The sequence below is a fragment of the Ponticoccus sp. (in: a-proteobacteria) genome (assembly GCF_048381735.1).
The window spans coordinates 542,949-597,208 of sequence record NZ_JBLXGL010000001.1; the positions used below are offsets into that span (position 1 = coordinate 542,949).

The 54,260-nt window shown below is 67.3% G+C and carries 59 protein-coding genes (1 of these 59 only partly in view); 45 read left to right on the forward strand and 14 right to left on the reverse strand.

Annotation, left to right across the window (positions count from 1 at the left end; all coding sequences use genetic code 11):
- Positions 1–451, reverse strand: the 5' end (the start) of a protein-coding gene (locus ACN5KJ_RS02540) for a TonB-dependent hemoglobin/transferrin/lactoferrin family receptor (RefSeq protein WP_418591932.1). The gene continues 1,595 nt to the left of window position 1, outside the view; 451 of the gene's 2,046 nt are visible here — the first part of the coding sequence; the start codon lies at positions 449–451; the stop codon falls past the left edge of the window.
- 245 nt (positions 452–696) lie between these two features.
- On the opposite strand from ACN5KJ_RS02540, the gene ACN5KJ_RS02545 reads away from it, so the two are divergent.
- The 13 genes from ACN5KJ_RS02545 to ACN5KJ_RS02605 all read left to right on the forward strand — a co-directional run bounded on the left by ACN5KJ_RS02545 (position 697) and on the right by ACN5KJ_RS02605 (position 13,129).
- Positions 697–1,860, forward strand: a complete 1,164-nt coding sequence (locus ACN5KJ_RS02545) for an isovaleryl-CoA dehydrogenase (protein ID WP_347167424.1) — start codon at positions 697–699, stop codon at positions 1,858–1,860.
- Positions 1,861–1,998: 138 nt separating this feature from the next.
- Complete coding sequence (locus ACN5KJ_RS02550; RefSeq protein WP_347167425.1) at positions 1,999–2,313, forward strand: hypothetical protein; 315 nt, start codon at positions 1,999–2,001, stop codon at positions 2,311–2,313.
- Positions 2,310–2,786: a lysozyme inhibitor LprI family protein gene (locus tag ACN5KJ_RS02555; protein WP_347167426.1), complete on the forward strand. Its 477-nt coding sequence runs from the start codon at positions 2,310–2,312 to the stop codon at positions 2,784–2,786. Before ACN5KJ_RS02550 ends, ACN5KJ_RS02555 begins: the two co-directional genes overlap by 4 nt.
- A complete protein-coding gene (locus ACN5KJ_RS02560) occupies positions 2,786–4,336 on the forward strand; it encodes an AMP-binding protein (protein WP_418591933.1) in 1,551 nt (516 codons plus the stop codon). The genes ACN5KJ_RS02555 and ACN5KJ_RS02560 overlap by 1 nt, the downstream gene beginning before the upstream one ends.
- Complete coding sequence (locus ACN5KJ_RS02565) at positions 4,333–4,932, forward strand: hypothetical protein (RefSeq protein WP_418591934.1); 600 nt, start codon at positions 4,333–4,335, stop codon at positions 4,930–4,932. Before ACN5KJ_RS02560 ends, ACN5KJ_RS02565 begins: the two co-directional genes overlap by 4 nt.
- 213 nt (positions 4,933–5,145) lie before the next feature.
- A complete protein-coding gene (locus ACN5KJ_RS02570; protein WP_418591935.1) occupies positions 5,146–5,601 on the forward strand; it encodes a hypothetical protein in 456 nt (151 codons plus the stop codon).
- Positions 5,598–7,223, forward strand: a complete 1,626-nt coding sequence (locus ACN5KJ_RS02575) for a carboxyl transferase domain-containing protein (RefSeq protein WP_418591936.1) — start codon at positions 5,598–5,600, stop codon at positions 7,221–7,223. The genes ACN5KJ_RS02570 and ACN5KJ_RS02575 overlap by 4 nt, the downstream gene beginning before the upstream one ends.
- Positions 7,224–7,397: 174 nt before the next feature.
- Entirely contained in the window at positions 7,398–9,347 is a 1,950-nt protein-coding gene (locus ACN5KJ_RS02580) for an acetyl/propionyl/methylcrotonyl-CoA carboxylase subunit alpha (RefSeq protein WP_418591937.1), read from the forward strand.
- A 67-nt stretch (positions 9,348–9,414) separates the two neighbouring features.
- Positions 9,415–10,080 carry a glutathione S-transferase family protein gene (locus tag ACN5KJ_RS02585; RefSeq protein ID WP_418591938.1) on the forward strand — a complete coding sequence of 222 codons (666 nt, stop codon included), beginning with the start codon at positions 9,415–9,417 and terminating at the stop codon, positions 10,078–10,080.
- Positions 10,081–10,222: 142 nt separating this feature from the next.
- Entirely contained in the window at positions 10,223–11,077 is an 855-nt protein-coding gene (locus ACN5KJ_RS02590) for a hydroxymethylglutaryl-CoA lyase (protein ID WP_418591939.1), read from the forward strand.
- A gap of 252 nt (positions 11,078–11,329) precedes the next feature.
- The gene (locus ACN5KJ_RS02595; protein ID WP_418591940.1) at positions 11,330–11,830 is read left to right on the forward strand and encodes a DUF6653 family protein; all 501 of its coding nucleotides are present in this window, start codon (positions 11,330–11,332) and stop codon (positions 11,828–11,830) included.
- Positions 11,827–12,342: an AAA family ATPase gene (locus tag ACN5KJ_RS02600; RefSeq protein ID WP_418591941.1), complete on the forward strand. Its 516-nt coding sequence runs from the start codon at positions 11,827–11,829 to the stop codon at positions 12,340–12,342. Before ACN5KJ_RS02595 ends, ACN5KJ_RS02600 begins: the two co-directional genes overlap by 4 nt.
- A 1-nt stretch (position 12,343) precedes the next feature.
- Positions 12,344–13,129 carry a crotonase/enoyl-CoA hydratase family protein gene (locus tag ACN5KJ_RS02605; RefSeq protein WP_418591942.1) on the forward strand — a complete coding sequence of 262 codons (786 nt, stop codon included), beginning with the start codon at positions 12,344–12,346 and terminating at the stop codon, positions 13,127–13,129.
- A gap of 5 nt (positions 13,130–13,134) precedes the next feature.
- Here the strand turns inward: ACN5KJ_RS02605 and ACN5KJ_RS02610 are convergent, their stop codons facing one another.
- The gene (locus tag ACN5KJ_RS02610) at positions 13,135–13,881 is read right to left on the reverse strand and encodes a MauE/DoxX family redox-associated membrane protein (protein WP_418591943.1); all 747 of its coding nucleotides are present in this window, start codon (positions 13,879–13,881) and stop codon (positions 13,135–13,137) included.
- Positions 13,882–14,096: 215 nt separating this feature from the next.
- Between ACN5KJ_RS02610 and ACN5KJ_RS02615 the strand changes: the two genes are divergently transcribed.
- From ACN5KJ_RS02615 to ACN5KJ_RS02760, 30 genes are all read left to right on the forward strand, one after another.
- On the forward strand, positions 14,097–14,462 hold the full coding sequence (locus ACN5KJ_RS02615) for an NADH-quinone oxidoreductase subunit A (RefSeq protein WP_206564858.1): 366 nt from the start codon (positions 14,097–14,099) through the stop codon (positions 14,460–14,462).
- Entirely contained in the window at positions 14,453–15,070 is a 618-nt protein-coding gene (locus tag ACN5KJ_RS02620; RefSeq protein WP_418591944.1) for a NuoB/complex I 20 kDa subunit family protein, read from the forward strand. The genes ACN5KJ_RS02615 and ACN5KJ_RS02620 overlap by 10 nt, the downstream gene beginning before the upstream one ends.
- Before the next feature lie 21 nt (positions 15,071–15,091).
- The gene (locus tag ACN5KJ_RS02625; protein WP_206564859.1) at positions 15,092–15,700 is read left to right on the forward strand and encodes an NADH-quinone oxidoreductase subunit C; all 609 of its coding nucleotides are present in this window, start codon (positions 15,092–15,094) and stop codon (positions 15,698–15,700) included.
- 117 nt (positions 15,701–15,817) lie between these two features.
- Positions 15,818–17,038, forward strand: coding sequence for an NADH-quinone oxidoreductase subunit D (locus tag ACN5KJ_RS02630; protein ID WP_418591945.1), 1,221 nt, complete (start codon positions 15,818–15,820; stop codon positions 17,036–17,038).
- A complete protein-coding gene (locus ACN5KJ_RS02635; RefSeq protein ID WP_418591946.1) occupies positions 17,035–17,601 on the forward strand; it encodes a hypothetical protein in 567 nt (188 codons plus the stop codon). Before ACN5KJ_RS02630 ends, ACN5KJ_RS02635 begins: the two co-directional genes overlap by 4 nt.
- 41 nt (positions 17,602–17,642) lie before the next feature.
- Positions 17,643–17,978, forward strand: a complete 336-nt coding sequence (locus ACN5KJ_RS02640; protein ID WP_418591947.1) for a hypothetical protein — start codon at positions 17,643–17,645, stop codon at positions 17,976–17,978.
- A 306-nt stretch (positions 17,979–18,284) separates the two neighbouring features.
- Positions 18,285–19,418 carry an NADH-quinone oxidoreductase subunit E gene (locus ACN5KJ_RS02645; protein WP_418591948.1) on the forward strand — a complete coding sequence of 378 codons (1,134 nt, stop codon included), beginning with the start codon at positions 18,285–18,287 and terminating at the stop codon, positions 19,416–19,418.
- A 73-nt stretch (positions 19,419–19,491) separates the two neighbouring features.
- Positions 19,492–20,571: an endonuclease gene (locus tag ACN5KJ_RS02650; RefSeq protein WP_418591949.1), complete on the forward strand. Its 1,080-nt coding sequence runs from the start codon at positions 19,492–19,494 to the stop codon at positions 20,569–20,571.
- A 134-nt stretch (positions 20,572–20,705) separates the two neighbouring features.
- Positions 20,706–21,539: a hypothetical protein gene (locus ACN5KJ_RS02655; RefSeq protein WP_418591950.1), complete on the forward strand. Its 834-nt coding sequence runs from the start codon at positions 20,706–20,708 to the stop codon at positions 21,537–21,539.
- Between the two features lie 14 nt (positions 21,540–21,553).
- Complete coding sequence (locus ACN5KJ_RS02660; protein ID WP_347167443.1) at positions 21,554–21,772, forward strand: DUF5337 domain-containing protein; 219 nt, start codon at positions 21,554–21,556, stop codon at positions 21,770–21,772.
- A 3-nt stretch (positions 21,773–21,775) separates the two neighbouring features.
- Complete coding sequence (gene nuoF, locus ACN5KJ_RS02665) at positions 21,776–23,074, forward strand: NADH-quinone oxidoreductase subunit NuoF (protein ID WP_347167444.1); 1,299 nt, start codon at positions 21,776–21,778, stop codon at positions 23,072–23,074.
- Positions 23,075–23,451: 377 nt separating this feature from the next.
- Positions 23,452–23,877, forward strand: a complete 426-nt coding sequence (locus ACN5KJ_RS02670) for a hypothetical protein (protein WP_347167445.1) — start codon at positions 23,452–23,454, stop codon at positions 23,875–23,877.
- Between the two features lie 342 nt (positions 23,878–24,219).
- Positions 24,220–24,567 carry a hypothetical protein gene (locus ACN5KJ_RS02675; RefSeq protein ID WP_347167446.1) on the forward strand — a complete coding sequence of 116 codons (348 nt, stop codon included), beginning with the start codon at positions 24,220–24,222 and terminating at the stop codon, positions 24,565–24,567.
- Positions 24,568–24,671: 104 nt separating this feature from the next.
- Positions 24,672–25,064, forward strand: coding sequence for a DUF5333 domain-containing protein (locus ACN5KJ_RS02680; RefSeq protein ID WP_418591951.1), 393 nt, complete (start codon positions 24,672–24,674; stop codon positions 25,062–25,064).
- A gap of 220 nt (positions 25,065–25,284) precedes the next feature.
- A complete protein-coding gene (gene nuoG, locus ACN5KJ_RS02685; RefSeq protein ID WP_418591952.1) occupies positions 25,285–27,309 on the forward strand; it encodes an NADH-quinone oxidoreductase subunit NuoG in 2,025 nt (674 codons plus the stop codon).
- A 48-nt stretch (positions 27,310–27,357) separates the two neighbouring features.
- Entirely contained in the window at positions 27,358–27,711 is a 354-nt protein-coding gene (locus ACN5KJ_RS02690; RefSeq protein WP_347168051.1) for a hypothetical protein, read from the forward strand.
- Between the two features lie 7 nt (positions 27,712–27,718).
- Positions 27,719–28,756: an NADH-quinone oxidoreductase subunit NuoH gene (gene nuoH, locus ACN5KJ_RS02695; RefSeq protein ID WP_418591953.1), complete on the forward strand. Its 1,038-nt coding sequence runs from the start codon at positions 27,719–27,721 to the stop codon at positions 28,754–28,756.
- Positions 28,757–28,893: 137 nt separating this feature from the next.
- Positions 28,894–29,259: a hypothetical protein gene (locus ACN5KJ_RS02700; protein WP_418591954.1), complete on the forward strand. Its 366-nt coding sequence runs from the start codon at positions 28,894–28,896 to the stop codon at positions 29,257–29,259.
- Positions 29,259–29,753, forward strand: coding sequence for an NADH-quinone oxidoreductase subunit NuoI (gene nuoI / locus ACN5KJ_RS02705; protein ID WP_418591955.1), 495 nt, complete (start codon positions 29,259–29,261; stop codon positions 29,751–29,753). The genes ACN5KJ_RS02700 and nuoI overlap by 1 nt, the downstream gene beginning before the upstream one ends.
- A 69-nt stretch (positions 29,754–29,822) precedes the next feature.
- On the forward strand, positions 29,823–30,230 hold the full coding sequence (locus ACN5KJ_RS02710; protein WP_206564876.1) for a carboxymuconolactone decarboxylase family protein: 408 nt from the start codon (positions 29,823–29,825) through the stop codon (positions 30,228–30,230).
- Entirely contained in the window at positions 30,227–30,829 is a 603-nt protein-coding gene (locus ACN5KJ_RS02715; RefSeq protein WP_023849385.1) for an NADH-quinone oxidoreductase subunit J, read from the forward strand. Before ACN5KJ_RS02710 ends, ACN5KJ_RS02715 begins: the two co-directional genes overlap by 4 nt.
- Complete coding sequence (locus tag ACN5KJ_RS02720; RefSeq protein WP_347167451.1) at positions 30,826–31,017, forward strand: hypothetical protein; 192 nt, start codon at positions 30,826–30,828, stop codon at positions 31,015–31,017. The genes ACN5KJ_RS02715 and ACN5KJ_RS02720 overlap by 4 nt, the downstream gene beginning before the upstream one ends.
- A gap of 182 nt (positions 31,018–31,199) precedes the next feature.
- Positions 31,200–31,505, forward strand: coding sequence for an NADH-quinone oxidoreductase subunit NuoK (gene nuoK, locus ACN5KJ_RS02725; protein ID WP_023849383.1), 306 nt, complete (start codon positions 31,200–31,202; stop codon positions 31,503–31,505).
- A 4-nt stretch (positions 31,506–31,509) separates the two neighbouring features.
- Positions 31,510–31,656: a hypothetical protein gene (locus ACN5KJ_RS02730; RefSeq protein ID WP_347167452.1), complete on the forward strand. Its 147-nt coding sequence runs from the start codon at positions 31,510–31,512 to the stop codon at positions 31,654–31,656.
- Between the two features lie 12 nt (positions 31,657–31,668).
- On the forward strand, positions 31,669–33,828 hold the full coding sequence (gene nuoL, locus ACN5KJ_RS02735; RefSeq protein ID WP_418591956.1) for an NADH-quinone oxidoreductase subunit L: 2,160 nt from the start codon (positions 31,669–31,671) through the stop codon (positions 33,826–33,828).
- Positions 33,828–35,405 carry an NADH-quinone oxidoreductase subunit M gene (locus ACN5KJ_RS02740; RefSeq protein ID WP_418591957.1) on the forward strand — a complete coding sequence of 526 codons (1,578 nt, stop codon included), beginning with the start codon at positions 33,828–33,830 and terminating at the stop codon, positions 35,403–35,405. Before nuoL ends, ACN5KJ_RS02740 begins: the two co-directional genes overlap by 1 nt.
- 12 nt (positions 35,406–35,417) lie before the next feature.
- Positions 35,418–36,860, forward strand: coding sequence for an NADH-quinone oxidoreductase subunit NuoN (gene nuoN, locus ACN5KJ_RS02745; protein WP_418591958.1), 1,443 nt, complete (start codon positions 35,418–35,420; stop codon positions 36,858–36,860).
- Positions 36,861–36,935: 75 nt separating this feature from the next.
- A complete protein-coding gene (locus tag ACN5KJ_RS02750) occupies positions 36,936–37,670 on the forward strand; it encodes a biotin--[acetyl-CoA-carboxylase] ligase (protein WP_418591959.1) in 735 nt (244 codons plus the stop codon).
- Between the two features lie 26 nt (positions 37,671–37,696).
- Positions 37,697–38,470, forward strand: coding sequence for a type III pantothenate kinase (locus tag ACN5KJ_RS02755; protein ID WP_418591960.1), 774 nt, complete (start codon positions 37,697–37,699; stop codon positions 38,468–38,470).
- 5 nt (positions 38,471–38,475) lie between these two features.
- A complete protein-coding gene (locus ACN5KJ_RS02760) occupies positions 38,476–40,143 on the forward strand; it encodes a ribonuclease J (RefSeq protein ID WP_418591961.1) in 1,668 nt (555 codons plus the stop codon).
- A 72-nt stretch (positions 40,144–40,215) separates the two neighbouring features.
- Here ACN5KJ_RS02760 and ACN5KJ_RS02765 read toward each other — a convergent pair whose 3' ends face one another.
- On the reverse strand, positions 40,216–40,455 hold the full coding sequence (locus ACN5KJ_RS02765) for a PilZ domain-containing protein (protein ID WP_418591962.1): 240 nt from the start codon (positions 40,453–40,455) through the stop codon (positions 40,216–40,218).
- A gap of 163 nt (positions 40,456–40,618) precedes the next feature.
- Here ACN5KJ_RS02765 and ACN5KJ_RS02770 point away from each other — a divergent pair, with 163 nt between their 5' ends.
- A complete protein-coding gene (locus ACN5KJ_RS02770; RefSeq protein WP_418591963.1) occupies positions 40,619–41,044 on the forward strand; it encodes an OsmC family protein in 426 nt (141 codons plus the stop codon).
- Between the two features lie 104 nt (positions 41,045–41,148).
- Here ACN5KJ_RS02770 and ACN5KJ_RS02775 read toward each other — a convergent pair whose 3' ends face one another.
- The 3 genes from ACN5KJ_RS02775 to ACN5KJ_RS02785 form a co-directional block, all read right to left on the reverse strand.
- Positions 41,149–42,579 carry a DEAD/DEAH box helicase gene (locus ACN5KJ_RS02775; RefSeq protein WP_347167456.1) on the reverse strand — a complete coding sequence of 477 codons (1,431 nt, stop codon included), beginning with the start codon at positions 42,577–42,579 and terminating at the stop codon, positions 41,149–41,151.
- Positions 42,580–42,740: 161 nt separating this feature from the next.
- Entirely contained in the window at positions 42,741–43,715 is a 975-nt protein-coding gene (locus tag ACN5KJ_RS02780) for a glycosyltransferase family 2 protein (protein WP_418591964.1), read from the reverse strand.
- Positions 43,712–45,454 carry a glycosyltransferase family 2 protein gene (locus ACN5KJ_RS02785; RefSeq protein WP_418591965.1) on the reverse strand — a complete coding sequence of 581 codons (1,743 nt, stop codon included), beginning with the start codon at positions 45,452–45,454 and terminating at the stop codon, positions 43,712–43,714. Before ACN5KJ_RS02785 ends, ACN5KJ_RS02780 begins: the two co-directional genes overlap by 4 nt.
- Positions 45,455–45,624: 170 nt before the next feature.
- On the opposite strand from ACN5KJ_RS02785, the gene tgt reads away from it, so the two are divergent.
- The gene (gene tgt, locus ACN5KJ_RS02790) at positions 45,625–46,752 is read left to right on the forward strand and encodes a tRNA guanosine(34) transglycosylase Tgt (protein WP_418591966.1); all 1,128 of its coding nucleotides are present in this window, start codon (positions 45,625–45,627) and stop codon (positions 46,750–46,752) included.
- Positions 46,753–47,104: 352 nt separating this feature from the next.
- Here tgt and ACN5KJ_RS02795 read toward each other — a convergent pair whose 3' ends face one another.
- From ACN5KJ_RS02795 to guaA, 8 genes are all read right to left on the reverse strand, one after another.
- Complete coding sequence (locus tag ACN5KJ_RS02795) at positions 47,105–47,920, reverse strand: NAD-dependent epimerase/dehydratase family protein (protein WP_418591967.1); 816 nt, start codon at positions 47,918–47,920, stop codon at positions 47,105–47,107.
- Positions 47,917–48,711, reverse strand: a complete 795-nt coding sequence (locus ACN5KJ_RS02800; protein ID WP_418591968.1) for a glycosyltransferase — start codon at positions 48,709–48,711, stop codon at positions 47,917–47,919. The genes ACN5KJ_RS02795 and ACN5KJ_RS02800 overlap by 4 nt, the downstream gene beginning before the upstream one ends.
- On the reverse strand, positions 48,708–49,925 hold the full coding sequence (locus tag ACN5KJ_RS02805; protein ID WP_418591969.1) for an NAD-dependent epimerase/dehydratase family protein: 1,218 nt from the start codon (positions 49,923–49,925) through the stop codon (positions 48,708–48,710). Before ACN5KJ_RS02805 ends, ACN5KJ_RS02800 begins: the two co-directional genes overlap by 4 nt.
- 411 nt (positions 49,926–50,336) lie before the next feature.
- Positions 50,337–50,567 carry a hypothetical protein gene (locus tag ACN5KJ_RS02810; protein WP_206564894.1) on the reverse strand — a complete coding sequence of 77 codons (231 nt, stop codon included), beginning with the start codon at positions 50,565–50,567 and terminating at the stop codon, positions 50,337–50,339.
- Between the two features lie 46 nt (positions 50,568–50,613).
- The gene (bmt, locus tag ACN5KJ_RS02815; protein WP_418591970.1) at positions 50,614–51,630 is read right to left on the reverse strand and encodes a betaine--homocysteine S-methyltransferase; all 1,017 of its coding nucleotides are present in this window, start codon (positions 51,628–51,630) and stop codon (positions 50,614–50,616) included.
- A gap of 72 nt (positions 51,631–51,702) precedes the next feature.
- The gene (locus tag ACN5KJ_RS02820; RefSeq protein WP_418591971.1) at positions 51,703–52,014 is read right to left on the reverse strand and encodes a putative quinol monooxygenase; all 312 of its coding nucleotides are present in this window, start codon (positions 52,012–52,014) and stop codon (positions 51,703–51,705) included.
- A gap of 5 nt (positions 52,015–52,019) precedes the next feature.
- Positions 52,020–52,652 (reverse strand): YdcF family protein, encoded by a 633-nt coding sequence (locus ACN5KJ_RS02825; protein ID WP_418591972.1) that lies wholly within the window; start codon positions 52,650–52,652, stop codon positions 52,020–52,022.
- Complete coding sequence (guaA, locus tag ACN5KJ_RS02830) at positions 52,649–54,211, reverse strand: glutamine-hydrolyzing GMP synthase (protein ID WP_418591973.1); 1,563 nt, start codon at positions 54,209–54,211, stop codon at positions 52,649–52,651. The genes ACN5KJ_RS02825 and guaA overlap by 4 nt, the downstream gene beginning before the upstream one ends.
- Positions 54,212–54,260 lie beyond the last annotated feature (49 nt).

Genomic DNA, 54,260 nt, shown 5'->3' on the forward strand with positions numbered 1-54,260 from the left:
CGCGGGTTTCGATCGAGATGACACCGCCAAGGGCGCCCGAGCCGTAAAGGGTAGAGCCGCCGCCGCGGATCACCTCGACCCGCTGCACCAGCTCGGGGTCGATGAAGAAGCGCCCGCGGTGCGCCTGTCCGAAGTTCAGCCGCCCGCCGTCCAGCCGCAGCACGATCTGGTCGTCGTCGAAGCCCCGGATCGAGGGCGTCTGCGACATGCCGCGCGGGCCGCCGAAGATGTTCACGCCGGGAATGTCGCCGATCAGCGATTCGAAATCGGTGGCCTGCACGCGGGCGAGGTCTTTGGCATCCAGCGCGGTCGCGGCCACCGGGGCCTCTGTCATCGGGCGGGAATCGCGGAAGACGGTTTCAAGCAAGAGCGTGCCGAGGCTCATTCCATCCTGTGCGGCGGCGCTTCCGGCGATCATGGTCGAGCCCAGCAGAAGGGCGAGTTTGCGCATGTCGGTTGGTCCTGTCTGGCATGAGGGATGCCTGCGGGGCCTGCCGTATGGGTGGGGCGCAGTCGTCGAGGGATGCGGCAGTGTCGCCAAATCCGACAGGAAAAGTAAGGTTTTCCGCCGGGCGTACTGCGGGCTTGCGCCGACCTGTTGCGCGGATGCACCATCGCCCCACGCTTGCGGCGATTGACGAAAGCCGCGCGGCGTGCATAAATGAACAAGTGTTCAATAAGCGCGGGGAGGGCGCGATGTTTCTGGCCAGCATGGAGTTCGACCTTGGCGAAGACGTGAACGCGCTTCGCGAGATGGTACACAAATGGGCGCAGGAGCGGGTGAAGCCGATGGCCGCCGACATCGACCGCGACAACGTCTTTCCGCCCGAGCTGTGGCAGGAGATGGGGGCGCTGGGCCTGCTGGGCGTCACGGTCCCCGAGGAATACGGCGGCGCGGGGCTTGGCTATCTCGCCCATACGGTCGCGGTGGAAGAGGTGGCGCGGGCCTCGGCCTCTGTCTCGCTGTCCTACGGCGCGCATTCCAACCTCTGCGTCAACCAGATCCGCCTGAACGGCAACGACGCACAGCGCGCGAAATACCTGCCGCGTCTGATCTCGGGCGCGCATGTGGGCGCGCTAGCCATGTCCGAACCGGGGGCGGGCTCGGACGTCGTCTCGATGAAGCTGCGGGCCGAGAAGCGCAACGACCGCTACGTGCTGAACGGCAACAAGTACTGGATCACCAACGGCCCCGACGCCGATACGCTGGTGGTCTATGCCAAGACCGACCCGGAGGCCGGGGCCAAGGGCATCACCGCCTTCCTGATCGAGAAGGAGATGGCGGGTTTCTCGACCTCGCCGCACTTCGACAAGCTGGGGATGCGCGGGTCCAACACCGCCGAACTGATCTTCGAGAATGTCGAGGTGCCCTTCGAGAACATCCTCGGCGAAGAGGGCAAGGGCGTGCGCGTCCTGATGTCGGGGCTGGATTACGAGCGGGTGGTGCTGGCGGGAATCGGCCTTGGCATCATGGCGGCCTGTCTCGACGAGATCATGCCCTATATGGTCGAGAGAAAGCAGTTCGGTCAGAGCATCGGGAACTTCCAGCTCATGCAGGGAAAGATCGCCGACATGTACACCGCGATGAACTCGGCCCGCGCCTATGTCTACGAGGTGGCGCGCGCCTGCGACCGGGGCACCGTGACCCGGCAGGATGCGGCGGCCTGCTGTCTTTATGCCTCGGAAGAGGCGATGAAACAGGCGCATCAGGCGGTGCAGGCCATGGGCGGCGCGGGCTTCCTGAACGACGCGCCGGTGGCGCGCCTCTTTCGCGACGCCAAGCTGATGGAGATCGGCGCCGGAACTTCGGAAATCCGCCGGATGCTGGTGGGTCGCGAGCTGATGGGGGCCATGGGATGAGGCCACCGCTGCCTCCTGCGCGTGCGGGTGGACCCGCCGTTGCCGGGGTCACGTGCCTTTGCCCGGATCGCGCTTTGACGGCGAAGCGCCGGCAGCGGCATCGGGCGTTGCCTCAGGGCAGCGGGGCCTGGCCCTGAGATGCCGCGCTGGCTGGTCTGGTCGCCCGTCTGGGGGCTTCTGGGGCTGACAGCCGTGCTGGGCTGGCGCGAGGGGCGCGCCTTCGTGACGATGACCGAGGGCGACGTGATCGCCGCCTATGCGCAGCGCTACGTGGCGCAGGCGGGGCCGGGGGCGCGGCCATCGGACTGCACGGCGGAACCGGGCGGCGCCGCGTGGCTGGTGATCCGCTGCGGGCGTGGGCCGGTGATGGAATATCACGTCAGCCGCTTCGGCTGGCTGAAGCGCATCACAGGCCCCGCGGGGCGCGATATCTTGGAAGGACCGAAAACATGAAATGGATGGCTCTGATGCTTCTGCCCGGCGCGGCCTTCGCGCAGGACGGGATGGTGTTCTCGCCGCAGGCGACCGAGGCCTGTTTCGCAGAGGAAGGCTATGCCGAGGATTGCATCGGCCTCTCGGCCAACCAGTGCATGACCGACACGTTCGGCGGCGAGTCCACCGCCGGCATGGGCGGCTGTCTGGATGCGGAATGGCAGTATTGGGACAACCGCCTGAATGCCGCCTACGGCGAGGCGATGGCGCAGGCGAAGTCCATGGACGCGGACAAGATGGAGTTCGCCCCCTCGCAGACCGAGGCCCTTCAGGCGATGCAGCGGCTGTGGATTCCCTACCGCGACGGGCAGTGCGACTATGTCCGCAGCCAGTGGGGCGGCGGCACCGGCGGCGGGCCCGCCTCGCTGGAATGCCTGATGACCCTGACCGCGCGGCAGGCGCTGTTCCTCGAAAGCGCAACGCAAGAGTACTGATGCTGCAAAACCCCGGATCATATCAGGCGCTGCGCGACGGCTTCCGGTGGGAGATCCTCGCCCGGCTGAACCTTGCCGCGCAGGCCTGCGATGACTGGGTGGCACGGGCGCCGGACCGGCTGGCGCTTATCGACCTCAGCGGGGGCGCGCGCCGCGACTGGAGTTACGGCGCGCTTTACGACCTGTCCCGGCGGGTACAGGCAGCGCTGTGCGCGCGGGATGTGTCGCGCGGCGACCGGGTGGGTGTCCTGCTGTCGCAATCGCCGCTCTGTGCCGCCGCGCATCTGGCAATCTGGCGCATGGGGGCGGTTTCGGTGCCGCTGTTCAAGCTGTTCCGCCGGGACGCGCTGGCCAGCCGGGTGGGCGACAGCGGCGCGGCGGTGGTGGTGACAGACGACGAAGGCGCCGCGATGTTGGACGGGCTGGGCGTCTCGGCGCTGACCGGCGCGGCGCTTTCGACCGACGCCGCGCCCGCCACGCCGGAACCGACCGGCCCCGAGGACCCTGCCGTGCTGATCTACACCAGCGGCACCACGGGCACACCCAAGGGCGCGCTGCACGGCCACCGGGTGTTGACCGGCCACCTGCCGGGGGTCGCGGTCAGCCACGATTTCCTCGGCCAGCCCGGCGACGTGCTGTGGACGCCCGCCGACTGGGCCTGGATCGGTGGGCTTTTCGACGTGTTGATGCCGGGGCTGGCGCTGGGTGTGCCGGTGGTCGCCGCACGGATGCCGCGTTTCGACGTGGACGCGTGCCTGCGCATCGTGACCGAGGCGGGGGTGCGCAACGTCTTTTTCCCGCCCACCGCGCTGCGGATGCTGAAGGCGGCGGGCGCCGCGCTGCCGGGCCTGCGCTCCGTCGCCTCGGGCGGCGAGCCGCTGGGGGCCGAGATGCTGGCCTGGGGACGGCAGGCCTTTGGCGTCGGGATCAACGAATTCTACGGCCAGACCGAGTGCAATATGGTCGCCTCGTCCTGCGGCGCGCTGTTCCCTTCGCGGCCCGGCGCGATCGGGCGCGCCGTGCCGGGCTTTGATGTGGCGGCGATCGATGCGCAGGGGCAGCCGACCGCCGCAGAGGGCGACATCGCCGTGCGGCGCGGGGCGGCCTCGATGTTCCTCGGTTACTGGAACCGTCCCGAGGCCACGGCAGAGAAGTTCCGCGGCGACTGGATGCTGATGGGCGACCGGGGCGTCGCAGAGGGCGGCTTTCTGCGCTTCCTGGGCCGCGAGGACGACGTGATCACCAGCGCCGGTTACCGCATCGGTCCCGCCGAGATCGAGGATTGCCTGATGACCCATCCGGCGGTCGCCACCGTGGGGGTCGTCGGCAAGCCCTGCGCCCTGCGCACCGAGATCGTCAAGGCCTATGTGGTGCTGAAACCGGGCGCCGCACCGGGTGAGGCAGAGTTGATGCACTGGGTGAAAGAACGCCTTGCAAGCTACTCATACCCAAGGGAAATCGCCTTCGTCGAGGCGCTGCCCATGACCGTCACCGGCAAGGTGATCCGCAAGGACCTGAAGGCCCGCGCCGCGGCGGAGGTGTCGGCATGATCCGCGCGCTTGCCCTGACCGCCAGCCTTGGCATTTGCCCTTGCCACGCTCAGGAGGAAGCGCGCGAACCGCTGCCGGATTTCGCCATCTGCATGGATATGGAGGCGGCGCGCTACGAGCGTGCGTTGAAGCGGCTGCGCGAGATGCCCGACGCGCCGGAGTTCGAGATCGGCGACGAACGCGGCACCGGCTATTGCGGGTCGGTGGGCATCGTCCTCTGCGACCGGCTGGAGGTGCCGGAGCAGGTCCAGGACTGCCAGCTGGCCCTCGCCGCAGAGCAGCTGGCGCTGGCCGCAAAGGTCCGCGACACGCTGCCCGATCCCGAGGCGGTCCAGACCGGCGGCGCCTTCGAGCAGGCCCTCTATCCGCAGGTCTACGCGCTGGCCGAGGGCATCTCGGCAGGCCCCGACTGCGATGGGGCCGAAGCCGCCTTTCAGGCCTGGTGCACCGCATGGGAGGCCAACAACCGCCTCTCGACCGCCGTTCTGGCCTGGCAACTGGCGCGCTTCATGGGCCTGGCCGAACCGGCGACAGAGGCGGGCTGGGCCGACAGCCCGCCTCCCGTCCGGCCCCGCGCGCGTGCGGACGAAAGCTGACCCCATGCCGTTATCCACAGGAAATCTCTGGAAATCGCGAAAATCCCGCACAAAGGCGCCGGACCGGCCGGGCACCCGTATTGCGTGGCTTTCCGACAGGTTGCAGGCTTTGGCCGCCGATCACGGTGCCCTCTGCCGGGCGCCGGTCGCGTTGCTGCCAACCTGTGCGAGGGAAAGATGAAAGCGATCTGTGTGTGTGTTCTGGGGCTGTCCATGGGCTTGACGGGAAAGGCGGCGCTGGCCGCCTCGGACGATCCGGCCCTGACGCCGGGCCTTCTGGCGGTGCAGGCCTGCGTCGCAGAGGTGGGCAAGGCCGCCCGCGTGACCACCGACTATGGCTGCGCCGAGGAAGCCTATGTCGCCTGCGCCATCGGCGGGCGGCTGGAACGGCCGCTGACGCTGTGCCTTGACGGCACGCGGGCGGCGCTGGCGCGTGACGTGGCGGGGCTGCTGGACGGTCTGCCGCGCCGGGTGCCCGCGGAACTGGGGATGCCCCAGGACGAATACCGCCAGATGCGGCGGACGCTTGTGGCGGCACCGGACTGGCCGGGCTGCCCCAAGGGCGACGCGGGGGCGGAATGCCTGTACCGCCACGTCGCGGAACAATGGGTCGAGGCGCGCGAGCTGATCCGCGCCTTCGACGCGGTGACAGGCAGGGAGGCCGAATGAAACTGACATCCCAAGCGATTGCCGGGTCCGAGGGGTTTCGCGCCAACGAGGCGGCCCATCTCGAGGCGCTGCGCGTGGTGCGCGAGGCCGCCGAGGCGGCGGCGGAAGGCGGCGGGGCGCGGGCCCGGGAGCGGCACCTGTCGCGCGGCAAGATGCTGCCGCGAGAGCGCGTCGCGGCGCTGCTCGATCCCGGCTCTGCCTTTCTCGAGATCGGCGCCACGGCGGCGCATGGGATGTACGAGGGCGCGGCGCCCGCGGCGGGGATGATCGCCGGGGTGGGCCTTGTCGCGGGGCGGCAGGTCATGGTGGTCTGCAACGACGCCACGGTGAAGGGCGGCACCTACTACCCGATGTCGGTGAAGAAGCACCTGCGCGCGCAGGAGATCGCCGCCGAATGCCGGCTGCCCTGCGTTTACCTGGTGGATTCGGGCGGTGCGAACCTGCCGAACCAGGACGAGGTCTTTCCCGACCGCGACCACTTTGGCCGGATCTTCTACAACCAGGCGCAGATGTCGGCCCGGGGCATCGCGCAGATCGCCGTGGTCATGGGCTCCTGCACGGCGGGCGGCGCCTATGTGCCCGCCATGTCCGACGTCTCGATCATCGTGAAAGAGCAGGGGACCATCTTCCTTGCCGGGCCGCCGCTGGTGAAGGCCGCGACAGGCGAGGTCGTCAGCGCCGAGGATCTCGGCGGCGGCGACGTGCACACGCGGCTGTCGGGCGTGGCGGATTACCTTGCCGAGGACGACGCCCATGCGCTGGAACTGGCGCGGCGGGCGGTGCGCTCGCTGGGGCAGGGCGGCGCGGGAGGGCCGCTTGCGGGCGGTGGCGGGAACGCCGCCCCGACGGGCGAAGCGCCCGCCTATGACCCCGCCGAGATGCTGGGCGTGGTGCCTGCCGACCTGCGCACCCCCTACGACATCCGCGAGGTGATCGCGCGGGTGGTCGACGGCTCCTACTTCGACGAGTTCAAGGCCCGCTTCGGCGAGACGCTGGTCTGCGGCTTCGCCCGCGTCTGCGGCATGGACGTCGGGATTGTCGCCAACAACGGCGTGCTCTTCTCCGAGGCCGCCGCCAAGGGCGCGCATTTCGTGGAACTCTGCTCGCAGCGCCGCATCCCGCTGGTCTTCCTGCAGAATATCACCGGCTTCATGGTGGGCCGCAAATACGAGAACGAGGGCATCGCCCGCCATGGCGCCAAGATGGTGACGGCGGTGGCCACGACCTCGGTGCCCAAGGTGACGCTGCTGGTCGGCGGCTCTTTCGGCGCGGGCAACTACGGCATGGCGGGCCGCGCCTACCAGCCGCGCTTTCTCTGGACATGGCCCAACAGCCGCATCTCGGTCATGGGCGGCGCCCAGGCGGCGGGGGTGCTGGCCACGGTGAAACGCGACGCGATGGAGCGCGCGGGGCAGGACTGGTCCGCCGAGGAAGAGGCCGAATTCAAGCGCCCCACGATCGAGATGTTCGAGCGCCAGTCGCATCCGCTCTACGCTTCGGCACGGCTCTGGGACGATGGCATCGTCGACCCGCGCAAGACCCGCGAGGTGCTGGCGCTGTCGCTGCGGGCCGCCCTGAACGCGCCCATCGAGGAGACGCGCTTTGGCGTATTCCGGATGTAGCGAAGGAGGGGCGCTGCCCCTCTGCTCCTGCGGAGCATTCACCCCGGGATATTTCGGGACAGAAGAAACGAGTGTCCGGTTTTCTTCTGTCCGCAAATATCCCGGGGAGCGCGAGGGGTTGGCCCCTCGCATCCGACGCAAGACAAACGCGGGACGGCCCGGAAGGAGAAGCCCATGTTCGACACAATCCTGATCGCCAACCGGGGCGAGATCGCGGCCCGGGTGATCCGCACCGCGCGCGCCATGGGGCTGCGCACGGTGGCGGTGCATTCCGACGTGGACGCGGGCGCGCTGCATGTGGCCCTGGCGGATGTGGCGGTGCATATCGGCGGGGCCGCACCGGCGCAGAGTTATCTGCGGGGCGAGGCGATCATCCAGGCGGCGCGGGACTCCGGCGCGCAGGCGATCCATCCGGGCTATGGGTTCCTGTCCGAGAACCCGGATTTCGTCGAGATGGTGGAGGCCGCCGGGCTGACCTTCATCGGGCCATCGGCAGCGGCCATCCGCAAGATGGGTCTGAAGGATGCCGCCAAGCGGCTGATGGCCGAGGCCGGGGTGCCGGTGGTGCCCGGCTACATGGGCGAGGATCAGGACCCGGGCCATCTGGAGGTCGAGGCCGCGCAGATCGGCTATCCGGTGCTGATCAAGGCCGTCGCGGGGGGCGGTGGCAAGGGCATGCGGCTGGTCTCGCGGGCCGAGGATTTCGTCGACGCGCTGGAACGGGCCAAGGCCGAGGCCCTGGGCGCCTTCGGCAACGACCATGTGCTGATCGAGAAATACATCCAGCAACCGCGCCACATCGAGGTGCAGGTCTTTGGCGACGGCACCCGCGCGGTGCATCTGTTCGAGCGGGATTGTTCCCTGCAGCGCCGTCATCAGAAGGTCATCGAGGAGGCGCCCGCGCCCGGCATGACCGAAGAGATGCGCGCCGCTATGGGCTCGGCCGCCGTGCGTGCCGCCGAGGCGATCGGCTACAGCGGCGCGGGCACGGTGGAGTTCATCGTCGACGGGGCGGAGGGACTGCGCCCGGACGGGTTCTGGTTCATGGAGATGAACACCCGGCTTCAGGTCGAACATCCCGTCACCGAGGAAATCACCGGCGTCGACCTGGTGGAATGGCAGATCCGCGTCGCCTCGGGCGAGCCCTTGCCCGCCCGGCAGGAGGATCTGTCGATTCGCGGCCATGCCTTCGAGGCACGGCTTTATGCCGAGGACGTGCCCGCCGGGTTCCTGCCGGCGACGGGGCGGCTGTCGCATCTGTCCTTTCCCGCCGGTGTCCGGGCCGAAAGCGGCGTGCGTGCGGGCGATGTCATCAGCCCGCATTACGACCCGATGATCGCGAAGATCGTGGTGCACGGGCCGACCCGCGCGGTGGCCCTGCGGCAGCTGGCGCGCGGGCTGGCGGGCACGCAGGTGGCGGGCACCGTGACCAACCTTGGTTTCCTGGGGGCGCTGGCGAACCACGCAGGCTTTGCGCGCGGCGATGTGGATACCGGGCTGATCGCGCGGGACCTCGAGGCCCTGACCGCCCCGGACCTGTCCGACGACAGCAGGGCGCGGGCCACCGCGCAGGCGGCCCTTGTGGCGGCGGAGCTGTGGGAGGCCAGCGATGCCTTCACCGGCTTCACTCTGTGGGGGCCGCTTTCCCGGCTGGTGCCGCTGCTGCATGACGGTGATGACGTCGAGGTCGCGCTGGCGGTGCTTGGTCCCGATGCGGTCACGGTGTCCTGCAACGGCACGGTTGTCGAGGCGCGGCGCGGGGCGGGTGGCTGGCGCCTGAACGGCGCGCTGCCGGCGGATCATGCCGACGACGGCCAGAGGATCACCGTCTTTGCCGGGCCGGGGCTGGTCTTCGACCGGGTCGATCCGCTGTCGCGCGGCGGGGCCGAGGCCGCCGGCTCCGACGTCACCCTGGCGCCGATGCCGGGGCGCGTGGTGTCGGTGCATGTCCGGGGCGGACAGGCGGTCGAGGCCGGTGACAGGCTGGCGGTGCTGGAGGCGATGAAGATGGAACACACGCTGACCGCCGCCCGCGACGGCACCATCGCCGAGGTGCTGGTGCGCGAGGGCGATCAGGTCGAGGCCGGGGCGCCTCTGGTCAGGCTGGAGGAGGTGGAGGCATGAGGACTTGTGGAGCGGGATGTCGGGCGCGGCCGGGCCCGCGCGCCTGCGCGGCGCGGAGGGCGGGGCGATGATGCGGCTGCACCACGTGCAATATGGGCGGTCATTCCGCGTGCTCTGGCTCTATGAGGAGATCGGCGAGGCGGTGCTGGGGCCGCTGGAGATCGTCGAGCACCGGATCGGCTCGAAGGAAATGCGGGAAAGCGACCTGCCGCGGCTGTCGCCCGCGGTGCGCATTCCGGCGATCGAGCTGGACGGGCTGGAGATGTCCGAATCCGGCGCCATCGTGCAGCATCTCTGCGAGACCTGCGCGCCCGCGCTCGACCGGCCGGTTGGAGATGCGGAGCGGCCCGCCTTCCTGCAGTGGATTCATTTCGCCGAGACGCAGGCCAGTCTTGTCGAGAACCTCAACCTGCAGATGGTCTTCCTGCGCCCCCCGGCGAAGCCGTCGCCGGTGGTGGTTAAGCTGACCGTGGCGCGGCTGAGGCAGACGGTTGCGGGGATGGAGGCCCGGCTGGGCGCGGGCTACCTTCTGCCCTCGGGCTTCTCGGGGGCGGATGTGATGATGGGCTTCAACCTGTTCGCGATCCCCTACTTCGTGGACCTCGCGCCCTTTCCGAAGGTGCGGGCCTACAAGGCGCTGCTGGAGACGCGCGCGGCGCATCGGCGCGCCTGTGCCCGCGAGGGCGCGCAGCGGTTCTATACGCAGGATTTCTACCCGGTGCCCGAGGCGTGATGCGGCGGGCCGGGTCGCGTGGGGTGCGGTCGGATGCCTCCGGCGGAAGGTATTTGGACCAAGAAGAAGCCCGGTCCCTGCGAGAGGGCGCGGGCGTCGCGGTGACGAAAGGGGGCGGCATGGGCATGGCGCGGGCAGGGCAATGAGCCGGGCGGTCGAGATCTTCGAGGTCGGACCCCGGGACGGTTTGCAGAACGAGGCGCGGATGATCCCGGCGTCGGAAAAGGTTGCGCTGGTGGATTGCCTGTCGCTGGCGGGGTTCCGGCGGATCGAATGCGCGTCCTTCGTCAGCCCGAAATGGGTGCCGCAGATGGCCGATTCCGACGCGGTTCTGGCGGCAATCGCCCGTGCGCCGGGCGTGTCCTACGCGGCCCTGACGCCGAACCTGAAGGGGCTGGAGCGGGCAATCGCGGCGCGGGCGGACGAGGTGGCGATTTTCGGCTCCGCCTCGGAGGGGTTCAGCCGCGCCAACATCAACGCCTCTGTCGCCGAGTCGCTGGAGCGCTTCGGGCCGGTGGTCGAGGCGGCGCGCGCGGCCGGGCTGCCGGTGCGGGGCTACGTGTCCTGCGTGGTCGAATGCCCCTACGATGGCGCGGTGGCGCCCGGCGCCGTGGCCCGGGTGGTGGCGGCCCTGCGCGACCTGGGCTGCTACGAGGTTTCGCTGGGCGATACCATCGGTCGCGGCACGCCCGAGGCCGTCGATGCCATGCTGGCGACGGTGCTGGGAGAGATCGGGGCGGATCGCCTTGCCGGGCATTTTCACGATACCGCCGGGCGGGCGCTGGACAATGTCGAGGTCTCGCTTGCCCGGGGGCTGCGGGTCTTCGATGCCGCCGTGGGCGGGCTGGGCGGTTGCCCCTATGCGCCGGGCGCGGCGGGCAATGTGGCGACCGAGGCGGTGGCCGAGCGCCTGGCGGCGCTTGGCTACCAGACCGGGCTGGACGGCGCGGTGCTGGCCGAGGCGGCGCGCATGGCGGTGCGGATGCGGACCGGCTGACGTGGCCTTGCGGGGCGGCTGGCGGCTGAGAGGCATGGGCCGGGTGCGGGCATGCCATGGCGAGGCGGCGCAGGGCAAAGCGCTGCATGGTCGGGCCACGCGTTTGGCCAGGCGGGGTGGACACCGGGGGCTGAGGTGGGGCCGGGTGACGGGGCGCGGGGTCTGTGTGTCGGGCCGGTCGTCCCTGCGATTGGAAGCGGCTTCGCTTCGCATCGGGATGCCGGTGGATCGGACGGGGGACGGGAGGAGAGCATGATACTACGCGGCGTGGCGCAGGCCTTCGCGATGGACGATGCCACCTGGCGCCGCCATGCCAACCCCTGGTCGGGCTGGAGCCGCGCGGCGACGGGGCTGCCGCTGATCGCGCTGGCCGTCTGGAGCCGGGTCTGGCTGGGCTGGGCGGCGCTGATCCCCTGCGTGCTGGTGGCGCTCTGGCTCTGGCTGAACCCGCGCCTGTTCCCCGCGCCGCGCCGTTTCGACGGATGGATGGCGCGCGGCGTTCTCGGCGAGCGCATCCTTGTCAGTTTCCCCGACGCCATTCCCAAGGCCCATCGCCGGATGGCCCGGCTTCTGGCACTGGCCGGCCTGCCGGGGGCGCTTGTCTTTGCAGCCGGACTTTGGACCCTGCGGCTGGATTGGGTGGTGCTGGGCGGCGCGCTGGCGGCGCTTCCCAAGTTCTGGTTCATCGACCGCATGGGCTGGCTGCTGGCGGACTGGCGCGCGGCGGGCCGGTCCGAGTGGGAGGCACCATGACCGTGACGCTGGTCTGTCTCTCGGGTCTGCCGGGCACGGGAAAGAGCACCATTGCGCGGCATCTGGCGGCGCGGGTCGGGGCGCTTTGGCTGCGGGTCGACGCCGTCGAACAAGCGATGCGCGACAGCCACATGACCGTCGTGGGCGACCTGGCCGACGGGGGCTATGCGGCCCTGCAGGCGGTGGCCGCCGCGGCGCTGGAGCAGGGCTTCGACGTGGTGGCCGACTGCGTGAACCCCCTGGCCGAAACCCGGGCGGGCTGGCAGGCGGTCTCGGCCCGGACCGGGGCGCGGCATCTGGACGTGGCCCTGACCTGTGCCGACCGGGACAAGCACAGGGCGCGGGTCGAGGGGCGGGCGCCCGGGGTGCCGGGGCTGGGGCTGCCGGACTGGGCGGCGGTCATGGCCCGCGACTGGAGCCCCTTCGACGGGGCCGATCTGCATATCGATACGGGTGCGGTGGCACTGGAAGAGGCCGTCGCGCGCATTGCCGAGAGGATGAGGGAGAACTGACATGGATCTGATCCGGGTGGATCGCGACGGGCGCGGGGTGGCGACGCTCTGGCTGGCACGGGCCGAGAAGCACAATGCGCTGTCGGCGCAGATGATGACCGAACTGCAGGATGCGGCCCAGGCGCTGGCCCGCGACGACGGCGTCCGCGTGGTGGTCCTTGCGGCGGAGGGGCGCAGCTTCTGTGCCGGGGGCGATCTTGGCTGGATGCAGGCGCAATTCGCCATGGACCGCGCCACGCGGCGGGCGGAATCGGCGCGCATCGCCCATGCGCTGGGGGCGCTTTACGCGCTGCCGCAGCCGCTGATCGCGCGGGTGCAGGGCAATGCCTTCGGCGGCGGGGTCGGGCTGGTCTCGGTCTGTGACGTGGCGGTGGGCGCCGACAGCCTGAAGATGGGGCTGACCGAGGTGAAGCTGGGCCTGATCCCCGCCAATATCGGGCCCTACGTGGTGGCCCGCATGGGCGCGGTCAACGCCGCAGAGGTCTTCATGAACGCCCGCCTGTTCGGGGCAGGGGATGCGCGGCGGCTGGGGTTGCTGAACCGGGTGGTGGCGGCGGATGCGCTGGACGCGGCGGTCGAGGACGAGGTCGCGCCCTACCTGAGCTGCGCGCCGGGGGCGGTGCGCGACGGCAAGGCCTTGCTGCGGCGGCTGTCGGGCGGGATCGATGCGGGCGCCGTGGAGGCGGCCATCGACGCGCTTGCCGACCGCTGGGAGACCGACGAGGCGCGCGCGGGCATCGCGGCCTTCTTCGACAAGCGGCCCGCGCCCTGGGCTGGCGGGGACTGACCGGCTCAGGCCAGCGTCGCCAGAATCCACAGGCCCATCGCCACCATCACCAGGTTTTCGGTCAGCGAGACAAAGCCCAGCGGCACGTTGGAGTTGCCGCCCATGCAGGCGCATTTCAGTGCGCGCCTGTCGATGTAGACCGCCTTGAAGACGCTGACCGCGCCCACTGTGCCGATGAACAGGGCCACAGGCCCCGACAGCCAGGGCAGCACGCCCGCCAGCATCAGGACCGCCGCGCCGCCCTCGGCGAAGGGGTAGAGGTAGCCATAGGGCACCCAGCGCCGCGCCAGCAGGTCGTAGTTCAGGAACATGATCGAGAAACTTTCGACGTCGCGCAGTTTCTGCACCGCCAGCAGCGCCATGGCCATCGCAAGCACGGCGCGCAGCGTGCCCGCCCATCCCAGCGCCCCGGCCCAGCCCGCCGCAAGGCCCATCAGCGCCGCCATGGCGAAGACGGCGATCACGGGGGTGTAGCTGGTGTCCTTGTCCGCCTGAGGTGTTTGCCCGAAGAAGCGCCGGACATCTTCATAGCCGCCGACCCTCTTGTCGCCGATGAAGGTCTGAGGCGTGGTTTCCACCCCGTGTTGCGCCATGAAGCGGTCCGTCTCTGCCCGGGTGGTCAGGCGATGGTCTTCGACGTCATAGCCATTGCGCTCCAGCAGCCATTTCGATTTCAGGCCGAAGGGGCAGAGGTGGTCGGGCATGACCATCCGGTACAGGCGGGCGGTCCTGGCGGGGCCGTCGCGGGGCATGGTAAACTCCCTTTCGGGGTGTCGGTTGCCATGCGTTAACGTCTTGGTGGAAAACAGGGTTCCATCGCGGGCGGCAAGACCACGTGGGGCGATGTTTCGCAGGGGCGAATATTGACCGCACCGGGACACGGGTTTACACCGCAAGACGAGCCACCGATGCAACCAGTCCGGGCGCGTGACTCCATGGCCCCCGGATGATGAATGGGAGCCACCTCTTGGAAGAGATGCTTCGGGAATATCTTCCCATCCTCGTGTTCCTTGCCGTGGCCGTGGGCCTTGGGGTCGTCCTGATCCTCGCCGCCGTGGTCCTGGCGGTGCGCCGCCCCGACCCCGAGAAGGTGTCGGCCTACGAATGCGGCTTCAACGCCTTCGACGACGCGCGGATGAAATTCGACGTGCGCTTCTACCTCGTGGCGATCCTCTTCATCATCTTCGATCTGGAAATCGCCTTCCTCTTCCCCTGGGCGGTGGCCTTCGGCGAGATCTCGATGGCGGCCTTCTGGTCGATGATGATCTTCCTGGGCGTGCTGACGGCGGGCTTTGCCTACGAATGGAAGAAGGGGGCGCTGGAATGGGAGTGAGGGACAACGAGCCGATGGTCACGCAGGTGCAGGGCACAGGCCCGCAAACCGACCGTGTGAAGGCCGGCCCCTCGGCGCTGGCGCCTTACGGCACCAATACGGCGGGCCCCGACCGCGAGGTGGCGACCCAGACCCTGAACCGCGAGTTGCAGGACAAGGGTTTCCTTGTGACCTCGACCGAGGACATCATCAACTGGGCGCGCACCGGGTCTTTGCACTGGATGACCTTCGGGTTGGCCTGCTGCGCGGTCGAGATGATGCATTCGTCCATGCCGCGCTACGATCTGGAACGCTTCGGCGTGGCACCGCGCGCCTCTCCGCGCCAGTCGGACCTGATGATCGTGGCCGGCACGCTGACCAACAAGATGGCCCCGGCCCTGCGCAAGGTCTACGACCAGATGCCGGAACCGCGCTACGTGATCTCCATGGGGTCCTGCGCGAATGGCGGGGGCTACTACCATTACAGCTACAGCGTGGTGCGCGGCTGCGACCGCATCGTGCCGGTGGACATCTACGTGCCCGGCTGCCCCCCGACGGCAGAGGCGCTGGTCTACGGCATCATGGCGCTGCAAAAGAAGATCCGCCGCACCGGGACAATCGTGCGCTGAAGGGCGCCGGAAGGACGTGACATGACCCAAGCCCTTTTGGAACTCGGCGGCCATATCGAGGTCAAGCGCCCGGACTGCGTGATCGGCCACGACGTGACCCATGGCGAGCTGAACGTCGATGTGGCGCCCGCGAATATTCGCGGGCTGGTGGAATTCCTGCGCAACGACCCGACCTGCCGCTTCTCGACGCTGGTGGATATCACCGCCGTCGACTACCCGGCGCGGCCGAAACGCTTCGACGTGGTGTATCACTTCCTGTCGATGTACCAGAACCACCGCATCCGCCTGCGGGTCTCGGTGCGCGAAGAGGAAATGGTGCCCTCCATCGTCTCGGTCCACCCCTCGGCCAACTGGTTCGAGCGCGAGGTCTACGACATGTTCGGCATCCTGTTCTCGGGGCACCCGGACCTGCGCCGCATCCTGACCGACTACGGGTTCCGCGGCCACCCGCTGCGCAAGGACTTCCCGACCACGGGCTACACCGAGGTGCGCTACGACGAAGAGCAGAAGCGCGTGGTCTACGAGCCGGTGTCGCTGGTGCAGGAATACCGGCAGTTCGATTTCATGTCCCCCTGGGAAGGCGCGCAATACGTGCTGCCCGGCGACGAGAAGGGGGAGGTGCAAAAATGATCGGCGGCAGGGAAGCGAAGATCTCTCGTCCGAGAGATCTTCCGGAGGCAGGATCTTCGGTCGAAGATCCTGCAGTTGCGCGTGAACGGCGCGGTTCAGACAGCGAGGCCAGGTAAGATGGACGGCTCCAAAGGCTTCGATGACGCCCTGACGGGCGAGCAGAAGATCCGCAACTTCAACATCAACTTCGGCCCGCAACACCCTGCGGCGCACGGGGTTCTGCGGCTGGTGCTGGAGCTGGACGGCGAGATCGTCGAGCGCTGCGACCCGCATATCGGCCTGCTGCATCGGGGCACGGAAAAGCTCATGGAGAGCCGGACCTACCTGCAGAACCTGCCCTATTTCGACCGGCTCGATTACGTCGCGCCGATGAACCAGGAACACGCCTGGTGCCTTGCCATCGAGAAGCTCACCGGCACGCCGGTGCCGCGCCGCGCCAGCCTGATCCGGGTGCTTTACAGCGAGATCGGGCGCATCCTGAACCACCTGCTGAATGTGACCACGCAGGCCATGGACGTGGGCGCGCTGACGCCGCCGCTCTGGGGTTTCGAGGAACGCGAGAAGCTGATGATCTTCTACGAGCGGGCCTGCGGCGCGCGGTTGCACTCGGCTTATTTCCGCCCCGGCGGCGTGCATCAGGATCTGCCGCCCAAGCTGATCGACGACATCGAGGACTGGGCCCGGGACTTCCCGGCCAAGCTGGATGACATCGACGGCCTGCTGACCGAGAACCGCATCTTCAAGCAGCGCAACGCCGATATCGGCGTGGTGACAGAGGCCGAGATCAACGAGTGGGGCTTTTCCGGCGTCATGGTGCGTGGCTCGGGCCTGGCCTGGGATCTGCGGCGTGCCCAGCCCTACGAATGCTACGACGAGTTCGACTTCAAGATCCCGGTCGGCAAGAACGGCGACTGTTACGACCGCTACCTCTGCCGCATGGCCGAGATGCGCGAAAGCGTGAAGATCATCCATCAGGCCATCGAGAAGCTGCGCGCGCCGGAGGGGCAGGGCGATATCCTGTCGCGGGGCAAGATCACCCCGCCGAAACGGGCCGAGATGAAGACCTCGATGGAGGCGCTCATCCACCACTTCAAGCTTTACACCGAAGGCTTCCACGTCCCCGAGGGAGAGGTCTATTGCGCCGTCGAGGCGCCCAAGGGCGAATTCGGCGTCTACCTCGTGGCGGATGGCACCAACAAGCCCTATCGCGCCAAGCTGCGCGCGCCCGGGTTCCTGCACTTGCAGGCGATGGATCACGTGGCCTCTGGCCACCAACTGGCGGATGTGGCGGCGATCATCGGCACCATGGACGTCGTCTTCGGGGAGATCGACAGATGATCCGCGCGACCCTTGCCCTTGCCCTTCTGGCGGGAGCCGCCACGGCGCAAGGCCTGCCGCAGTTCGACGACAGGCTCGGCTTCGAGGTGATCGGCACCGCCGACGACGGGCTGATCCTGAAGAACGACGGCAACACCTTCTACTGCGAGGTCGATGACGCAGAGGGCGAAACCTACCTGTATTTCCAGGTCTGCCTGCCGATCCTCGGACCCTCGGCGGTCGAGGCCTACCAGGCCTCGCGGATGGCCACGGCCAGCACCGAAGAGGATTTCCTTGCGGCGCTCGACGCCATGCCCGAGGTGGCCTTCATGCCCGCGATCGAGGCGACCATGCGCGAGGATTACGCCTGCGCCGTGCCGATGGGCGGCGATGCCGAAGACGCCTTCCTGAGATCGCTGGCAGAGCGGGTGGCGGATCAGGCGGGCTTTGGCGGGCTTCTGTCTGCCGAGGCCGTGGACGAGATCGGCGAGATCACCGAGGACGCCGCGGAACGGATGATCGATCAGGGCCGGATCACGTTGGATCGCGAGGCACGGGTGGCGCGGCTGGCCGATTGCCCGTAAGGACAAGGGACGGAGCCGTGCGGCAAAAGACGCGGCGGGACATGAGGGACAAGACCAAGATGAAGACTCGATTCCTTGCGCTGGCGCTTGCCGGGGCTCTTGCTGGATGCATCGCGCCCGAAGGCGTGACCGATCAGGACCTTGCCACGTTCGACGCCGCCGTGGCCTCGATCGGCTGCGATCTGGTGGACAGCAGCGACTATCTGCCCGTGGAGCTTCAGACCGGCCTGCCGCGCGAAAAGGTGATCGAGGTCGCCCAGTACCGCGTTACGCAGAAGAACGCGGTGAACCTGTCGAACGGCGGCATCCGGCTTGTGTCGGGGGCCTGCACGCCGGAGGCTGCCCCGGCGGTTGAACAGGTGGCGCAGGCGGGCTGACCGCCCGGGAAGGGAAGGGACCATGACGCTTCGCTTTGCCTCTGGTCTGGCCGGGCCGGCCTTCGCCGCGCGGCCCGTGGCGGCGCAACGGCGCTCTGCCCGTCTGGCCGGGGGGGCACTGCGCCATGCTTTGCGCGCCGTCGAAAGCTCTTTCCCTTTCCTCCCCCGGTGGGGGCGCGCGGGCGGGCCAGCCCGGGGCCTTGCGCCGCGGCCCGGGTCGGCCTTCCTGACCGACATGATGTGTGAACTGGCGGCGGTGCCGAGCGCCAGGTTCGATCCCGAAGCAACCTGCATGAGTTTCCGCCGATGCTAAGACGCCTGCACCCCGAACAACCCGCCTCTTTCGCCTTCACCGATGCCAACATGGCTTGGGCGCAGGAGCAGATCACCAAGTATCCCGCCGGGCGGCAGGCTAGCGCGATCATCCCGCTGCTGTGGCGCGCGCAGGAACAGGAGGGCTGGCTGACCCGGCCCGCCATCGAGACCATCGCGGACATGCTCGACATGGCCTATATTCGCGCGCTCGAGGTGGCCTCCTTCTATTTCATGTTCCAGCTTCAGCCGGTCGGCGCGCTGGCACATATCCAGATCTGCGGCACCACCTCCTGCATGATCTGCGGGGCAGAGGATCTGGTCGCGGTCTGCCGCGAGAAGATTGCCGAGCGTCCGCACGAATTGTCCGCCGATGGCCGCTTCTCGTGGGAAGAGGTGGAATGCCTCGGGGCCTGCGCCAATGCGCCGATGGCGCAGATCGGCAAGGATTACTACGAGGACCTGACCGCCGAGAAGCTGGGCGCGCTGCTGGACGATCTCGCCGCCGGGAAAGTGCCGCAGGTGGGTCCGCAGAACGGGCGCTTCGCCTCCGAGCCCGAGGGCGGGATCACCACGCTGACCGAGTTCGTGAACGGCTCGATCACACTGAACGCCAGCGCCCAGCTGGCGCATGACATCGGCGACACGATCAAGCGCATCGACGGCACCGAGGTGCCGCTGGACGCGCCCTGGACCGACCAGTCGGGCCGCCGTGGCGATGCGGAACCCCAGGGCGGGCCGGATCTGTCGCAGGGACGCCCGGCGGATGCCACCGGCATCGACAAGCGCGAGCATCCGGCGGATCGCCCCGGTCGCCCCGAAGGCAAGTCGGAACCGGCAGAGGCCAGCGAAGGCGCGGCGGAAGAGGCTTCGTCCGGGACGAAACCGCAGGGCATCGACGGCCCTCGCGGCGGCAAACCCGACGACCTCAAGCGCATCAAGGGTGTCGGGCCGAAGCTGGAAAAGCTTTTGCACTCTATGGGGTTCTATCACTTCGACCAGATCGCGGCCTGGACCGGCGAAGAAGTCGCTTGGGTCGATGACAACCTCGAAGGCTTCAAGGGCCGCGTGACCCGGGACGAGTGGATCGCCCAGGCCCGCGACCTGTCGAACGAGACCAAAGCCTGATTTCTTTCCCTTTCCCAACCTGTCTAGGTTTGTGCAAACTTTAGCCAAACCGACAGAACAGGGAGAGAGTGGAATGGCACATTCAGGAGAAGGCTGCACCACGCGGTGCTGGGGGCTTGCGGCAATCATCGGCGCGTTGACCTTCCTCATGCTGCTGACGGCGGGCGACAAGTCTTTCGCGGCGGCGGCGGTGCTTGGCATTCTGGCGGCGGTCCTGCTGGGCTTCCTCTTCACGTGGCTTTTCTGTGCCGACAGCAAGGCGGCCCCGGCACCGCGTGAGGCCGCGCCCGCGGCCCCGGTCACCGCCCCGACCTCGGCGGCGGCCTCTTCCGGTTCGGCCACCGCGGCGGGGGCGGCGGGCGCCGCGTCGGCGGTGGGCGCGGCCGCAGCGGGAACCGCGCTTGCGGGTGACGGCGCCGCGCAGGATGCGCCGCGGGCGGACCCTGACCCGGCCCCGGAACCGGTGGCGGCGGCAGGGGCCGCTGAAAGCGCCGGCCAGACCGGATCGCGGGTGAAACCCAGCGCCGCGCTGGCGGGCGAGGCCGATCTCGACAGCCGCAAGGGCACATGGACATACGAACGCGGCTCCGAACCCGCCGCCGAAACGGTCCCGGCTGCGGATCCCGTACCAGAGCAGGCCGCGACGGCTGCCGAAGAGCCCGCTTCCGCACTGGCTTCGGCCTCTGCCGCCGATCCGCAGGATGCCCGCATTCTGGTCAAACCGAGTAAAGCGCTGGCAGGTCAGCAGGAGCTTGCCAGCCGCAAGGGGGCGTGGCGATACGAAGGCCCCTCTGACCGCACGGCCCTGGACGGCGCCGGGACCCCCGGCGACGACAGGGATGGTGTGCAGGACGGGACGGACGAGGGCAGCAAACCCGCCATGCTGGAGGGCGCGCGCGCGGGCGGGCCGGATAACCTGAAGGAAATCAAGGGGATCGGGCCAAAGCTCGAAGCCCTGTGCCACAGTCTGGGCATCTATCACTTCGACCAGATCGCCAATTGGACCGCCGAAGAGGTGGCGTGGATGGACGCCAACCTTGAAGGCTTCCGGGGGCGCGTGTCGCGCGACCGATGGGTCGATCAGGCCAGGATCCTCGCCGCCGGGGGCGATACCGAATTTTCAAGGCGTGTCGACGACGGGGACGTCTACTGACCCTGCGACAACGCCATGCCTTGCACGGGAACCGATCCTGTGCGAGGCCTCCCATACGGGCACTGTTGGGGAGGAACGGCGCTTGAACCGGCGCGCGCCTTCGCGCGTGTCGATCCCGCATGTGGAGCGATGGAGTGACCATGAAGACCCCGTATTTCACCATGACCCCCGACTATTCCCCGGTGGTCAGGATGATGGCGATGCAGACCGTTTTCGCCGTCGAGACGACCCAGAAAATGCTGGAACTGGCGATGCTGCCCTGGAAGGGCATGCCGACGCCCTACGGCCTGATGCGCGCCGGGCTGTGCGTGTCGAACCCGACCGCCGTCAAGGCCATGCCCGAGGCACCCTCGACCGTCGATGAGGTGGTCAAGGAAGCGCGCCGGGTTGCCGAGAGGGCCGAGGCGGTGATCGAGGCCGCTGCCGAGAAGACCGAGGCCGATGCCGAAATGGCCGAGGCTGTGACGAAGCTGGCCGCGCCCGCGCCAGAACCGCAGGCAAAGGCGGCCGTCACGGCGCCCGCCGCCGAGGCGAAGCCCGTCGAAACCAAACCTGCCACCTCCGTGAAACCGGCCGCCGCGCCGGTCAAGCCCGCCGCGACACCGGCGGCGCCAGCCGCCAAACCCGCCGCCGCCAAGGCAGAACCCGCCGCCCCGGCGCAGGCCCAGGCGGCCAAGGCTCCGGCAACTCCGGTCGCCGCCGCCAAGGCGACCGAGACCGCGGTCGCGGCCTTCGTCGAGCCGGTGAAGCTGGCCGCGCCCAAGGGCGAGGCGGACGATCTGACCGCGCTCAACGGTGTTGGCCCGAAGCTGGCCGAGGCGCTGAACGCGCAGGGCATCTGGCACTACAGCCAGATCGCCGCCTGGACAGAGGCCAATGTGGCCTGGGTCGACGAGAACCTGCCGGGCGTGCGGGGCCGGGCCTCGCGCAACGGCTGGGTGGCTCAGGCCGCCGCGCTGGCCAAGTGACCTGACGCGCGGCAATGGCGGATAACAAGGACTTCAACCGGCGCGGACGCATGATCGCGCTGGTCATTGCGGGGACCGGCCTGTTCTGGATCGCTGCGACGATCATCGGGCAGATGCTGGAACTCAGCCAGCGTCTGCGCGCTTTTATGGATCTTGCCGCCGGGGCGGGCTTCATCTGGGCGATTTGGATGATATACGGTTTGTGGCGGGATCGCCGGGAACATGAGGATTAACAGATGCTTCAGGACCAGGACCGGATCTTTACCAACCTCTACGGGATGCACGACCGAACGCTGGCAGGCGCCAAGAAGCGCGGCCATTGGGACGGCACTGCGGGCATCCTCGACAAGGGGCGGGACTGGATCGTCGACCAGATGAAGGCCTCTGGCCTGCGCGGTCGCGGCGGGGCGGGTTTCCCGACCGGGTTGAAATGGTCCTTCATGCCCAAGGAATCGGACGGTCGCCCGGCCTATCTGGTGGTGAACGCGGACGAATCCGAGCCCGGCACCTGCAAGGACCGCGAGATCATGCGCCACGATCCGCATACGCTGATCGAAGGCTGCCTGATCGCCAGCTTCGCGATGCAGGCCCATGCCTGCTACATCTACATCCGTGGCGAATACATCCGCGAGCGCGAGGCGCTGCAACGCGCCATCGATGAGGCCTATGAGGACGGTCTGATCGGCCCGAATGCCTGCGGCTCGGGCTACGACTTCGAACTCTTCCTGCATCACGGTGCGGGCGCCTATATCTGCGGCGAGGAAACCGCGCTGCTGGAAAGCCTTGAGGGCAGGAAGGGCATGCCCCGGATGAAACCGCCGTTCCCGGCGGGGGCGGGGCTGTACGGCTGCCCGACCACGGTGAACAACGTCGAATCGATTGCCGTGGTGCCGACGATCCTGCGGCGCGGGCCGGAGTGGTTCGCCAGCTTCGGGCGCCAGAACAACGCGGGCACCAAGCTCTTTGCCATCTCGGGCCACGTGAACCGGCCCTGCGTCGTCGAAGAGGCCATGTCGATTTCCTTCGAGGAACTGATCGAGAAGCATTGCGGCGGCATTCGCGGCGGCTGGGACAACCTCAAGGCGGTGATCCCCGGCGGCTCTTCGGTGCCCTGCGTGCGCGGCGAGAAGATGCGCGATGCGGTGATGGATTTCGACTACCTGCGCGGCGAGCTGGGGTCGGGCCTTGGCACGGCGGCGGTGATCGTGATGGATCAGTCCACCGACATCATCAAGGCGATCTGGCGGCTGGCGAAATTCTACAAGCACGAAAGCTGCGGCCAGTGCACGCCCTGCCGCGAGGGCACGGGCTGGATGATGCGCGTGATGGACCGGCTGGTGCGCGGCGAGGCCGAGGTCGAGGAAATCGACATGCTCTTCGACGTGACCAAGCAGGTCGAGGGCCATACCATCTGCGCGCTCGGCGACGCGGCGGCCTGGCCGATCCAGGGTCTGATCCGCAACTTCCGGGACGAGATCGAGGACCGCATCAAGGCGCAGAAGGCCGGTCGCGTCAGCGCGGTTGCTGCGGAATAACCGCGCTTTCCCGGGATAGACCGCGCCTTATTCAATGACTGTTACAACCCTGCCGTGCGCGGCGGGGTTTTCGCTTCTATTGGGGCGTGTGGCGGGATGTGATCAAGATGTGGGCAGACGGCAACGCCGGGCCCGCGTTCACGTCATGGTAACTTTACAAAGCCACATTGCCCGGAAATCCTGACAGGACAGATCCGGGCGGGGCTTACAACTTCTGAAGAAGCGATTTGGCGCGCAGGGGATGTCAGTCAAGGGCAGCGGGCGAAATTAACCGGCCCTTGTCCTTCCAGGGGGCGGACAGGCCGGCCTCGACAGGTCCCGCAGGCCGGTCCATGCGGGGCGTCCGGTAGACGAGCAGCGCAAGGGAAGATGGCAAGATGATCCAGACGACCAAGGCCCTTTTGATCGGCGCATGCCTTTGCGGCGCCACTCTCGCCGGCACGGCACAGGCGGACAAGGCCGCCGCCCGGCTGATGGATATGATGCTTTACGAAGATCAGGCCTATGGCGTGACTTTCGCGCAATACGAGGGCAGGACCGGCGCCACCGACGGCGTGATCGGTCTTGCCGGGAAGGCCCTCACCCGTCCGGCGCCAGAGCCGGAAAGCACCGTGCATGTCCGCAGCGAAGGGGCGCCCGGCCTTGGTCCGCGGGACCGGACGCTGGCGCGCGACCTGGCCAAGGCCTTCTGCGCGCACCATGGCCTGACCGTCGCGGTCGACGCCGAATCGCGGTTTCAGGCCAACGGGGTCTGGACTTTCCGGAACCTCTGCCTGGATACGCCGGGCGTGCAGGGCTCCTGACCGGGGCGGGGCCGAATGGCCTACGGGCTGCCGGTCTCTGCTTGCAGGTCCTCGCGGTCCGTTCCGGGCCTGCCTCCGGCAATGTCGTCCGGGGTCTCGGGGGTCCGCCTGTCGGTGACGCGGTCGCACTGGGCTTCGGCGATCCCCGGACAGGGCGGGGCGGTGACGGCCTCTGGTCGCGTTGGCTCTGTCACGGCGCCGGAAAATCCCCGGCGCCGCGCGGCGGGTCCGGGGATTTCCCCCTGTGCGGCTTGACCTTGGGCCGCGCAGGGGAGAGAGTGCGCCGGCGCAGCACCGGGCTGCCGCAATCGAAGCGTTGAGCGCGAAGGGAACGAACAAGCCATGGTGCGCGTGATCTGTCTTTTGCTGATGGTGGTCTCTGTGGCGGGCTGCGGGCGTCTTGGTTTCGGCCAGGGCTCGAAGCCGCTGTTCGACGGTCAGCGCTACAACAGCACCGCGCGGGCGGTTGCCCGGTCGGACCGGCAGAACTTCGTCGCCACCGCGCGCCCCGTTGCGAAATCGCTGGAAGGCGCCATCGCCGCCGCCGAATACGAAGGCATCCGCCACTGCATCACCTTCTACGGCACCTCGGACATCGATTGGCGGGTGGGGCCGGACACGCCGCGCTCTTCGCTGCCGATCACGAAGAACACGGTGACGCTGCGCGGGTCCTGCCGCGATGCCGGCTGATCGGGGAATTTCCGCCGAAAAGCACAAGTCGGGGGTCCGGTTATTGAATAGCCGGCGCGTGTGACCTTCATTCAGGGGGACGTCCAATCCAAAGGAGCACCCCAATGCGCCTGATTCCCGCCGCCCTGATCCTTGCCATGACGGCTGTCCAAGCGCAGGCCAAGCCGCCACTGCGCGATGTGCCCGAGATCGACAACGGCCTCATGGCCATCGCGATCGCTGACGAGATCCGCAAGAAATGCGACGGCATCGAGCCGCGCCTTGTCCGGGCCATGTCACAGCTCAACACCCTGAAGGGGATGGCCAGGGACATGGGGTACTCCAACGACGAGATCGACGACTACGTAACATCGAAGGCGGAGAAGGAGCGTATGCGCAAGAAGGCCGAGGCCTATCTGTCCAGTCAGGGCGTCAATGCCAAGGATCGCGCGGCGCTGTGTGCCTATGGCAAGGCCGATATCGCGCGCGGCGGGCCGGTGGGCAGCTTCCTGCGGTGAGGCCCTGTATTTCCGACTGATTTAATCGGGAATTACCGCATTCTTTTCAAATCGTTAAATTGCGCGGGTGCGGGTCGTCCGCACCCGCGCCCGCGTCGATTTTTCCCGCTTTTGGGCGGTCGCGCATCTGGTATCGGACAGGGATGCGCGGTAGAACGCCCTCGACCGCGGCTCATCTGCGGATGAGCGCTGCCAGCCATGGAACTGGAAAGGCGCCAGCATGTCCGATTTGCGCAAGATCAACATCGACGGAATCGAGTTGGAAGTGGATGGCGCCATGACCCTGATTCAGGCCTGCGAGCAGGCCGGGATCGAGGTGCCGCGTTTCTGCTACCACGAGCGTCTGTCGATTGCGGGCAACTGCCGCATGTGCCTTGTCGAGGTCGTGGGCGGCCCGCCGAAGCCCGCCGCCTCTTGTGCGATGCAGGTCCGCGACCTGCGTCCCGGCAAGGACGGCGAGCCGCCGCAGGTCAAGACGAACTCTCCGATGGTCAAGAAGGCCCGCGAAGGGGTGATGGAGTTCCTGCTCATCAACCACCCGCTGGATTGCCCGATCTGCGATCAGGGCGGCGAATGCGACCTTCAGGATCAGGCCATGGCCTATGGCGTCGACTTCTCGCGCTACCGCGAGGCCAAGCGCGCCGTCGACGATCTGGATCTCGGCCCGCTGGTCGAAACGCATATGACGCGCTGCATTTCCTGCACCCGCTGCGTGCGCTTCACGACAGAGGTCGCGGGCATCACCCAGATGGGTCAGACCGGGCGCGGCGAGGATGCCGAGATCACCTCTTACCTGAACCAGACGCTCGATTCCGAACTGCAGGGCAATATCATCGACCTCTGCCCGGTGGGGGCGCTGGTGTCCAAGCCCTATGCCTTCACCGCCCGCCCGTGGGAACTGACCAAGACAGAGACCGTCGACGTGATGGATGCGCTAGGCTCTTCGATCCGCGTGGACACCAAGGGGCGCGAAGTGATGCGGATCCTGCCGCGCAACCATGACGGCGTGAACGAGGAATGGATTTCCGACAAGACGCGCTTTGTCTGGGACGGGCTGCGCCGCCAGCGACTGGACCGGCCCTATGTGCGCGAGAATGGCAAGCTGCGCCCCGCCACATGGCCCGAGGCGCTGGAAAAGGCCGCCGGGGCGATCAAGGGCGCCAAGAGCCTTGCCGGGATCGTCGGCGATCTGGCCCCGGTCGAGGCGGCCTACAGCCTCAAGCAGATGGTCGAGGGGCAGGGCGGCGTGGTCGAGTGCCGCACCGATGGCGCCAAGCTGCCCGCGGGCAACCGCTCGGCCTATGTCGGGACGGCCCGCATCGAGGATATCGACGAGGCGACTGGCATCCTGCTGATCGGCTGCAACCCGCGTGTCGAGGCGCCGGTGCTGAACGCCCGCATCCGCAAGGCTTGGGCGCGCGGCGCGCAGGTCGGCGTGATCGGGCCGGTCGCGGATCTGACCTATGACGTCCAGGGCTTCGGCACGGACCGCAAGGCCTTGGCCGACCATCTGGAGCTCGCGCGCAGCGAGCCTGTGGGCGAGGGAGAGCGCGGCATCGTCATCGTCGGGCAGGGCGCCCTTGGCGAGGCGGACGGCGCGGCGGTGCTGGCCATGGCGATGCAGATCGCCGAGGCCCGTCAGGCCAGGCTGCTGATCCTGCACACCGCCGCCGCCCGGGTTGGCGCCTTGGATGTGGGCGCGGCGACAGAGCGTGGCATGGAAGCCGTCGCCGAGGCGGATGTAATCTACAACCTCGGCGCCGACGAGGTCGAGATAGCCCCGGGTGCCTTCGTCATCTACCAGGGCTCGCATGGCGACCGGGGCGCGCATCGCGCCGACGTGATCCTGCCCGCCGCCGCATGGACCGAAGAGCACGGGCTTTTCGTGAACACCGAAGGCCGCCCGCAACTGGCGCTGCGCGCCGGGTTCGCGCCGGGTGAGGCCAAGGAGAACTGGGCCATCCTGCGCGCGCTCTCTGCCGAACTGGGCGCGGCGCTGCCTTGGGACAGCCTTGCGCAGCTGCGGCAGGCGCTGGTGAAGGACGTGCCGCATCTGAAGAAGATCGACGCGGTGCCGGAAAACGCCTGGCAGCCGCTCGACGCGGGTACGCTGGGCGATGCCAGTTTCCGCACCGCCATCGCGGATTTCTACCTGACCAACCCCATCGCCCGGTCGTCCGAGGTCATGGCTGACCTCAGCCGCCGGGCCAAGGCGCGCGCGGAAGCCCCGCTTGCGGCGGAATGAGTGAGCGTTTCCAGATCCATAGCGGCGCTGGTATCGGCCTGCGCGCTTCTGGCCTGCGAGGCAGAGCCGGTGCCGCGGGACAGCCTGCCCTTCACCCCGGTCTACGAGGGCGTGGAAACGCGACTGCTGGACGGGGATCTCGTCAGCTTCCTTGTGTCGATGCGCGGCGCGCGCGACCCGGAGGACGTCGAACGCTACGCGGAATGCGCGGCGGCGCAATATGCGATCATTCGCGGCTACGGTTTTGCGCGGCATCTGCGCACGACGGTCGCGGAAGAGGCTGGCCTCTGGCGCGGCGATGCGGTCTACACGATCTCGGCCGCGCTGCCCGCGGGGCTGAAGACAATCGACGCGGAGGTCACCGCCTTGGCCTGCGCGGAAAGCGGAATACCGATGGTGTGAGGACCTGATGGACACATTTTTCTCCACGCCCCTGGGCACCTTCGTGATCATCCTTGCGCAATGCCTTGCGGTGCTGGGCTTCGTCATGATCTCGCTGCTGTTCCTCGTCTACGGCGACCGCAAGATCTGGGCGGCGGTGCAGATGCGGCGCGGCCCGAACGTGGTGGGCACATGGGGCCTGCTGCAATCGGTGGCCGATGCGCTGAAATACGTGGTCAAGGAAGTGGTGATCCCGGCGGGCGCCGACCGCACCGTCTTCATCCTCGCGCCGCTGACCAGCTTCGTGCTGGCGGTGATCGCCTGGGCGGTGATCCCCTTTGCCGACGGCTGGGTGATCTCGGACCTCAACGTCGCCATCCTCTATGTCTTCGCCGTCTCCTCGCTGGAGGTCTACGGCGTGATCATGGGCGGCTGGGCCTCGAACTCGAAATACCCCTTCCTCGGCTCGCTGCGCTCTGCCGCGCAGATGATTTCCTACGAGGTTTCCATCGGGCTGATCATCATCGGCGTGATCCTCTCGACCGGCTCGATGAACTTCGGTGACATCGTCAAGGCGCAGGACACAGGATGGGGCTTCTTCGGCTGGTACTGGCTGCCGCATTTCCCGATGGTTTTCCTGTTCTTCATCAGCGCGCTGGCGGAAACCAACCGCCCGCCCTTCGACCTGCCAGAAGCGGAATCGGAACTGGTGGCGGGTTACCAGGTCGAATACTCGGCGACACCCTTCCTGCTGTTCATGGCGGGCGAATACATCGCGATCTTCCTGATGTGCGCGCTGACCACGCTGCTGTTCTTCGGTGGCTGGTTGTCGCCCATCCCGGGCCTGCCGGACGGTGCGCTGTGGATGGTCGCGAAGATGGCCTTCTTCTTCTTCCTCTTCGCCATGGTGAAGGCGATCACCCCGCGCTACCGCTATGACCAGCTGATGCGCATCGGCTGGAAGGTCTTCCTGCCGCTCTCGCTGGCCTGGGTCGTCGTGGTGGCCTTCCTGGCGAAATTCGAGGTGCTCGGCGGCTTCTGGGCCCGCTGGGTGGTGGGAGGCTAGGCCTTGGGTCCGACAGCGACACGCATGGTCTGCCGCACTGGCGCCCCGGCCTTTCCCGAGAAGGGGCGGGCGTTCGGTGCTATGCTGTGCAGAGGGGCGGGCCTGACGTCCGTCGCCTCTGACATGGGAGAACCCCGATGAGCGACCTCAAGAATGCGATCCTCGACGCGAAATACATCGACATGATCGAATTGGGCGATTTCGTCGTCCGCGACACCGGCCTGCCGGATGTGGACAGCGACGGCAACCTGATGCCGCAGGCGACAGAGATCGCCGCCGCCCTGTTCCGCTGGGCCGCCGACGTTCAGGCCACCGAGGCGAAGAAAGCCGCCGGGGCCCCGGCGCGGCCGGAGCAGGACGCAGAGCAGCCGATGCAGGCGCCCGGCGCCGGCACCGGGTTTCAGGAATACGACGCCAACGGCGATCCGCTGATGGACGCCTCCGAGGCCGAGCGCCTCGAGGCCCGGACGCAGGGCGCGGCGCAGACACAGGGGAGTTCTTGATGGCTACCATGGATTACGGCCGTGCCGCGAAATACTTCCTGCTCGCGGACTTCGTGAAGGGGTTCCAGCTGGGCCTGAAATACTTTTTCTCGCCCAAGGCCACGGTCAACTACCCGCATGAAAAGGGCCCGCTGAGTCCGCGTTTCCGCGGCGAGCATGCCCTGCGGCGCTACCCCAACGGCGAGGAACGTTGCATCGCCTGCAAGCTTTGCGAGGCGATCTGCCCGGCGCAGGCGATCACCATTGACGCCGAACCGCGCGACGACGGCTCGCGCCGCACGACGCGCTACGACATCGACATGACCAAATGCATCTACTGCGGCTTCTGCCAGGAGGCCTGCCCGGTCGATGCCATTGTCGAGGGTCCGAACTTCGAGTTCTCGACCGAGACCCGCGAGGAACTGTTCTACGACAAGCAGAAACTGCTTGAGAACGGCGACCGCTGGGAGGCCGAGATTGCCCGCAACCTCGAACTGGACGCCCCCTACCGATGACCCACGACGCAAAAATCTTCGAAGATTTTTGCCATGGATTTTCCAAAATCCATGGTCGGGAGAGCCGCGATGTCTGACGCCAAGACCCCCTTCGAGCTGATGATGCAGCAGGCGCAGGAGATGGCCAAGGCCTTCAACCCGGCGCTCTCCTCCTTCGATCCCAAGGGCTTTGAAAAGCTCTGGCCGACCATGTCCAAGGACGCGATGGAGATGTGGTTCGGCAAGGGCATGTCGCAATCCGGGCTGGACGCCAAGACGCGGCTGCTTCTGACCATCGCGGGCATGACCATGCAGGGCGCGCAGGCCGAAACGCCCTTCCGCATGGCGGTGCGCCACGCGCTCGAGGCGGGCGCCACCGACGAGGAAGTGGCCGAGACCATCGCGCAGATGTCGATGTTCGCGGGCATTCCCGCCATGACCCGGGCCATGGACCTTGCGCGCGAGGTCATGACAGACCGAAAGGACGACGAAACATGACCGTCTTTGCCTTCTATCTCTTTGCGATCGGTGCCATCGCGGGCGGGCTGTTCACCGTCGTCAGCCGCAACCCGGTGCATTCGGTGCTCTGGCTGATCCTCGCCTTCCTGTCGTCTGCGGGGCTCTTTGTCCTGATGGGCGCCGAGTTCGTGGCCATGCTGTTGGTCATCGTCTACGTCGGCGCGGTCGCGGTGCTGTTCCTCTTCGTGGTGATGATGCTGGACGTGGATTTTGCCGAGCTGAAGGCCGAGATGGCGAAATACATGCCGCTCGCGCTGCTGATCGGGCTGGTGATCCTGATGCAGCTGGTCATGGCCTTCGGCGCATGGGACGCCTCGGACATGGCCGAGGCGCAGCGCGCCGCGCCCATCGGCACCGAGATGCACAACACGCAGGCCCTGGGCATGTTGCTGTATGACCGCTACTTCCTGCTGTTCCAGCTGGCCGGGCTGATCCTGCTGGTGGCGATGATCGGGGCCATCGTGCTGACGCTGCGCCACCGTCAGGATGTGAAGCGCCAGGACGTGCTGGCGCAGATGTACCGCGACCCGGCCAAGGCCATGGAGCTGCGCGACGTCAAACCGGGGCAGGGGCTGTGAGCGCATTCTTCGACTTCATGCTGTCGCCCGCAGGGCTGGCGGCCTATGCGGCCTTCTGGGCCTTCAAGCTGACACTGGGCGCATGGCTGCTGCGGCGGGCGATGCGGCTGGTGCCCGTGCATGTGCGCGAGGGCTGGCGCAGCCGAATGCCCGGCTGGCGGCTTCTGCGGCGCGGGCGGCTGCCGTGAACGCAGACCGCTGGACAGCGGTCGCGGTGGGCATCGTGACGGCGGTTCCGGTGGCCTGCGGCGACTTCGGCGGCTAGGCCGCCACGAAACGCGGCCTTTCAGGGGCGCGCAAGCAAGGGACCGGCGAACCGGCCCCTGACGGACAAGACCACAAATCGGGCGGAGCGGCCCGAGGGGGACAGATGATCGGACTGGAACATTACCTGACGGTGGCGGCGGTGCTTTTCGTCATCGGCATCTTCGGGCTTTTCCTGAACCGCAAGAACGTGATCATCCTGCTGATGAGCATCGAGCTGATGCTTCTGGCGGTGAACATCAACCTCGTGGCCTTCTCGACCCATCTGGGCGATCTGGTGGGGCAGGTCTTCACGCTGTTTGTGCTGACCGTCGCCGCCGCCGAGGCCGCCATCGGCCTTGCGATCCTCGTCTGCTTCTTCCGCAACCGTGGCACCATTGCGGTTGAAGACGTCAACGTGATGAAGGGTTAAGCCGATGATCACCAACGTTGGTCTGCCGGGTTTCATGCTTCTGATTGGAGGAACACCCGCAAATGCGATCGCATGGGCTGCCCCCAAGTTCATGATGCTGCCCTATCCCGATCCGCAGCTTTTGTTGCTGATTTCAATGATCGCGGGCTGAGAGGACAATACCATGGAAACCATCATCCTCTTCGCGCCCCTGCTGGGCAGCCTGATCGCGGGCTTCGGCTGGCGCTTCATCTCGATCCGGGGCGCGCAATGGGTCACCACCGGCCTGCTGTTCCTCGCCTGTGCCTTCTCGTGGATCGTCTTCCTGACCCACGGGCCGGAAACGCAGCAGATCCCGGTGATGCGCTGGATCGAAAGCGGCACGCTGTCGACCGAGTGGTCGATCCGGCTGGACCGCCTGACCTCGATCATGCTGATCGTCGTCACCACGGTCTCGGCGCTCGTGCACCTGTACTCCTTCGGCTACATGGCCCATGACGAGAACTTCAAGGAGGGCGAGGAAAGCTACAAGGCGCGCTTCTTCGCCTACCTGTCCTTCTTCACCTTCGCCATGCTGATGCTGGTGACCTCGGACAACCTCGTGCAGATGTTCTTCGGCTGGGAGGGCGTGGGCGTCGCCTCCTACCTGCTGATCGGCTTCTACTACCGCAAGCCTTCGGCCAATGCGGCGGCGATGAAGGCCTTCATCGTCAACCGGGTCGGCGACTTCGGCTTCCTGCTTGGGATCATCGCGCTGTTCTACCTCACGGATTCGGTGCGCTTCGACGATGTCTTTGCCGCCGTGCCCGAACTGGCGCAGACGCAGATCACCTTCCTCTGGACCTCGTGGAACGCGGCAGAGCTGGTGGCGGTGCTGCTGTTCATCGGCGCCATGGGCAAGTCGGCGCAGCTGCTGCTGCACACATGGCTGCCCGACGCCATGGAAGGTCCGACGCCGGTTTCGGCGCTGATCCACGCGGCCACCATGGTGACGGCGGGCGTCTTCCTTGTCTGCCGCATGTCGCCGCTGATGGAGTTCGCGCCGCACGCCACCATGTTCATCACGATCCTCGGCGCGACCACCGCCTTCTTCGCGGCGACCGTGGGTCTGGTGCAGAACGACATCAAGCGTGTGATCGCCTATTCGACCTGTTCGCAGCTGGGCTACATGTTCGTGGCGGCGGGCGTCGGCGTCTACTCGGTCGCCATGTTCCACCTCTTCACGCATGCCTTCTTCAAGGCGATGCTCTTCCTCGGTGCCGGGTCGGTCATCCACGCGATGCACCACGAGCAGGACATGCGGAACTACGGCGGGCTGCGGAAGAAAATCCCCTACACCTTTGCCGCGATGATGGTCGGCACGCTGGCCATCACCGGTGTCGGCATCCCGCTGACCCACATCGGCTTTGCCGGCTTCCTGTCCAAGGATGCGGTGATCGAGAGCGCATGGGCCGGCACGGCGGGGGGCTATGCCTTCTGGATGCTGGTGATCGCGGCGCTCTTTACCTCGTTCTATTCGTGGCGCCTGATGTTCATGACCTTCTACGGCGAGCCGCGCGGCAACAAGCACAAGCATGAGCACGCGCATGAAAGCCCGACGGTCATGCTGGTGCCCCTGGGCGTGCTGGGTCTGGGTGCGGTCTTCTCGGGGATGGTCTGGTACGGCTCCTTCTTCGGGGACCACGACCGGGTGAACGCCTTCTTCGGCATTCCCGCGCATCACGCCGAGGCCGCCGAGCAGGGCGCAGGGGCGGAGCATGGCGACGGGGCCGAGCACGCGGAGCTGGCCGAGGGCGCAGTGCCCGCAGCGGATGGTGCCGAGGCGGTCGATCCGTCCGGCGATCACGCGACGCTGGCCGACGGCACCCATGCCGCGCTGCCCGCCATGGCACCCGAGGGGGCGATCTACATGGCCCCCGACAACCACGTCATGGACGAGGCGCACCACGCGCCCACATGGGTCAAGATCAGCCCCTTCATCGCCATGCTGATCGGTCTGGTGACGGCCTATATCTTCTATATCGTGAACCCGGCGCTGCCCAAGCGCCTGGCCGAAAGCCAGCGCCCGCTGTACCTGTTCCTCCTGAACAAGTGGTATTTCGACGAGATCTATGACTTCCTCTTCGTGCGGCCTGCCAAAAGCCTTGGCCGCATCCTGTGGAAGCGCGGCGACGGCGATGTCATCGACGGCGGGATCAACGGGATTGCCATGGGCATCGTGCCCTTCTTCACCCGTCTCGCGGGGCGCGCGCAGTCCGGCTATATCTTCACTTACGCTTTCGCCATGGTGATCGGCATCGCCGTCTTCATCACCTGGATGACCATGACCGGGGGGGCGCACTGATGGGCAACCTACTTTCCATCGTCACCTTCCTGCCCGCCCTTGCGGCGCTGATCATGGCGCTGTTCCTGCGCGGCGGGGACGAGGCGGCAGACCGCAATGCCCGCTGGCTGGCGCTGATCACCACGACGGCGACCTTCCTGATCTCGCTGTTCATCCTGTTCCAGTTCGACCCCTCCGACACCGGCTTCCAGATGGTGGACGAGGCGGACTGGCTTCTGGGCATGAAGTACCGCATGGGCGTCGACGGCATCTCGGTGCTCTTCGTGATGCTGACGACCTTCATGATGCCGCTGACCATCGCGGCCAGCTGGGGTGTGACGACCCGGGTGAAGGAATACATGATCGCCTTCCTGCTGCTGGAAACGCTGATGCTGGGCGTCTTCATGGCGCTGGACCTGGTGCTCTTCTACCTCTTCTTCGAGGCGGGCCTGATCCCGATGTTCCTGATCATCGGCATCTGGGGCGGCAAGAACCGCATCTACGCAAGCTTCAAGTTCTTCCTCTACACCTTCCTCGGCTCTGTGCTGATGCTGGTGGCCATGGTGGCGATGTATACCGAGGCGGGCACCACCTGCATCGGCGCCTGCGGCGAGGGCCAGACCGCGCTGCTGACGCACAGCTTCGACAGCGGCACCTTCAGCCTGTTCGGCATCCAGATCATCGGCGGCATGCAGACCATGCTGTTCCTGGCCTTCTTCGCCAGCTTCGCGGTGAAGATGCCGATGTGGCCTGTGCATACATGGCTGCCCGACGCCCACGTTCAGGCGCCGACCGCCGGGTCGGTGGTGCTGGCGGCGATCCTGCTGAAGATGGGCGGCTACGGCTTCCTGCGCTTTTCGCTGCCGATGTTCCCGGTCGGGTCCGAGGTCATGGCGCCGCTGGTCCTGTGGATGTCGGCCATCGCCATCGTCTACACCTCGCTCGTGGCGCTGGTGCAGGATGACATGAAGAAGCTGATCGCTTATTCGTCGGTGGCCCACATGGGCTACGTGACCATGGGGATCTTTGCGGCGAACCAGCAGGGCGTCGACGGGGCGATCTTCCAGATGATCAGCCACGGCTTCATCTCGGGGGCGCTGTTTCTCTGTGTAGGCGTGATCTACGACCGCATGCATACCCGAGACATCGACGCCTACGGCGGCCTGGTGAACCGGATGCCGGCCTATGCGCTGATCTTCATGCTGTTCACCATGGCCAACGTCGGCCTGCCGGGGACGAGCGGTTTCATCGGCGAGTTCCTGACGCTGATGGGGATCTTCCAGGTCAACACCTGGGTCGCCGCCGTCGCGGCGCTGGGGGTGATCCTGTCGGCGGGCTATGCGCTGTGGCTGTATCGCCGCGTGGTCATGGGCGATCTGATCAAGGAAAGCCTGCGCACCATCAAGGACATGACGACCCGCGAAAAGGCGATCTTTGCACCGCTGGTGGTCATGACGATCTGGATGGGGGTCTACCCGGCGCCGATCCTCGACCGCATCGGCCCCTCGGTCGAAGCGCTCTTGAGCCAATACGACGAGGCGGTTGCCGCCGCCGATCTTTCGCCCGCGACCACGCAGGTCGCGGATGCGGACCACTGAGGAGAGGGCGCAATGCTGACGGCTGATCTCAATATCATCCTGCCGGAAATCCTGCTGTCCATCTATGCCATGGTGGCGCTGGTCGCGGCGGTCTACACCGGCAAGGACAAGGCGGCGCCGCTGCTGGTCTGGCTGACCTCGGGGCTGTTCCTCGCGGTGGCCTTCTGGATCGGGACAACCGGCGAAGGCACGCGCACCGCCTTTGGCGGCATGTTCAACGACGACGGTTTTGCGCGGTTTTCCAAGATCGTGATCCTGGTGTCCGCCGCCTGCGTGCTGCTGATGTCCGAGGGCTACATGGCAAGACGCGGGTTGTTGCGCTTCGAATACCCGCTGCTGATCGCGCTGGCCGCGGTGGGCATGATGATGATGGTCTCTGCGGGCGACCTGATGGCGCTTTACATGGGGCTCGAACTGCAATCGCTGGCGCTTTACGTCGTCGCGGCGCTGCGCCGGGACAGCGCCAAGTCGACCGAGGCGGGGCTGAAGTATTTCGTGCTGGGCGCGCTGTCCTCGGGCCTGCTGCTTTACGGCGCCTCGCTGGTCTACGGCTATGCCGGCACGACGCTGTTCTCGGGCATCATCGCCACGGCCTCTGACGGGGAGATCTCCATCGGGCTGCTGCTGGGGCTGGTGCTGCTGATCTCCGGCCTCGCGTTCAAGGTCTCTGCCGTGCCCTTCCACATGTGGACGCCGGACGTCTACGAGGGCTCGCCCACGCCGGTCACCGCCTTCTTCGCCACCGCGCCCAAGGTTGCGGCCATGAGCCTGTTTGCCCGCGTGATGTTCGACGCCTTCGGCACCGTCACCTCGGACTGGGGGCAGGTGGTGGCGCTTCTGTCGCTTCTGTCGATGTTCCTTGGCGGGGTGGCGGCAATCGGGCAGCGCGACATCAAGCGGCTGATGGCCTATTCCTCGATCGCCCACATGGGCTATGCGCTGATGGGGCTGGCCGCGGGCACCGCGCTGGGTGTGCAGGCCATGCTGATCTACATGGCGATCTACGTCACCATGAACGTCGGCACCTTCGCCTTCATCCTCTCGATGGAGCGGGACGGCCACCCCGTCACGGATATCGAGGCGCTGGGGATGTATTCGAGGAAAGAGCCGGGCAAGGCGCTGGCCATGCTGGTGCTCTTGTTCTCGCTGGCCGGTGTGCCGCCGCTGGTGGGCTTTTTCGGCAAGCTCTACGTGCTGCGTGCCGCCTATGACGCCGGGCTGGCCTGGCTTGCGGTGGCGGGCGTGGTGGCCTCGGTCATCGGCGCCTTCTACTACCTGCGGATCGTCTACTACATGTATTTCGGCGAGGACCGCGAGGATGCGCTGGACGGCGGGCGGTCGCCGGTGCTGACGGGCTTCCTGATGGCCTCGGCGATCATCATGGTCGCGGGCGTGGTGAACCTCTTCGGGATCGAGGGCGCGGCGCAGGCCGCGGCGGTGACGCTTGTCCGATAGGGCTGCACGGGTCGCGGCGGCAGGAGCCTCCGGCGGAGGGTATTTTTGCCAAGAAGAAGCCGGGGGCCGGTCCTGATGGGCTGGCCATCGGGCTATGGGCGGCGGGTGCTGGCGGAGGTCGACAGCACCAATGCCGAGGCCGCGCGGCTGGCCCCCGGGCTGGTCGGGCCCGAGTGGATCCTGGGCCTGCGGCAGACTGCGGCGCGCGGGCGGCGCGGGCGCGGCTGGGTCATGCCCGCGGGCAATTTCGCGGCGACGCTGGTGGTGCGGCTGGACGAGCCGCCGGACCGGGTTGCGCTGCGGTCCTTCGTGGCGGCGCTGGCGCTATACGACGCGCTGGAGGCGGTGACGGGCACGGCGGCGGGCCTTGCGCTGAAGTGGCCGAACGATGTGCTGATGAACCACGGCAAGGTGGCGGGCATCCTGCTGGAGGGGCTGGGGCAGGGCGCGCTGGCGGTGGGTATCGGGGTGAACCTGGTGGCCGCGCCCGAGGCCGCAGAGGTCGAGAGCGGCGCCGTCCTGCCGGTGTCGGTGCTGGCGGAGACCGGCGTGCGCGTGACACCCGAGGCGCTGCTGGAGGCCCTGGCCGTGGCCTGGGCCAGCCTCGAGGAGCGTCTGGTAACCTATGGTTTCTCCCCGATCCGCGAGGCCTGGCTGGCGCGGGCCGCGCGCCTGGGTGAAGAGATCACCGCGCGGACCGGGCGCGAGACCCTGACCGGAACCTTCGAGACGGTGGACGAGGCCGGTCGACTTGTCCTAAAGACGCCCAAGGGCCGCGTGGCCATCGCTGCCGCGGACGTCTTCTTCTGAACCCACCTGCCTGAATCGGGACGCCCATGCTTCTTGCCATCGACTGCGGCAATACCAACACCGTTTTCTCGATCTGGGACGGTGAACGCTTCATTGCGACCTGGCGCACCTCGACGGAACACCGGCGCACGGCGGACCAGTATTACGTCTGGCTGTCGACCCTGATGGAGTTTCAGGGCATCGAGGCGGATATCACCGACATGATCGTGTCCTCGACCGTGCCGCGCGTGGTCTTCAACCTGCGGGTTCTGGCGGATCGCTACTTCAACACCCGGCCGCTGGTGGTGGGCCGCCCCGACTGCCTGCTGCCCATCGACGTGCGTGTCGATGCGGGCACGCAGGTCGGCCCGGACCGGCTTGTGAACACGGTGGCGGGCTACAGCCTGTGCGGCGGCGACCTGATCATCGTGGATTTTGGCACCGCGACGACCTTCGACGTGGTGGATCACGACGGCGCCTATGTCGGCGGCGTGATCGCGCCCGGCGTGAACCTGTCGCTGGAGGCGCTGCACCAGGCCGCCGCCGCACTGCCGCATGTGGACATATCCCGCCCGCAGGGGGTTGTGGGCACCAATACGGTGGCCTGCATGCAGTCGGGCATCTTCTGGGGTTACGTGGGTCTCGTGCGCGAGATCTGCGACCGCATCAAGGGCGAGCGCGACCGCCCGATGCGGGTGATATCGACGGGCGGGCTGGCGCCCCTATTCCAGCAATCGGCGGACCTTTTCGATGAGTTCCGCGAGGATCTGACGATGCATGGGCTGACCGAGATCCATAAATACAACAGCTTACAGGATTGAGGCACATGAGCGACAACAGACTGATCTACCTTCCCCTCGGCGGTGCCGGGGAAATCGGCATGAATTGCTACGTTTACGGCTACGGCAAACCGGGCGAAGAGCGCCTGATCGTCGTCGACATCGGCGTGACCTTCCCGGACATGGACACCACGCCGGGCGTCGACCTGATCATCCCCGACATCAGCTGGCTGAAGGAGAACCGCCACCGGATCGAGGCGGTGCTGATCACCCACGCGCATGAGGACCACGTCGGCGCCGTGGGCCACACCTTCGAACAGCTGGGCGCGCCGATCTACGCGCGGGCCTTCACCTCGAATATCGCGCGGCACAAGCTGGCGGAATACGGGGTCGAAGGGAAGGCCGTGCGCACCGTGTCGGCCTGGCCGGAAACCGTGACGCTGGGGCCCTTCACCGTGGGCTTCCTGCCGATCTCGCACTCGATCCCCGAAAGCTCGGGGCTGGTGATCGACAGCCCCGCGGGCCGCGTCATCCACACCGGCGACTTCAAGCTCGACCGCACGCCGCTGGTGGGCGAGGCCTGGGATCCCGAGCTTTGGGCCGAGGTGTCGAAGGACGGGGTGAAGGCGCTGGTCTGCGATTCGACCAACGTGTTCTCGCGCCATCCCGGCCGGTCCGAGGCGACTGTCGGCCCGGCGGTGGAAAAGCTGGTGGCCGAGGCAAAAAGCATGGTCGTGGCCACCACCTTCGCGTCGAACGTGGCGCGGGTGAAAACGCTGGCCGAGGCGGGCGACCGCGCGGGCCGGTCGATCTGCCTTCTGGGCCGCGCCATGCGGCGGATGATCGAGGCGGCGGTCGAGACCGGCGTCTTGTCGTCCTTCCCCAAGGTGATCGGGCCCGAGGATGTGACGTCGATCCCGCGCGAAAACGTCATGCTGCTGGTCACCGGCAGCCAGGGCGAGCGCCGGGCCGCGTCGGCGCAGCTGGCGCGCGGCAAGTACAATGGCATCGAGCTGCAGGAGGGCGACCTCTTCCTGTTCTCCTCCAAGACCATCCCGGGCAACGAACGGGACGTGTTCCGCATCATGAACCAGCTGTCCGAAAAGGGCGTCGACGTGGTCGATGACGGCATGGGCGATTACCACGTTTCGGGGCACGCCAACCGGCCGGACCTTGAGACCGTGCACGACGTGGTGCAGCCGCAGGTCGTGGTGCCCATGCACGGCGAACACCGGCACCTGCGCGAACACGCGCGCATCGCCTCTGCCAAGGGGCGCAAGGGGGTGCTGGCGGTCAACGGCATGATGATCGACCTTTCCGGCAATGAGCCCAGGGTGGTCGAATACATCGAGACCGGGCGCACCTACCTCGATGGCTCTGTGCAGATCGGCGCGCTGGACGGCATCGTACGCGACCGCATCCGCATGGCGCTGAACGGGCATGTGATCGTGACCGTGATCCTGGACGAGGACGACCAGCCGCTGGGCGAGCCCTGGTGCGAGACCATGGGCCTGCCCGAGATGGGGCGCAGCCATGCGCCGCTGGTCGACGTTCTGGAAGAGGATCTGTCGCAGTTCATGGGCCGGGCCGGGGACAAGACCCTGACCGACGACGACAAGCTGGAAGAGGGGCTGCGCCGCGTCACGCGCCAGAGCACCCTGAACGAGATCGGCAAGAAGCCCGAGGTCACGGTTGTCGTCAGCCGCCTGAGCTGAGCCGCGACGCAGGGCTGCCGAACCGCGCCGCCAGCGGGTAATAAGGGGCGGCGCGGACGGCCTGCGCCAAGTCTAACTGCACCCCCGGCGACGGGCGGATCTTCCTCCGCTGGATGCCGGGGTCTGTGCGTAGCCTATCGCTGCAAAGCCGGAGGCCGGGCCTGCGGAAGGGCGCGGTGCGACCGACAGCCTTGCGCCCCGGGCCGAGATGTCGCGGACCCTGCAGGGGCAGTCGAACCCCTCCTGACTGGCCTGCGCCCGGAGCGGGGCGGGGCAGCGTACGAAGGCGCGAACGTAGGCTGAACCAAACACGTCATGAAGCGTTTCCTGTTGCGGGGCAGGCCGCGTGGCGCAAGGCTTGCACGGCCTGTCTTAACAAATCGCGAAGTCTGACGCGGCTGGGGGAACTCGGGCCACGCGGGCCACGTTCCTTCTGTATCGCGTTTGTCGCGAAATGGACAAAAGGAGCAAGACCATGATCACGAAAGCCGGTTCCGCGAAATGGATGGGTGGCCTCAAGGACGGCAAGGGCACCGTCTCGACCGAAAGCACGGCTTTGAAGGATCAGCCCTACGGCTTCAATACCCGGTTCGAAGGGCAGGCGGGCACAAACCCCGAAGAACTGATCGCCGCCGCCCATGCCAGCTGCTTTTCCATGGCACTGTCGATGATCCTGGGGCAAAGCGACCTGACACCGGAAGAGATCTCGACGACGGCCAAGGTGTCGATGGACAAGGACGGCGAGGGGTTCGCCGTGAAGAAAAGTCACCTGACGGTGGCCGCCAAGGTCCCCGGTGCGTCGGAGGAAGACTTCATGAAGGCGGCAGAGGCGGCCAAGGCCGGCTGCCCGATCTCGAAGCTGCTGAACTGCGAGATCACGATGCAGGCCACGCTGGCCTGATGGTACGCGTAATCCCGGGTGCGTCGGGATGTTGGGTTCTACAATGGTAGCGATTGCCCGGCGCCGGGTGACGAGGGGACGCCCTTGGCGGCCCCTCCGACCTGTCAGGAGGCGCGACGCTCGTCGAAGCTGAGCGCGATGAACTCGGGCATGTGATCGCCCATGCCCACGACATTGCTGCCGCCGCCGCGGCGGTCGCCGCGCTCGGGCCGGTCATTGCGGACCGACCGGTCACCCCGATCTGCGCGCGGGCTGCGCTCGGGGCGGTCGTTGCGCGGCTCGTCCTTGCGCGACCGGCTGCGGGTGCGCGACCGCGAGCGGCTTTCGCCCTCGTCGCTGCGGGCCTCGGGCTTTTCTTCCGGTTCGGCGGCGGGCGCGGGGGCGCTCTTCACCGGGTTGTCGATACGCGGGATTTCCTTCTGGATCAGCTTTTCGACCGCTTCGAAATACTTCTCGTCGCGCGGCGTGCTGATGGTGAAGGCCTTGCCGGACCGTCCGGCGCGCCCGGTGCGTCCGATGCGGTGGACGTAGTCCTCGGCATGGCTGGGCACATCGAAATTGAAGACGTGGCTGACCGCCGGAATATCGAGGCCCCGCGCCGCCACGTCAGAGGCGATCAGCAGACGCACCTCGCCGTTGCGGAAGCCGTCGAGCGTCTTCATCCGGGTCGACTGGTCAAGGTCGCCATGAATCGGCGCGGCGTTATAGCCGTATTTCTTCAGCGACTTGGCGACCACGTCCACATCGACCTTGCGGTTGCAGAAGATGATCGCGTTGGTGCAGGCCTCGCCTTCCTGGTCGATCAGCGCGCGCAGCACATTGCGCTTTTCGGTGCCTTCGCGGTCGCGGCGCGACGGCTTGAAGACAACGGCGCCCTGTTCGATGGTCTCGGAGGCGGTGGCCTGGCGCGCCACCTCGATCCGTGCCGGGGCCGACAGGAAGGTATTGGTGATGCGCTCGATCTCGGGCGCCATGGTGGCCGAGAAGAACAGGGTCTGCCGGGTGAAGGGCGTCAGGCTGAAGATGCGCTCGATATCGGGGATGAAGCCCATGTCGAGCATGCGGTCGGCTTCGTCGACCACCATGATCTCGATGCCGGTCAACAGCAGCTTGCCGCGCTCGAAATGGTCTAGCAGGCGGCCGGGCGTGGCGATCAGCACGTCGACGCCCTTGTCGATCAGAATGTCCTGTTCCTTGAAGGACACGCCGCCGATCAGCAGCGCCTTCGTCAGCTTCACGTATTTGGAATAGGTGTCGAAGTTCTCGGCGACCTGCGCGGCCAGTTCGCGCGTGGGGCACAGCACAAGGCTGCGCGGCATCCGGGCGCGGGCGCGGCCACGGGCCAGCTTGCAGATCATCGGAAGGGTGAAGGAGGCGGTCTTGCCGGTGCCGGTCTGGGCGATCCCCAGAACGTCCTTGCCTTCGAGGGCATGGGGAATGGCGCCTGCCTGAATCGGCGTCGGCGTCTCGTATCCCGCCTCTTCGATGGCTTTCAGGACTTTGGGGCTGAGGTTCAGGTCAGAAAATTTTGTCATGTGTGTCCGTAGTTTGCGGACACTGGTGGCCTGGCCCGCACATCTGTCAGGGGGCGGACCCGGCTGGCCCGGCGTGAAGTCGCTTGATACCCCGTGGCGGCGCTATAGGGAAAAACCCCGGAAAGGTCAATCCGTGCGTGATCACAGCGCAGGCGCCGGGGCTAGGGTGCGTTTGAGGTGCTGTCCGGGGCCACCGGAACGCCGGGGAAGTGCTTTTCCCGAATCCCGTCAAGATCCATGCGCTGGCGGCGCAGCAGGCCGTGGCGGTCCAGCCGGGCGCAGAGGTCGGCGCCTGCGGTGCAGACCTCGTCGAAGAAGGCGCGCAGGGCGGGTTCGCCGCCGGTGTCCTCGATCATGGCAAAGAGGTCATGCAGGTTCACGGCCCCGTCGCGCCGGACCTGCGGCTTCAGCTCTGACCGGTAGGAACCGCGGGCCAGCCGGAAGCGGTAGGCGTCGATGAAATGCTGCCAGTCGGCGGCATGGAAATGGCCAAGCTCGATACCGGGAAGGGCCTGCTGCCCGGGGTTTTCCTGTCCGTTCAGGCTGAGATTGTGGATCTTGATCTGCAGGCCGGGCGTGCCCGCGCGGAAGAACAGCTTGCCCGCGACATGGCTGAGAAAACCGCCGGACAGATGCGGGCCCCAGGTGGGAAAGCAGTCCTCTGCCGCCTCTTGCCGGGGGCCCTGCGCAAGGTGGAAGGCCTTGAAGGCGGTCTCTCCCGGTGCCGTGCCGGAACCGGGCGCCAAAGCCTCGACCGGGCGCAGGCGGGCGCAGAGGCAATCCTCAGGCAGAGCGTGAAGATGTTCTGTTATCGGTTTGTCTGATAATAGAAATTCATCGATATCGATATGCGCCAGCCAGTCCGTTTCGGCTTTGCGCTTGTTGGCGTGGCGCGCGTTCAGCCCCTGCCGTGCCTGATGCTTGTCGGGGCGACCCTTGCGCTTGGCCCACCAGGCGGCATCGGTGTGCCAGGCCCGGATTTTCGGGTGCGCCTTCAGCACGGCCAGCGTCTCTGGCGCGTCCTCGTCGAGGTAGAAGAACAGCCGGTGCGCGCCCTGTTCAAGATGCCAGGCCGCGAAGGTCAGGATCGTGCGCATCGGCGCCTTCACGGTGGTCACGGTGCCCCATGTAGTCATGGCAGCGCCCCGTAGACCCGCCGGACCGCGCCGTCGAGGTCGAGGTCGCGGGTCAGCAGCATGCCGTGCGCCGACAGCGCCTCGCGCAGCCTCGGTGTATCGGCGCAGACCTCGTCGAAGAAGCTGCGCAGCGCTTCCTCGCCCTCTTCGGAGAGGAAGCGCAACAACTCTGCCTGTCCCAGTTCGGGCCGGTCGGCGCGGGCGCGGTAGGATCCCTTTTCCTGACGGAATTTCAGGTGGTTGCGGAAATGCTCCCAGCTTGGCGCATGCAGGTGGGCAAGGTACAGCCCGGCGGGCTTGAAGCGGTTTGTGGCGTCTTCCCCCATGTGTTTCAGCGTGTGGATGCCCAGCCGCGTGTCGGCAATGCCGGTGCGGGCAAAGACCTTGCCCGAGGTATGCGACAGGAACCCGCCGTAGAGGTGCAGGCCGAAGGTCGGGTAGATATCCTGCAGCTGTGCCTTCTTCACGCCGGCCTGCTTGTGGGTCAGCTTGAAGTGGCGCGGGAGGCCCTCGGCCGGGGCCAACGCCTCTGCCGGCGGCAGGCGGGTGATCGCGGTGCCGGGCGGGACGGCGGCAAGGGTCTCGGGCATCGGGCGGTCGGTCAGGATGAACTCGTCGACGTCGATGTGACCCAGCCAGTCGAGGTCTCCGGCGGAGGCGCGCAGGCTGCGGGTCGCATTGTGGGCCTGCCGAAGTTGGTGTGCCTCTGACCTCTTCTTTCCCGTTCTTTCCCAATATGTTGGGTCGCATTGTGTAACCGTCACGCGAGGATCCTGCGTGAGGTAGCGCGCCGCGGCCTCATCGGGTTCGTCGAGGTAGAGGTGCAGAGCATGGGCGCCGAGGTCGAGATGGTAGGCGGCGAAGCGCGCGATGCGGTCGAGCGGCGCCTTGACGGTCGAGACGAGGCCCCAGCGCAGGGTGCGCGGGTCCAGCGGCGTGGCCGGAACCGGGGCGATGTTCGACCGGCGCGGCTTGGCGGCGGGGTCGTCCTTTTCGCGCCGGGTCTTGCGCTGGCTCATGACCCGCAGGCGCCGGAACAGCGTGTTGGGGTCGTGGATCAGCATGTCCAAGAGGTGATGCGCGAGCGGCTGGATGACGATGTCATCCTCGGCCTCTTGCCAGAGACGGCCCAGCAGGTTGACGTCGAGCCCGCCGTTCACAAGGCTGTAGCTGTTCATCTCCATCGGCAGGGTGCCGCGAATTTTCCCATCGAGAACAAAGGCCTTGTCCGAGGGGGTGCCGGAATAAAGCCGCTCTGTCTCGTAGAGTTTTATCATCCCGAAAAGCACGGTCAGCGCCAGCCCGACGGACCGCTGCACGGTGGTCGTGCCGTGGTCGCCGAAGGTGGTGATGGATGACACCAGCCAGCGCGGATCGAGCTCGGCCAGCAAATGCGCACCCTGTTCGGCCCAGAGGCGCTGGAACAGCACTGCGGCCTCGGGCGGGGCGCTGCGTTTGCGCAGGTGCGAGATCAGAAGCGCGTTGAGCGCGCAGAGGTCCGAGGCGCCCGTCAGCTCCTCGCGGATCTGGAAGGTCTTGCGATGCAGGGCGGATCGGAACGGCGGGGCATGGCGCGGGTCTTCCCCGGGGGGCGTGATGCGGCTTTGCGTCAGCGGCCCGAGGTCGAGATCGGCGGGGGGCAGGCCCTCGTCCGCGCGGTGCTCGAAGGGGTCTCGGCGGCCTTCGTACTGGGCGATGACGGCATCCATGCCGCCCTTGTAGACCGGGGTTCTGCTCATAAGCGCATGATTGGCGAAGCCCACGCGCCGGGGCAAGCGGGCATTTGATCCAAAGGGGCGCTGCGCGCGCAGGGGTCTCGTCGGGCGGCCCTTGGCCTTCTCCTCGGGTTGGCGCGCGGGGCGGGCGTTGCGGGCCTTTTCAAATCGCGCGGGGTTTGCCATGAAGCCTCATGACACAGACATCCTATACGGTTCAGGCCCGCGACGGGCAGGCGCGGCTGGGCGTGATCCGCACCCCGCGCGGAGAGATTCGCACGCCGGCCTTCATGCCGGTGGGCACGGCGGCGACGGTGAAGGGCATGATGCCCGAAAGCGTGCGCGAGACCGGCGCGGATATCCTGCTGGGCAATACCTACCACCTGATGCTGCGGCCCGGCGCCGAGCGGATCGCGCGGCTGGGCGGGCTGCACCGCTTCATGAACTGGGAACGGCCGATCCTGACGGATTCGGGCGGGTTCCAGGTGATGAGCCTGGCCGACCTGCGCAAGCTGACCGAGGAAGGTGTGGCCTTCCGCAGCCATGTGGACGGGTCGAAGCACATGCTGACGCCCGAGCGCAGCATGGAGATCCAGCGGCTTCTGGGGTCGGATATCGTCATGGCCTTCGACGAATGCCCGGCCTTGCCCGCCGACCGGGGCCGGATCGCCGAGAGCATGGCGCTGTCGATGCGGTGGGCGGCGCGCTCGCGCGAGGCCTTCGGCGATCGGCCGGGGCATATGCTGTTCGGCATCATGCAGGGTGGGCTGGAGCGCGATCTGCGCGAGGAAAGCGCCAAGGCGCTGGTGTCCATCGGCTTCGACGGCTACGCGGTGGGCGGTCTTGCGGTCGGCGAGGGACAGGAGGCGATGTTCGCCTGTCTCGACTACGCGCCGGGGTTCCTGCCCGAGGACAAGCCGCGCTACCTGATGGGGGTGGGCAAGCCTCAGGACATCGTGGGGGCCGTGGCGCGCGGCATCGACATGATGGATTGCGTCCTGCCGTCCCGGTCGGGGCGCACCGGGCAGGCCTGGACCCGGCGGGGGCAGGTCAACCTGAAGAATGCCCGCCATGCGGACGATCCGAGGCCGCTGGACGAAGCCTGCACCTGCCCCTGTTGCCGGTCCTATTCGCGGGCCTACCTGCATCACGTCTATCGCACCGGAGAGATGATCGCGGGCATGCTGCTGACCTGGCACAACCTGCATTACTACCAGGAGCTGATGCAGGGCATGCGCGGCGCGATCGCCGAGGGCCGCTTTGCCGAATGGGAGGCGGGTTTCCAGCAGGTCTTCGAAGCCGGGGATATTCCGCCGCTCTGAGGGGCTTGCGACGGATGTGTCGAGGGGCTTCGCCCGGGCTTCCGCGCCGGGGGAGGCGCCGACCGGATGGACGGGCTGTGGTGTTTGTGGGACCGGAGCTGTCGGGCTGCCATGGTTGCGCGGCAGCTTCCGGCCATTGCCGGGCGGAGCGGCCGGCCGGGTTTCATGGGGTTGAGGCCTGGCGGAACCGGTCTGTTGCGCGGTGTTTCTGAAGGTGGGCAGCAAGGCGCCCCTTGGCGGCGGTCGGATTAGGTATTTGGACCAAGAAGAAGCTGCGGGCTGCGCGGAGCGGCTGTGACGGGCGTGCGGCGGGCCTGAGTATTCTCGCAGGGACAAAGCCCGGGCGCGCGCCTCAGGGCAGGAGGGACGCGAGGGTCCGGTGCAGGAGGGCCGTGCCGCCGGGGGTCCAGCCGAGGTTGGCGAGGCGGGCGCAGCGGAGTTGGCTGACCGCTGTGCTGGCCTTTGCGGGAAGCGGGTATGGGCAGGCGGTGAGGCGCTGGACCTCGGCGAGCAGGTCGTGGCGGTCGAGCAGGATGTCGGACAGGTGGACCGGGCCGGGCGTGGTTTCGGTCAGCAGCAGGCGGACGGCCTGGGCGAGGTCCGCGGTGTGGACCTCTGTGGCGCGGCGGGGCGCGATGGTCTTGCCCGCGCGGTAATCGGCGAAGAGGTCTTGCCATTTGTGCGCGCGGCCCGGGCCGTAGAGGCCGGTGGCGCGCAGGCTGAGGCCGGTGAGCGGGAGCGTCGCGAGGTGGGTCTCTGCCGCCAGCTTGGCCTGGCCGTAGAGGCTTTGCGGATCCGGTGCGCGGTCTTCGGGCAGGTCGGTGCCGGGGGGCAACCCGTCGAAGACCGCCCGCGAGGAGAGGAAGATCACCCGTTTCACGCCCTGGTGCGCGGCGGCGTCGAAGAGGCGTTGGGTGCCGTCGCGGTTGGCGGTGAGAAAGCCCGCGGGGTCGTCGCCCTCGCCGCCGCGGTACTTGCCCGGAAGGTGCGAGAAGGCGGCGTGGATCAGGGTGTCGACGCCGGAGAGATCGGGCGCGGGGCCGGTCAGGTCGAAGGGCCGGTGTGGCGTGCCCGGCAGGGGGCGACGGCCCAGCGTGAGGTCGGCAAGCGGGGTCAGGGCCTCTCCGGCGATGCCGGTGGCGCCGGTGAGGGCGATGAGGCCGGTCACGACGGGTCTTGCAGTTTGGTGAGGTCCGGCGTCTGATCGGCGGCATAGGCCCGCCAGAGGTCGACGAGGGGGCTCAGACGGTCCAGCTTGGCGTGCTCCTGCCAGGGCTTTTCGTACTGGTAATGGATGACCTTGACCGAGGGCCAGTGCCAGAGCTCGGGCAGGTTGAACCAGACATATTGTAGCATGTTGTAGCTGACCGGCAGGCCGTGCCAGTCGGGGAAGAAGCTTTCGAGGAAGGTCTGGTCGGTGCGTTTCCAGAAGGCGCCGGGGGCGTCGAGGCGGGCCAGCATGGCCTCGAAGGTCCGGGCCGAGGGGCGGGCTGTGAAGACGCCGGAATTCAGGCGATGGAAGTCGCCGAGGCCCTCGTAGAGGTTGGGGGCGGCGCAGAATTCCGGGTAGTCGAAGAGCCGGTCGATATTGCGGATCGCTAGCGTGTCGGCGTCGAGGAAGACCACCCGGTCATAGGGCAGCTGCCAGAGCCGCAGCTTGCAGAAGTTGTCGAGCGGCGTGTGGAAGGCTGGCTTCTCGCCCTTGGTGAAGGGGTTGCGGCCATGGATCTGGTCCTTGGCATGGGCCGCGACGAAGGCGTCCGAGACCGGCAGGGGATCGACATATACAAGCTGTGCACCAAGCGCGCGCAGGGGCGCGAGATCGGCGTCCTGCACACCGCCTGTATGCAAGACGACTCGATCCGCCGTTGTGCCGGTGGTGGCAAGCGCGTGGAGCAGCGCCCTTGCCCCCAACGCGAAGTCCGCGTTGGTGACAAGGGTGACATAGGCGTTTCTCATGAGACGGCGCGCAGGGCCTTGGCTTCGGGGTCGTGCTCGACCGTCTTGGCGATGTCCTTGGTCCAGGCCGAGACGGCGGGCACCCGCGAGCGGTCGATGCGGTGGGCGTATTTCTTCGCCACATCGACGACTTCGGAGAGCAGGCCCTCGGCCAGCGTGGTCGGGTTCAGACCCAGCGCGAGGAACTGGTCGTTGTTCACGATCAGGTCGTTCTCGGGCGCTTCCTTGCGCGGGTTCGGCAGGTTGCGGACCTCTGCCCTGGCAAGCCTGGCCACCAGCGCGGCAAGGTCGCGGACACGGTGGGTTTCGGTCATCTGGTTGAAGATCTTCACCCGGTCGCCCTGCTGCGGCGCGTCACCCAGAGCCAGCTCGATGCAGCGCACCGAATCCTGGATGTGGATGAAGGCGCGGGTCTGGCCGCCGGTGCCGTGCACGGTCAGCGGGTAGCCGATGGCGGCCTGGATGAGGAAGCGGTTCAGCACGGTGCCGTAATCGCCGTCGTAGTCGAAGCGGTTGATCAGCTGCTCATGCCGGCGGGTCTGGTCGGTGTGGGTGCCCCAGACGATGCCCTGATGCAGGTCGGTGATCCGGAGCCCGTCGTTCTGGGCGTAGAACTGGAAGAGGATCTGATCGAGGGACTTGGTCATGTGATAGACCGAGCCGGGCTTCGTCGGGTAGAGGATCTGCTGCTCTTTCGGGCCGGTGGGCGTGTCGATCTGCACGTCGAGGTAGCCCTCTGGGATCGGCGCACCGACCGAGGAATAGCCGTAGACGCCCATGGTGCCGAGGTGGATCAGATGCGCCTCGGGGGCGGCCTCGACCATGGCGGCCAGCAGGTTGTGCGTGGCGCTGGTGTTGTTGTTCACCGTGTAGACCTTGTGGCGGTCGGTCTTCATCGAGTAGGGCGCGGCGCGCTGCTCGGCGAAGTGGATGATCGCGTCGGGGGCGTGCTCGGTGAGCCAGGCCTTGAGGCGCTCGTATTCCTTGGCGAGGTCGATCAGGTGGAAGCGGATGGTTTCGCCGGAGGTCTGTTTCCAGATGCGGCAGCGTTCCTGGATCGAATCCATCGGCGTCAGGGACTGTACGCCGAGTTCGGTGTCGATCCAGCGGCGCGAGAGGTTGTCGAGGATATGGACCTCATGGCCGGCGTTCGAGAGGTGGAGGGCGGTGGGCCAGCCGACGAAGCCGTCGCCGCCGAGGATCGCGATGCGCATGGGGGTATCCTGTCCTGATGGTCTTCTCTGGAAGCGCGGTAGGCGCTTTCGGGTTCCCTGTAAAATGAAGGTTTTGCAAAGATTGATACAAGGGGTTTCGGGTAAATTGGCAGAAATCAGCCATCTTTTTCGTCATTGATCTGAAATTGATACATGTGTTGATCCCGATTTCACGGGGGCGGGGGAAATCCCGTGGACGGGATTGGCTCATTCCATGGATGGAATGAGGGCGCTTGCAGAGGCGACTGGCGACGACCGCGTTGTGTGGATCAGCGCACCGCGACAGGAATCCTGTGGACGGGATGCGCCAATTCCATGGATGGAATTGGCGGCGTGGGGCGGGTGAGCCGGTTCGATCAGGGGCCGGGCATCCCGTGGACGGGATGCATCAATTCCATGGATGGAATTGGATCAGCGCAGGATGCGGACGGGCTCTGCGTTGCAGAAGATCACCGTCTGCCCGCCGTTCTGCACCGCGCGGAACCCCCGTCTGTTCAGCTCCATCAGGAAGCGGTCGCGGCCGACGATGCGCTCGATATCCCGGGTCTTGCGCCGGATCACACCGCCTTCCGAGACCGCGCGGGCGGAGAAGACCGTGCGCAGCCAGTCGTCGGGTCGGATATGATCGGGAACACCTGCCATGGCCGATCTTTGCCATGGCTTGGTTAATCCTTCCCTAACACCGCTCTCAGCTTTTGCGGCGGCGGCCCCGGCGTTCGCGCTGCGGGCCGTCGTCGTCGCCGGTGCCGTCGCTGTCCGAGGAAAACCCGCCGAGCGCCTCGGTGATCTGGTCCAGCGTCGGGCGCGGTCCCTTGGGCCGTGTCTCCAGCGCCTCGCGCATGGCCTTGAGGTGCACCGGCATCGTGCCGCAGCAGCCGCCGATGATCCGCGCGCCCGCGTCCCGTGCCAGGCAGGCGTAATCGGCCATCAGTTCCGGCGTGCCGTCGTAATGGATGTGGCCGTCGACGTATTTGGGGATGCCCGCATTGCCCTTGGCGATCACCGGGCGTTCGGTGCCCTGGGCGACGAAGCCCAGCACCGTGCGCAACAGGTCCGACGCGCCGACGCCGCAGTTGGCGCCGAAGGCGATGGGCGGATTGCCCAGCCCCTCGACCATCCTGACCATGTCGGCCGAGGTCACGCCCATCATCGTGCGCCCGGCGGTGTCGAAGCTCATGGTGCCGCACCAGGGCGCGCCCACATTGGCAAAGGCCTCGGCGGCGGCGCGGTATTCCTCGGGGGCCGAGATCGTCTCGACCCAGAGCACATCGGCGCCGCCGTCCATCAGGCCTCTTGCGGTCTCTTCGAACATCGCCACGGCGCTTTCGTGCGACAGCGTGCCGGCGGCGCCCATGATTTCCCCGGTCGGGCCGACGGAGCCCGCGACGATCACCTTGCGGCCAGCGGCCTCGGCGATCTCGCGGCCCAGTTCGGCGGCCAGCTTCGACAGGTCGTAGGCGCGATCGGCGGCATCATGCAGTTTCAGCCGCGAGGCATTGGCGCCGAAGGAGTTGGTCAGGAAGATGTCCGACCCGGCCTCGACCGCGCCGCGATAGAGCGCGCGGATTTTGTCGGGTTCCTGCTCGTTCCAGAATTCGGGCGCGTCCCCCGAGGACAGGCCCATATTGAAGAGGTTGGTCCCGGTGGCGCCGTCGGCCAGCAGCCAGTCGCGCGTTGAAAGCAGGTCGGTCAGTGCGTCGGTCATGAAATAGGCCCTCTTTCCCTCAATGGCGCAGGCGATAGCCGTTCTGTGGGGGCGGTGCAAATTGAATGCGCGTCAGTTCGCGTCATCCCTGCCGTCTTCGTCGCCGTCCACGTCCTCCGCGATCTGGTAGGCGCGGGTCATGCCCTGCGTCAGGCGGCCCCACTCTGAGCCCTCGGTGCGCAGCCGGTGCGCCTGCAGCGCGGGGCGGCCAAGGAAGCGTTCCGACACCGCGAAGCGCCCGGGGTCCGACACGCTTTCCATCACGTCGAAGGACAGGCAGCCGGGTTCGGCGCGGGTCAGGGCGATGTGTTCGGGCAGGGCGGTGCGGACCTCTTCGAGCCGGTCCAGCGGGACGGTCAGATATCCGGTCAGGGTCACGGCCACGGGCTCTACTCCAGCACCCAGTCGGGCAGGGTGTCCGCCCGTCCCAGCAGGGCGGAGATCCCGTAGGCGCTGCCGCGCAGGATGTTCAGGCCCCAGGCGGCGGTCTCGCGAAGCCGGTCGCGGGCCCAGTCATGGGCGCCGGTGTCGCCGCGCGGCGCGGCGCAGACCGGAGAGGGGCGGCCCGCCGCCAGAAACGACGCGGCCCCGCGCAGGGCGTGATAGGGTTCGGTCACGACCCGGATGGTGGCGTCTTCGGGCAGCATGGGCAAGGAAAAGAGGGCGTTCTGCAGCGTGGACTGAGAGCGGCCCTCCCACGACACCGCGCTTTCCGGCACGCCGTGGTCCATGGCGTGCCGGGCCATGGTCTCGGCGATGGTGGTGCCGCCCACGGCGCCGCCGCCGCTGAGGTGGACCGCCGAGACAAGACCGCGCCGGTAAAGCTCGGCGCCCGCCTCGGTGCGGGTGGCGCTGTCGGGCGACAGGGTGCCGTCCTTGCGGATGCCGGCGCCCAGCACCAGCGCCACGTCGCGCGCCCCGGTGACAGAGGCGCAGGAGGGCACCACGAAGGCCGATCCGAAGCCCAGCACCGCACAGAGCAGCACATAGGCGAGGCAGAGGCGCAGCGGGAGCAGGATCACTCCCACTCGATGGTGCCGGGGGGCTTCGAGGTGACGTCGTAGGTGACGCGGTTGATGCCCTTGACCTCGTTGATGATCCGCGTCGCGGTCTCGCCAAGGAAGTCGTGGCTGAAGGGGTAGAAATCCGCCGTCATGCCGTCGACCGAGGTCACCGCGCGCAGGGCGCAGGCGTAGTCGTAGGTGCGTCCGTCGCCCATGACGCCGACGGTGCGGACGGGCAGGATGGCCACGAAGGCCTGCCAGATCTCGTCATAAAGCCCGTGCTTGCGGATCTGGTCGATATAGACCGCATCGGCCTTGCGCAGGATCTCCAGCTTTTCGCGGGTGATCTCGCCGGGGCAGCGGATCGCCAGACCCGGCCCGGGGAAGGGGTGGCGCCCGATGAAGCTGGCCGGAAGACCCAGCTCGTGCCCCAGCGCGCGGACCTCGTCCTTGAACAGTTCGCGCAGCGGCTCGACCAGCTTGAGGCCCATCTTTTCCGGCAGGCCGCCGACGTTGTGGTGCGATTTTATCGTCACCGAGGGGCCGCCGGAGAAGCTGACCGACTCGATCACGTCCGGGTAGAGTGTCCCCTGCGCGAGGAACTGCGCGCCCTCGATCTGGTCGGCGTATTTCTGGAAGACGTCGATGAAGAGCCGCCCGATGATCTTGCGCTTGGTTTCGGGGTCGCTGACGCCGTCGAGCTCGCCGAGGAACAGCTCTTGTTCCTGCGCGTGGATGACACGCAGGTTCATGTGGTCGCGGAACATGCCCACGACTTCCTCGGCCTCGTTCAGGCGCAGAAGACCGTGGTCGACGAAGACGCAGGTCAGCTGGTCGCCCACCGCCTCGTGCAGCAGCGCCGCCGCAACCGAGGAATCGACGCCGCCGGAGAGCGCGCAGATGACCTTGGCGTCGCCGACCTGTTCGCGGATCTTGGCCACCGCCTCTTCGCGGTAGGCGCCCATGGTCCAGTCGCCCTTGAAGCCCGCCATGCGCACGAAGTTCTCGTAGAGCGTCGCGCCGTTGGGCGTGTGATGGACCTCGGGGTGGAACTGCACGGCAAAGAAGCGGCGGTCGAGATCGGCGGTGATGGCGAAAGGGGCGCCCGGCGAGGTGCCGTAGACCGCGAAGCCCGGCGCGATCTCCGAGACGTGGTCGCCGTGGCTCATCCAGACCTGCTCGCGGCCCGAGCCGTCGAGGAACCAGCCGGTCAGCAGCTCGATCCGGTCGTCGGAGGGCACGACATAGGCGCGGCCGAACTCCGAGGTGCCTTCGCCCGCGACGACGCGGCCGCCGAGGTCCTGCATCATGACCTGCTGGCCGTAGCAGATCCCGAGGATCGGCACGCCGAGGTCGTAGACCGCCTGTGGCGGGCGCGGACTGCCCTCGCGGGTGACGCTGTCGGGCCCGCCCGAGAAGATCACGGCCTTGGGCGCGAAATCCGCGAGAAAGGCGTCGGTGACGTTCTGGTAGGGGTGGATTTCACAGTAGACGTTCAGCTCGCGCAGGCGGCGCGCAATCAGCTGCGTTACCTGAGAGCCGAAGTCGATGATCAGAAGGCGGTCATGCTGGGTCATGCTGGCGGAATAGGCCCAGCGGCGGGACTGCGCAAGAGGCGACGGCGCA

What these genes read in the sequence shown, in the direction of transcription:
- ACN5KJ_RS02545 (WP_347167424.1), top strand. Translation starts at nt 697, where the DNA reads ATGTTTCTGGCCAGCATGGAGTTCGACCTTGGCGAAGACGTGAACGCG.
- ACN5KJ_RS02550 (WP_347167425.1), top strand. Translation starts at nt 1,999, where the DNA reads ATGCCGCGCTGGCTGGTCTGGTCGCCCGTCTGGGGGCTTCTGGGGCTG.
- ACN5KJ_RS02555 (WP_347167426.1), top strand. Translation starts at nt 2,310, where the DNA reads ATGAAATGGATGGCTCTGATGCTTCTGCCCGGCGCGGCCTTCGCGCAG.
- ACN5KJ_RS02560 (WP_418591933.1), top strand. Translation starts at nt 2,786, where the DNA reads ATGCTGCAAAACCCCGGATCATATCAGGCGCTGCGCGACGGCTTCCGG.
- ACN5KJ_RS02565 (WP_418591934.1), top strand. Translation starts at nt 4,333, where the DNA reads ATGATCCGCGCGCTTGCCCTGACCGCCAGCCTTGGCATTTGCCCTTGC.
- ACN5KJ_RS02570 (WP_418591935.1), top strand. Translation starts at nt 5,146, where the DNA reads ATGGGCTTGACGGGAAAGGCGGCGCTGGCCGCCTCGGACGATCCGGCC.
- ACN5KJ_RS02575 (WP_418591936.1), top strand. Translation starts at nt 5,598, where the DNA reads ATGAAACTGACATCCCAAGCGATTGCCGGGTCCGAGGGGTTTCGCGCC.
- ACN5KJ_RS02580 (WP_418591937.1), top strand. Translation starts at nt 7,398, where the DNA reads ATGTTCGACACAATCCTGATCGCCAACCGGGGCGAGATCGCGGCCCGG.
- ACN5KJ_RS02585 (WP_418591938.1), top strand. Translation starts at nt 9,415, where the DNA reads ATGATGCGGCTGCACCACGTGCAATATGGGCGGTCATTCCGCGTGCTC.
- ACN5KJ_RS02590 (WP_418591939.1), top strand. Translation starts at nt 10,223, where the DNA reads ATGAGCCGGGCGGTCGAGATCTTCGAGGTCGGACCCCGGGACGGTTTG.
- ACN5KJ_RS02595 (WP_418591940.1), top strand. Translation starts at nt 11,330, where the DNA reads ATGATACTACGCGGCGTGGCGCAGGCCTTCGCGATGGACGATGCCACC.
- ACN5KJ_RS02600 (WP_418591941.1), top strand. Translation starts at nt 11,827, where the DNA reads ATGACCGTGACGCTGGTCTGTCTCTCGGGTCTGCCGGGCACGGGAAAG.
- ACN5KJ_RS02605 (WP_418591942.1), top strand. Translation starts at nt 12,344, where the DNA reads ATGGATCTGATCCGGGTGGATCGCGACGGGCGCGGGGTGGCGACGCTC.
- ACN5KJ_RS02610 (WP_418591943.1), bottom strand. Translation starts at nt 13,881, where the DNA reads ATGCCCCGCGACGGCCCCGCCAGGACCGCCCGCCTGTACCGGATGGTC.
- ACN5KJ_RS02620 (WP_418591944.1), top strand. Translation starts at nt 14,453, where the DNA reads ATGGGAGTGAGGGACAACGAGCCGATGGTCACGCAGGTGCAGGGCACA.
- ACN5KJ_RS02625 (WP_206564859.1), top strand. Translation starts at nt 15,092, where the DNA reads ATGACCCAAGCCCTTTTGGAACTCGGCGGCCATATCGAGGTCAAGCGC.
- ACN5KJ_RS02630 (WP_418591945.1), top strand. Translation starts at nt 15,818, where the DNA reads ATGGACGGCTCCAAAGGCTTCGATGACGCCCTGACGGGCGAGCAGAAG.
- ACN5KJ_RS02635 (WP_418591946.1), top strand. Translation starts at nt 17,035, where the DNA reads ATGATCCGCGCGACCCTTGCCCTTGCCCTTCTGGCGGGAGCCGCCACG.
- ACN5KJ_RS02640 (WP_418591947.1), top strand. Translation starts at nt 17,643, where the DNA reads ATGAGGGACAAGACCAAGATGAAGACTCGATTCCTTGCGCTGGCGCTT.
- ACN5KJ_RS02645 (WP_418591948.1), top strand. Translation starts at nt 18,285, where the DNA reads ATGCTAAGACGCCTGCACCCCGAACAACCCGCCTCTTTCGCCTTCACC.
- ACN5KJ_RS02650 (WP_418591949.1), top strand. Translation starts at nt 19,492, where the DNA reads ATGGCACATTCAGGAGAAGGCTGCACCACGCGGTGCTGGGGGCTTGCG.
- ACN5KJ_RS02660 (WP_347167443.1), top strand. Translation starts at nt 21,554, where the DNA reads ATGGCGGATAACAAGGACTTCAACCGGCGCGGACGCATGATCGCGCTG.
- nuoF (WP_347167444.1), top strand. Translation starts at nt 21,776, where the DNA reads ATGCTTCAGGACCAGGACCGGATCTTTACCAACCTCTACGGGATGCAC.
- ACN5KJ_RS02670 (WP_347167445.1), top strand. Translation starts at nt 23,452, where the DNA reads ATGATCCAGACGACCAAGGCCCTTTTGATCGGCGCATGCCTTTGCGGC.
- ACN5KJ_RS02675 (WP_347167446.1), top strand. Translation starts at nt 24,220, where the DNA reads ATGGTGCGCGTGATCTGTCTTTTGCTGATGGTGGTCTCTGTGGCGGGC.
- ACN5KJ_RS02680 (WP_418591951.1), top strand. Translation starts at nt 24,672, where the DNA reads ATGCGCCTGATTCCCGCCGCCCTGATCCTTGCCATGACGGCTGTCCAA.
- nuoG (WP_418591952.1), top strand. Translation starts at nt 25,285, where the DNA reads ATGTCCGATTTGCGCAAGATCAACATCGACGGAATCGAGTTGGAAGTG.
- nuoH (WP_418591953.1), top strand. Translation starts at nt 27,719, where the DNA reads ATGGACACATTTTTCTCCACGCCCCTGGGCACCTTCGTGATCATCCTT.
- ACN5KJ_RS02700 (WP_418591954.1), top strand. Translation starts at nt 28,894, where the DNA reads ATGAGCGACCTCAAGAATGCGATCCTCGACGCGAAATACATCGACATG.
- nuoI (WP_418591955.1), top strand. Translation starts at nt 29,259, where the DNA reads ATGGCTACCATGGATTACGGCCGTGCCGCGAAATACTTCCTGCTCGCG.
- ACN5KJ_RS02710 (WP_206564876.1), top strand. Translation starts at nt 29,823, where the DNA reads ATGTCTGACGCCAAGACCCCCTTCGAGCTGATGATGCAGCAGGCGCAG.
- ACN5KJ_RS02715 (WP_023849385.1), top strand. Translation starts at nt 30,227, where the DNA reads ATGACCGTCTTTGCCTTCTATCTCTTTGCGATCGGTGCCATCGCGGGC.
- nuoK (WP_023849383.1), top strand. Translation starts at nt 31,200, where the DNA reads ATGATCGGACTGGAACATTACCTGACGGTGGCGGCGGTGCTTTTCGTC.
- ACN5KJ_RS02730 (WP_347167452.1), top strand. Translation starts at nt 31,510, where the DNA reads ATGATCACCAACGTTGGTCTGCCGGGTTTCATGCTTCTGATTGGAGGA.
- nuoL (WP_418591956.1), top strand. Translation starts at nt 31,669, where the DNA reads ATGGAAACCATCATCCTCTTCGCGCCCCTGCTGGGCAGCCTGATCGCG.
- ACN5KJ_RS02740 (WP_418591957.1), top strand. Translation starts at nt 33,828, where the DNA reads ATGGGCAACCTACTTTCCATCGTCACCTTCCTGCCCGCCCTTGCGGCG.
- nuoN (WP_418591958.1), top strand. Translation starts at nt 35,418, where the DNA reads ATGCTGACGGCTGATCTCAATATCATCCTGCCGGAAATCCTGCTGTCC.
- ACN5KJ_RS02750 (WP_418591959.1), top strand. Translation starts at nt 36,936, where the DNA reads ATGGGCTGGCCATCGGGCTATGGGCGGCGGGTGCTGGCGGAGGTCGAC.
- ACN5KJ_RS02755 (WP_418591960.1), top strand. Translation starts at nt 37,697, where the DNA reads ATGCTTCTTGCCATCGACTGCGGCAATACCAACACCGTTTTCTCGATC.
- ACN5KJ_RS02760 (WP_418591961.1), top strand. Translation starts at nt 38,476, where the DNA reads ATGAGCGACAACAGACTGATCTACCTTCCCCTCGGCGGTGCCGGGGAA.
- ACN5KJ_RS02770 (WP_418591963.1), top strand. Translation starts at nt 40,619, where the DNA reads ATGATCACGAAAGCCGGTTCCGCGAAATGGATGGGTGGCCTCAAGGAC.
- ACN5KJ_RS02775 (WP_347167456.1), bottom strand. Translation starts at nt 42,579, where the DNA reads ATGACAAAATTTTCTGACCTGAACCTCAGCCCCAAAGTCCTGAAAGCC.
- ACN5KJ_RS02780 (WP_418591964.1), bottom strand. Translation starts at nt 43,715, where the DNA reads ATGACTACATGGGGCACCGTGACCACCGTGAAGGCGCCGATGCGCACG.
- ACN5KJ_RS02785 (WP_418591965.1), bottom strand. Translation starts at nt 45,454, where the DNA reads ATGAGCAGAACCCCGGTCTACAAGGGCGGCATGGATGCCGTCATCGCC.
- tgt (WP_418591966.1), top strand. Translation starts at nt 45,625, where the DNA reads ATGACACAGACATCCTATACGGTTCAGGCCCGCGACGGGCAGGCGCGG.
- ACN5KJ_RS02800 (WP_418591968.1), bottom strand. Translation starts at nt 48,711, where the DNA reads ATGAGAAACGCCTATGTCACCCTTGTCACCAACGCGGACTTCGCGTTG.
- ACN5KJ_RS02805 (WP_418591969.1), bottom strand. Translation starts at nt 49,925, where the DNA reads ATGCGCATCGCGATCCTCGGCGGCGACGGCTTCGTCGGCTGGCCCACC.
- ACN5KJ_RS02810 (WP_206564894.1), bottom strand. Translation starts at nt 50,567, where the DNA reads ATGGCAGGTGTTCCCGATCATATCCGACCCGACGACTGGCTGCGCACG.
- bmt (WP_418591970.1), bottom strand. Translation starts at nt 51,630, where the DNA reads ATGACCGACGCACTGACCGACCTGCTTTCAACGCGCGACTGGCTGCTG.
- guaA (WP_418591973.1), bottom strand. Translation starts at nt 54,211, where the DNA reads ATGACCCAGCATGACCGCCTTCTGATCATCGACTTCGGCTCTCAGGTA.